This window comes from Sphingomonas chlorellae, from assembly GCF_056485145.1.
Genome location: NZ_JBQXXM010000006.1, coordinates 168992 through 209401 on the forward strand (window position 1 = coordinate 168992; position 40410 = coordinate 209401).

Consider the following 40410-nt stretch of genomic DNA (forward strand, 5'->3'; position numbering starts at 1 on the left):
CCTTGAACTTCACCTCCAGCGTCTCGCGATTGTAGCGCGCGCCTTGGCACACGTCGCAGGTGACGTAGACGTCGGGGAGGAAGTGCATCTCGATCTTGAGCACGCCGTCGCCCTGGCACGCCTCGCACCGGCCGCCCTTGACGTTGAAGCTGAACCGGCCGGGCTTGTAGCCGCGCGCCTGCGCCTCGGGGAGGCCGGCGAACCAGTCGCGGATGTTGGTGAAGGCGCCGGTATAGGTCGCCGGGTTCGAGCGCGGGGTACGGCCGATCGGCGACTGGTCGATGTCGATCACCTTGTCGCAGTTCTCGAGGCCCGTGATCCTGTCGTGCTTGCCGGCGAGCACGCGCGCGCCGTTGAGCGCCCTCGCGGCCGCGGCATAGAGCGTGTCGAGCGTGAAGCTGGACTTGCCCGAGCCGGAGACGCCGGTGATGCAGGTGAAGGTGCCGAGCGGGATGCTGGCCGTCACGCCCTTGAGGTTGTTGGCGGTGGCGTTGTGCACCGTGATCTTCTTGCCGTTGCCCTTGCGGCGCTTGGCGGGCAGCGGCACCTCGCGGGTGCCGTTGAGGTAATCGGCGGTGATGCTGCCTTTGGTGGCGAGCACCTCGGCGAGCGTGCCTTGTGCCACCACCTGGCCGCCATGGACGCCGGCGCCCGGCCCCATGTCGATCACATAATCGGCGGTGCGGATCGCATCCTCGTCATGCTCGACGACGAGCACGGTGTTGCCGAGGTCGCGGAGGCGTTTCAGGGTGGCGAGCAGCATGTCGTTGTCGCGCTGGTGCAGGCCGATCGAGGGCTCGTCGAGCACGTAGAGCACGCCCGACAGCCCGCTGCCGATCTGGCTGGCGAGGCGGATGCGCTGGCTCTCGCCGCCCGACAGCGTGCCCGAGGTGCGATCGAGGTTGAGGTAATCGAGCCCGACATTGTTGAGGAAGCCGAGCCGCTCGTCGATTTCCTTGAGGATCGCGCGGGCGATCTCACGCTGCTGGGGGGTGAAGGTCTCAGGCAGCGACTGGAAGAAGCCGAGCGCGTCGACCACCGAGAGGCGGGTGGCATAGGCAATGTCCTGCCCCGCCACCTTCACCGCCAGCGCCTCGGGCTTGAGGCGGGCGCCGCCGCAGACCTCGCAGGGGTGGCTGGCCTGGTACTTGCCCAGTTCCTCGCGCATCCAGGCGCTTTCGGTCTGCAGCATGCGGCGGTTGAGGTTGCCGATCACGCCCTCGAACGGCTTCCTGACGTCGTAGCTCTTGCGGCCGTCAACGAAGGTGAGGGTGACCGGCTTGCCGCCGGTGCCGTGGAGGATGATGAGCTTGACCTCGCCGGGCAGGTCCTTCCACGGCGTATCGAGGCTGAAGCCGAACTCGCGGGCGAGGCTGCCCAGCACCTGCATGTAATAGGGCGAGGGCGGGTTGGATTTCGCCCAGGGGACGATCGCGCCCTTCTTGATCGACAGGTCGTGGTTGGGGACGACGAGATCCTCGGCGAATTCGAGCTTTTCGCCGAGGCCGTCGCACGCAGGGCAGGCGCCCTGGGGGGCGTTGAACGAGAAGAGGCGGGGCTCGATCTCGGGGATGGTGAAGCCCGAGACCGGGCAGGCGAACTTTTCCGAAAAGACGATGCGGTTCGGCGGCAGGCCGGTGCCCTTCATCTTCTTCTTGGGCGCGTCGGCATCGGCGCCCTCGGCCTGGAACGGCTGGGGCAGCTCGCGCACCGACGATCCCTGCACCGCCTCGACCGTGGTATCGACCAGGTCGACATAGGCCAGCCCCTCGGCCAGCTTGAGCGCGGTCTCGAAGCTTTCGGCCAGCCGCGTGCCGATATCGTCGCGCACCACCAGGCGGTCGACCACCACTTCGATGTCGTGCTTGAACTTCTTGTCGAGCGCCGGAGCTTCCTCGATCAGATACATCTCGCCGTCGATGCGGACGCGGCTGAAGCCGGCCTTCTGCCACTCGGCGAGTTCCTTGCGATACTCGCCCTTGCGCCCGCGCACCACCGGCGCGAGCAGCAGCAGCCGGGTGCCCTCGGGCAGCGCCAGCACGCGGTCGACCATCTGGCTGACGGTCTGCGCGCTGATCGGCAGGCCGGTGGCGGGGGAGTAGGGGACGCCGACGCGCGCCCACAGCAGGCGCATGTAATCGTAGATCTCGGTGACCGTCGCCACCGTCGAGCGCGGGTTGCGGCTGGTGGTCTTCTGCTCGATCGAGATGGCGGGGCTGAGGCCCTCGATATGCTCGACATTGGGCTTCTGCATCAGCTCGAGGAACTGGCGCGCATAGGCCGAGAGCGACTCGACATAGCGGCGCTGCCCCTCGGCATAGATGGTGTCGAAGGCGAGGCTCGACTTGCCCGAGCCCGACAGCCCGGTGATCACCGTCAGCGTGTCGCGGGGAATGTCGATGTCGACGCCCTTGAGATTATGCTCGCGCGCGCCGCGGACCGAAATGGTGGTGAGTGCCATGGAGGAAGGTTCTAGCTTTGTTCTGACGAGGATGCCAGAGCCCAGATAGGGAGCGGGGGCGGCATGTGCCACCTGTCTGCGGGGGCGGGCGGTGTCCGGTCGCTGAGCAACACGCGCGGACGGTCACGCGCCCGACGATCGCCGCTGCGACAGGCAAAAAAAGGGCGGCCCGAAGGCCGCCCCCGACAAGGTCGTTCGATCGAACGTCAGAAGTTGAACTTGGCGCCGGCAGCGAAGTTGCGGCCGACGAGGCCGGTATAGTGCCAGCTGCTGAGATAGTTCGGGTTGCTGGTATAGGCGCCCGCAGCGAGCGGCGCGCGCACGTTGAACAGGTTCTGGACGTTGACGAAGAAGCGGAACTGCTTGTTCACTTCGACGCTGGCATTGAGGTCGAAATACAGGAACGGGCGAACATAGCACTGGTTCGGCCCGGTCTGCCCCGGCGCCAGCGAGTTCTTGCACGACAGGTCGATCACCCCGTTGACCGGCGTGATCTCGTCGGCCGCCACCTGCTTGATCCGGCCGACATAATAGGCGGTCGCGGTCAGCGTGTAGGGACCGTATTCGAGCGTGTTCTGCCAGTTGCCGCGGATGCGCGGCGTACCGCCGCCCGACGACAGTTCGTACGGCCCGAGCGTACCGGCGTACTTCTGAACGACGCCCGCCGGCGTGACCAGATCGAGCCGGAAGACATCGGTCACTTCGAGCCGGCTGGTGAAGCGCACGCCCTCGCTGATCGGGATCCGCGCGGTCGCCTGGACGTCGATGCCCGAGCTGACCTGATAGTTGGCGTTGACGAACGGCACGTTGAACACGAGCAGGCGCGGCAGCGCGTTGGGGTTGCTGGGGTCGGGCGCGTCGACGACGTTGCACGAATAGCCCGGACCCACGGCGGCGAGCGCGGCGCAGCCCGCCGTTGCGTTGGTCTGTGCGTAATAGGCGGCAATCGCCTGGGCGCGCAGCGGCCCGCTGACGATCAGCTTCGACTTCTTGATGTTGTAATAGTCGACCGTCAGGCTGAACCAGTTGGTCGGCTTGAAGATCGCCCCCAGCGTGAGGCTGCGCGACGTTTCCGGCGCCACATTGGGATTACCCGTCGCACCGCTGCCGATATTGTAGCTGGTGGTATAGGCCGCGTTGCCGGGGTGCGCCGCGACGAAGCTGCTGGGCGGGTTGAAGGGGGAGAAGCCGGCATAGCTGCTCGCCGGGTTGCTTTCGGCGAAGGTCGGCGCCCGGAATCCTTCCGAATAGGTGCCGCGCAGCGCGACCTGCGGGATCGGCGTGAACATCAGCGCCAGCTTGGGCGAGAAGTGGTTATAGCCTTCCGAATAATGGTCGTAGCGGCCCGACACGTTCAGGTTGAGCTGCTGGACGATCGGCGCATCGAGTTCGAAGAAGGCGGCGGCCACGGTATGGCGGCCGGTCGCCGACGAGGTGGTCAGGCTATAGTAAGCGAGGTTCGCGTTCTGGTTGCGGTTGAGCAGCGTCTCGCGGCGTACCTGGCCGCCGACTGCGAGGTTGAGGTCGCCGCCCGGGAGCTGCATCAGCGCCTTGGTGATCGAGGCGTCGAGCGTCGCCGTCGTCGAATAGGACGGCGTGGTCACGTCCGGCGAGATCTGGTTGCGGACGGCCGCGCTGTTCTGCTCCGGATTGACGAAGTTGTACGCACCCGTGCTGACCGCGCGCAGCAGGCCCTGGATGTTGATGAAGCCATGCTGGGTCACGCTGAAATCGTCGCGTGCATAGACGCCGTCGACGCGGAAGCCGAAGCCGTCGCCGAAGGTGCCCGACACACCCGCAGTCGTCCGATAGACGTTGACGTAACGGTCGCTGCCGGCCGGGATGTCGCCGAACAGATAATAGATGCGGGCCGCGCCCTGGTCCGGCGTTGCCGCATAGGCCTGGGCATAGGGGTTGTTCGGGTTGAGGCGCCGATCGGCGGCGGTCGCGCAGTTGGTGCCGGCCGCACAGACATAGACCGGCAGCACGATGCCCGGGCTGCTCGACGCCGTGGCCGGCGAGCCGCCGAAGGGCTGCGTCTGGCGGATGCCCGACGGCGTTCCCTTGATGCTCACTTCCGAGCGCGAGAAGCTGCCGGTGGCATAGGCCTCGATATTGTCGCTCAGGCGCACGCTGAGGCGGCCGGTGGCCGAATAGCGCTGCTGCTTCGGCTGGATGATGCTGTATTCGTCGGGCAGGTTGTGCTTGCAACCCGTGCCCTGGGCCAAGCCGCTGGTCACCGTGAAGGTGCCGTAGGGGCAGCTATTCGGGTTGAGCAACTGATACTGGGTGGTCAGCGGCGTGCCGACCATGCCCGCGAGCGGATTGTTGAGATCGGTCTGCGTCACGCGCGTGACGACGGCCTGCGGGTTGGGGGTGGTGAGCGAGTCGTCGTTGCGGTTGCGATCGGTCAGCCCGCTCGGCGTAAGATCGAGCGTGTTGAACGGATAACCGCGCGAGTTGTTGGTGATGTACCCGTCATAGGTATATTCGCCGTTGAGGTAGAAGTTCCACCCCTGCGCCTGATAGTCGCCGAAGCCGGCGGTGAGCGTCGCCCGGTAGCGCGAACCGTCACCCTTTTCGGTGGTGCCGCCCTGCGCGGAGCCCTCAAGGCCCTTGAACTGCTTCTTGGTGATCAGGTTGACCACGCCGCCGATCGCATCGGCGCCGTAGGTCGACGAGGCGCCGTCCTTGAGCACCTGGACATTGTCGACGATGCTGAACGGGATCGAGTTGAGGTCGACATAGGCGTTATGCCCGTCGTCGTTCAGCGGGAAATTGGCCGAGCGCAGGCCGTCGATCAGCACGACCGTCGACGACACGCCGATACCGCGGAGCGAAACCGCCGCGCCGCCCGCCGAGAAGCCGTTGCGGAAGCCCGTCGAGATCGAGCCGGCGCTGTCAGCCGAGACCGAGCGGATCGCGTCGTTGACCGTGGTGATGTTCGAACGCTCGAGCGTTTCGGCCGACAGCACGGTCAGCGGCGACATCGAGGTGGCGTTCGAATTGTGGAACAGCGTACCGGTGACGACGATTTCGCTGCCGGGGGTCTGACCCGACTGGGCGTCCGCCGGCTGCTGCTTGGCGGTATCCTCGGTGGCCGACGCCGGCGCGGTCTGCGCATGGGCCGGCGCGGCGAATGCGCTGAGCAGCGCGGCGAGCGAAATGCCGTAGCGCAGCGAGGCCGCCGTCGTTTGAACAAGCTTCATCTATTTTTGACTCCCTGAGGCGGTCCGCGCCCGCGATCGGCCGGTATCCCGCCTGCTTCTCCCCGCAGCCCGTGAAGAGCTTTGATTGTTGCTGTGAATGGCGTTCTTGTAATGAAGTGTAAACAGGGTAAGCGTTGTCGGAAACAATCCGGTCGTAGTTTGTGGCATTCGAGCAACATTCCGTATTTTCCCGGGGCGCCGCCGTCGCAGCGGCGGGGTTTCGGTCGGTTTCGGAGCAGGTCGGCGCGCGCGGGTGGGGACGGGTTCGTTTCGGATGCGGCGTGGCGGTGCATCGTCGCCCCGGTCGTGGTAAACTGCGTCGCAATTCCTGACGCGACGGCAGCGACCGTCGGCGCCCCCTCGGTTCGCGCGTTGCTGTTCAGGGAGGATTCGATGCTCAAACGCCTGTTGTTCGGCGTCGGCGCGTTCGCTGCGCTGGCGACCGCCTCGCCGGCGGGTGCCCATGGCCCCGCCGCCGGGGCGTCCGGAACGATGCCCGTTCCCGCCACGGTTCCCGCGGCCCTTGTTCCCGCCGCCTTCGTTCCCGCGACCCTTGTGCCCGCGACCCTTGTGCCCGCCGGCGCCTTGCCCGGCGCCGGTCCGGCCTGACGGATCGACGAGGCGGCGCACGACGCCGCGATCGACCGCGCCTTTGCCGCCGCGCGCGCCGAGCTGGAAGCCGCGGCGCATGCGGCGCTGGGCAGCGCGTGGCGGCCGATGCCCGCCGCCGACACGCTGCCCGAGCGCAAGTCGGTGACGGCGCTGACCGCGAGCGAGGTGACCAGCCTGCGCAACGGCATCGCCCAGATGATCGCATGGAACACCGCGCCGCGCGGCAGCGCCGAGTTCAAGCGCAGCCTGACCTATTGGGCGAACATCCACAGCTATATCGGCAAGCCGTGCTCGAACCCGCTGGCGCTCAACTATCCGGGGATGAGCGGGCTGACGGTGCAGGGCGCGACGACCGACGACGAGAAGGCGACATGGTGCACGTGCCAGCACGGCACCGACCAGTTCCTGACCTGGCACCGCATGTGCCTCTATTATTTCGAGCAGGTGCTGCAGGCGGCGTCGGGCGACCCGAAGCTGCGGCTGCCCTTCTGGGACTATGAGACCGACGGGGCGATCCCCGACGTCTATCGTGCGCCCACCTATCTCGACGCTGCGGGCAAGCAGGTGCCCAACCCGCTGTACGTCGGCAACCGCCAGGCGGAGCTCAACGCGGGCAAGGCCAAGCTCGACCCCGCGGTGACGTCGACGAGCGGCGCGATGATCGAGACCGACTATCTGCGCTTCGACAATGCGCTGGAAGCACGCCGCACGGCGCGGTGCATTGCGCGGTCGGCGTGAAGAGCTGTCCCAGCGGCTATATGGGCTATGTTCCCACCGCGGGGAACGACCCGATCTTCTATGCCCACCACACCAATATCGACCGGCTGTACGAATGCTGGCTGGCGGTCGACCAGGCGGCGCGGTTGCCGCAGGACCCGGCGATGCTGACGCAGCAATTCTCGTTCATCGACGGGACGGGCGCGCTGGTGACGCGCGTGGTGGGCGACATGCTGACGACGCAGCAGCTCGGCTATCGCTATGCCGCGGGCGGCGGCTGCCCGACCGGCGCCGAGGCGGCCGCGCAGCGCACGCAGGCCCGGCTGAAGACGCAGGTGACGGCGCCGCGCGTGTTCGCGCGGGCGGGGACGACGACGCTGAAGCGCGGGACGACGCTGGTCCCGCTCCAGATCACGCCGGCGCAGAACAAGGCGCTGCTCACCGCCAGTGCCGCGCCGAACGGCGCCGCGCCGCGGCTGGTGATCGACGGGCTGCAATATGACACGCTGCCGGGCGTGCTCTACAAGGTCTATCTGCAGAACAAGGCGGGCACGCGGCGCCTGCTGGGCGTCATCAACTTCTTCAACGCCACCGCGCCGCACGACCATGCCGGGCATGACGGCGCGATGCCCGACACGCTCAACTTCGACGCGCGGGCGGCGATCGCGGCGCTGGGCGGCGGCGCCGGGACGCTGGTGATCGAGCCGAGCAGCGGCGTGACCGGGACCACGCCGGCGCAGGCGGCCGAACAGGTCAATCCGGCGGCCAATGTCCGCTTCCGCTCGGCGCGGATCGAACTGCGCTGAGCGGCGTCCGCGGCGACGCCGGTTGCTCGGCGTCGTCGCGGATCAGCCGTTCGTAGAAGCCGCCGAACGTCCCCGACGGGTCGATGAGGTGGATTTCGAGAATCCAGTGGCGCCGGCGGCCGTTGCCGTCGGGGTCGCGCAACCGCCCGGGATTGTCGGGCGCGATGCGGTTGGCCGCCTTGCCCCCCGGCAGGTGCGCATGGGGAAACTCGGCGACGACATGCCCGGCGATGCGCCCGCCGAACCGCCAGCCCGCCGCCGCGGCCGAGGCGCAGGCAAAGGCGTAGAGGTCGGCGCCGCTGATGTCGGGATCGGCGCGGAAATGCGCGGCGACGGCATCGAACTGGCGCGGCAGCGCGGCGCAGAGCGCGTGCCGGACCGGATCGGCGCCGAGCGCATGGCTGTAGCCGACATCGGCCTCCCACGCGCCGACGACGGGGCCGAGATCGAGAAAGACGATGTCGTCGTCCCCGATGACGCGCACCGGCGGATTGTCCGACGCGGTGGCGAGCGTGTTGGCACCCGCGCGGACGATGCGCTTGTGCCAGTGGCGCGTGACGCCGAACTCGGCCGCCGCCAGCGCCTGGATGTCGCGTTCGACCGCGCGTTCGGTCCGGCCGGGCGCGATCAGGCCGAGCGCCGCGATCCGGTCGAGCAGGTCGAGCGCGCGATCCTCGGCCGCGATCAGGTGGCGGCGGCGGGCGGCTTCGTCGAAGGGCGCGGGGGCGGGGCTGGACATGGCCCCGTCCATGCCAGCCGCAACGCCGCAGGACCAGTGCGGCAAGCGCGGCAAAGCCGGCGGGCGGGGCGGCGCGGGCAAAAAAGTGTCGCCCGTGCGAATTAGGGTGTTGACGCCTATCCGATCGTCGCCTAATCGGCCGCTCCACGCTTCGGCGGCCCCTTCGTCTAGCGGTCTAGGACGCGGCCCTTTCACGGCTGAAACACGGGTTCGAGTCCCGTAGGGGTCACCACCCTTTCCGAGCACATGGCTCTGGAAAGGCGGGTGCGGCAGGCGCGCAGACGCGCCGCCCCCAACCGTCGTAATCCTTCCATCGCCCGAACGTCATTCCGAGCGCGCGCGCGGTTCGTGCCGATGGCTGTCCGTGCCGATCGTGCCGATCGGGGCCTGCGCGGGCTCGCGGCGATGCGCCGCCGGGCTCAATCGGCCCAGGCGGCGTCCTCGACATGAAGTTCGGCGGCGGGACGGCTGCCCCAGTCGTCGATGCGCGCGCGGCCCGCGATCCACAGGCGGCGATGCGCGGGAGCCGAGAGAAGTGCGGCGCCGAGATCGGTCTCGGCCTGGCGGAATGCCATCGCCTTGAGGCTGCGGCCGTCGTCGCCCGCGACGATCGCGCGGACATGGCCGTTGCCGACGACATCGGCGCGCACGACGCGAACCGGCCCGGCGGCGACGCGCGGCGCGGGCCAGCCCATGCCATAGGGGCCGCCCGCCTCGAGCGCCTCGACCAGCGTCGGCGAGACGCCGGTGGCGGCGACGACCGCGTCGAGGAGCAGCGCGCGTTCGCCCATCGCCTGGGCGACGCGATCGCCGAGGCGCTCGTCGAGAAAGGCGGCGAAGGCGTCGATCGCATCGGCGGCGATCGTGACGCCGCACGCCATCGCATGGCCGCCGCCCGCGATCAGCAGCCCGGCATCGCGCGCGGCGAGCACCGCAGCGCCCAGATCGACCCCCGCGATCGAGCGCCCCGACCCCTTGCCGATGCCGTGTTCGTCGAGCGCGATGACGATCACCGGACGTCCGAGCCGTTCCTTGAGCCGCCCCGCGACGATGCCGATCACGCCGGGGTGCCAGCCGGGCGCCGCGACGACGGTGACGGCGCGCGCTGGCTGGGCGAGGCAGAGCGATTCGGCCTCGGCCTGCACCGCCGCCTCGATCGCGCGGCGCTCCTCGTTGAGCGCGTCGAGCTCGGCGGCGATCGCGCGCGCCTCGGCCGGGTCGCGCGTGGTGAGCAGCCGCACGCCGAGGTCCGAGCGTCCGACGCGCCCGCCGGCATTGATGCGCGGCCCGAGCGCGAAGCCGAGATCGGTGCAGGTCGGCGCACGGGTGAGCCGCGACGCCTCGATCAGCGCGTCGAGGCCGATGTTGCGGCGGTGCGCCATCACCTTGAGCCCCTGCGCCACGAAGGCGCGGTTGAGCCCCCGGAGCTGGGCGACGTCGGCCACGGTGCCGAGCGCGACGATGTCGAGCAGGTCGAGCAGCCGCGGTTCGGGCCGGGCGGCGAAGAAGCCGCGCGCCCGCAGCACGCGGACGAGCGCGGCGCCGAGCAGGAAGGCGACGCCGACCGCGGCGAGGTGGCCGTGCGCGGCGCCTTCGTCCTCGTCGAGCCGGTTGGGATTGATGACGGCATAGGCGCTGGGCAGCTCGGCGGCGCATTTGTGGTGATCGCACACGATCACCTCGGCCCCCGCAGCCTGTGCCGTGGCGAGCGCGTCGAACGCCTGCGCGCCGCAATCGACGGTGACGATCAGCGCCGCGCCCTCGTGCTTGAGCCGCACCAGCGCCTCGCCCGAGGGGCCATAGCCTTCCATCAGCCGGTCGGGGATATAGGGCCGCGCCTCGATCCCCAGGTCGCGCAGCAGCAGGATGAGCAGCGCCGCCGAGGTCGCGCCATCGACGTCGTAATCGCCGAAGATCGCGACCTGTTCGCGGCGTTCGACCGCGTCGGCAAGGCGTTCGGCGGCGCGGTCCATGTCGCGGAAGATCGACGGATCGGGCATGAAGGCGCGGATGCTGGGCGTGCGGTGCGCCTCGATCGCGTCGCGCGGGCAGCCGCGCGCGAGCAGCAACTGGGTGACGAGGTCGTCGGGCGCGAATTGCGGATCGCGCGCATCGGCGGCGAGCCCGCGCCAGTGCCAGGGCTGGCCGAGGATCGAGCGATGGACGTTGAGGACGGGGGACATGCCCCCTGCTTTACGAGGCGCGGCGGCGTGCTGTCGAGGGCGGGACTCGGTACGCGGGGGAACGCGCGCGGAGGCGCCGTTCAGCCGGTGACGGCGTCGTCGCGGCCCGCGATATAGGTGCGGATCGGCTGGCGCAGCCAGGCGCGCTCGCGAAACCATTTGGTGATGACGTATTTGGTGCCCGCGAGCACGCGCATCCCCTCGTGCAGCGTATCGTAATTGGGGCTGCCGTCGGGCGCCATGTTGTTCCAGATGACGAGTTGCCGCCGTTTCGGGCGGAAGCGGATGCCCGCGCGCGGGAACCAGGTGGCGCCGCCTTCCTCGACATCGTTGAGATAGACCATCGCGGTCCAGGTCCGCTGGCCGCCGCTTTCCTGCATCTGCGACCAATAGGCGCTGTTTTCGTGGAAATAGTCGCAATGCGCGCGGAACTGCTGGCCGACGGCATAGCGCTGGCCCTGCATCGTCTCGGCATTTTCGGGCGGGATGCCGAGCAGTTCGGCGATGCGCGTGTCGATCCGCGCGACCTCATCGGTCCAGCGGTCGAGATCGGCGCTGTTGCTGGTGCGGTAATCGGGATCCTCGCTGGTGGCGAGCAGCGTCGACGGGCGCGCGCTGGCGTCGATCCGCGCGATCAGCGCGTCGCATTCGGCATCGGTGAGGAAGTCGGGATAGGTGAACATCTGCGCCGTCGCCACGTTCGCGCGGCGGACGGCGGGATTGGCTTCGAGCCGGGCGGCGACGTCGTGGCCGATCTGGGCGCGCAGCGGCGAGGGGCCGCCCGAGGGGGATACGGTCTTCTTGCTCACGCGCTTCGCATTGCCCGGCAGGGGGCGGATTGCAACCCGGCAATCGCCGGATGGACAGCGGGCCCCGACAGGCCCCGCCGGAGGCGGACGGCCGGGGCATCGCCGCCCCGGCCGGTGCCGCTTACCAGAAAATGCCGTAGATCACGTCGACCACCTCGCCCGAATAGATGTCGACGAGCAGCGCATCGTTGTAATAGCGGACCCAGCGATAGGGGCCATAAGCCTCGGGCAGGCGATAGGCATAGGGCTCGGCGATCCAGTATTCGGGCGCGAACAGCATCGTGCTGATCGTGATGCCGATCGAGAAGCGGCGATAGCCATAGCCCCAGCCGTGCGGCGCATAATAGCGCGGCATCCGGTAGAGTTCGCGGTTGCTGTAGCGATAGCTGCGCCAGTCATAGCGGGGGTCGTTGCGCCAGCGATTGTCCCAGCGGCCGCGATCGTCCCAGCGCGGAACGCGGTTCCAGTCGGGACCGGGGCGGCCGTTGCGGTCGTGCCCGTCCCAGCGGCGCGGATCGCCGGGGCGCGGGGCAACGCCCGGACCCCAGCCGGGGCGGCCGGGCTGGTGCCATTGCCAGTCGGGGCTGCCGGGAACGCCCGCACGCGGCACGTCGGGGCGGCTGGTGCCGCGCCAGTCGTTGCGCGGCGGCTGGCGCGGATCGACTCCCGACCGCGGCGGCACGCCGTCGAAGCGCGGCGCGGGGGCGGGCGCCGGATAGCCCCAGGGGCGGCCGGGGGCGCCGCGCCAGTCGGGTCGCGAGTCGGGGCGGGGCGCGCCGGGACGGAAGCCGTCGGGGCGCGGCACATCGGGGCGCGGCGGCGCGGGCTGCGTCGGCTGGGTGGGGGCGGGGCGCGGTTGCCAGCTTCCCCAGTCGCCGCGCTGCCACGCGCCGCGATCACCCGAAGGACCGCCGCGATCGTCGCGGCGCGGACCTTCGCCATGCTGCCAGTTGCCGCGATCCTGCGCGAGCGCCGCGGGCGGAACCGCCATGGTGGCGGCGAGAAGCGCCGCGCTGAGCATCTGCCTGAACATCGTCTGTGCGTCTCCGCTCGAACCGGCGATCGTCCCCGGGACCGAGTAGCCGGCCTTGTGCCACGCTAGCGATGAGCGGCGGCTGAACCCATAAGCAATGTTGCCGAAAGCTTTCCCGCGCCGGGGCAGCGGCCCGGCCGGGCCGCGGCGCCGCGGCGGGTCAGCCGCCGTCGGACGTCGCCGCGGCGTCGGGGCCGGCATCGGCGGGCGCGTTGACGCCGTCGCCCTCGGTCCCGTCGTCATCGTCGCCGTCGTCGCCGCCCGCGTCGAGCGGGGCGTCGCCGCGCGCGATCCGGGCCGCGTCCTGAACCGCCGCGATCAGCCGCGGATAGATGCCGCAGCGGCAGATATTGGGGATCGCGGCGCGGATCTCCGCCTCGCCGGGGTTGCGGTTGGTGCGCAGCAGCACCGACGCCGCCATCACGATCCCGGGGATGCAGAAGCCGCACTGGACGAGATTGGCGGCGAGGAACGCCTGTTGCACGGGGTGGCTGCGATCGCGCGACAGCCCCTCGATCGTCGTGACGAACGTGCCTTCGAGCGCGCCGATCGTTTCCTGGCAGGCGAGCCGCAGCGTCCCGTCGACATCGACCGCGCACGCGCCGCATTCGCCGGTGCCGCAGCCGAACTTGGTCCCCGTGAGGTTCGACGCATCGCGCAGCGCCCAGAGCAGCGGCGTGCGCGGGTCCATCTGATAGGCGACCGGCTGGTTGTTGACGGTGAAGCGAGTCATGGCCGCAGGGTCTATCGCGAAACGCGCCGTTTCCGAAACGGACATTGCGGGCGCGCGCGGCGGGTCCGACATTGCGGGGCATGAGACTTCCCACGCTGTTCGTGCCGCATGGCGGCGGCCCCTGCTTCTTCATGGACCCGGCGGGCGGCCCGCCCGACCCGATGTGGCAGCCGATGCAAGCCTATCTGGCCGGGCTGATCGCCGGCCTGGCCGAACGGCCGCGCGCGATCGTGATGATTTCGGGCCATTGGGAGACGGCCGAGCCGACGGTCCATCTGGGCGCGGGCAAGCCGCTGCTTTACGACTATTACGGCTTTCCCGAGCATACCTATCGGCTGCGCTGGGACGCGCCGGGCGACCCCGCGCTGGGCGAGCGCGTCCGCGCGCTGCTGGCCGGAGCGGGGTTTGCCGCGGCGGCCGAGCATGCGCGCGGCTGGGACCATGGCGTGTTCATCCCGATGATGGTGATGCGGCCCGAGGCCGATGTGCCGCTGGTGCAGTTGTCGCTGCGCCGCGACCTCGACCCCGCCGCGCATCTGGCGATGGGCCGCGCGCTGGCGCCGCTGCGCGACGAGGGCGTGCTGATCGTCGGATCGGGAATGAGCTTTCACAACATGCGCGCCTTCGGGCCGCAGGTGACGCCGGTTGCCGATGCGTGGGACGCCGCGCTGACCGAGGCGGTGACCGATCCCGATCCCGAACGCCGCGCCGCGCGGCTGACCGCGTGGGAGAAGCTGCCTTACGCGCGCCATGCCCATCCGCGCGAGGAGCATCTGTTGCCGCTGATGGTGGCGGCGGGCGCGGGCGGCGCCGATGCGGCGCGGTGCGACTTCACCGGCCATGTGCTCGGCTGGACGGTGAGCGGCTATCGCTTCGGCTGAACGGCGGCCGTGCCCCCGGCGGACGGGGGCACGGCGCGCGCGGTCAGTCGCGCCAGCCGCGGTCGATCCGGTCGACCAGGCGGACCATCGCCGCGAAATCGGGCGCACCGGGGCCGCCGGGGAGCTGGACGCGCGAAATGTCGCGCTGATGCACCGCGACGACCTCGTCCGGAATCGCGAGCGGGCGCCCCATCGACAGCGTCGCGAGCTGGATCTCGCACGCGCGCTGGAGCGCCCAGTGCTTGACGAACGCCTCGGGCAGCGTGCGCCCCATCACGAGGATGCCGTGGTTACGCAGGAACATCACGCGCCGGTCGCCCAGATTGGCGAGCAGGCGTTCGCCCTCTTCGGCGCGGACGGTGACGCCCTCGAAATCGTGATAGGCGATCTGGCCGATGAAGTTGCACGCATAGAAGTTGATCGGCTGGAGCCCGCCTTCGAGCGCGCTGACCGCCATGCCCGCGGTGGTGTGCGTGTGCATGATGCAGTGCGCGTCGGGCAGGTGGCGGTGGAACACCGAATGCTGGGTGAAGCCCGCGAGGTTGACCGGATAGGGCGAGCCGTCGAGCGTGTTGCCGTCGATGTCGATCTTGACGAGGTTCGACGCGGTCACCTCGCTGAAGTGCAGGCCGAACGGGTTGATGAGGAAGGCGCCGTCCTCGTCGGGCACCTTTACCGTGATGTGGTTGTAGATCATCTCGGACCAGCCGAGCATGTCGAACACGCGATAACAGGCGGCAAGCTGTTGCCGCGCCGCCCATTCGGCATCGCTGATCCGCGTGCGCAGCGCCGGTGCGGTGGCCATCGTCATCCTCTCCCAGTCTTGTTCTTGTGGCGCGAGGCTATGCCAGCCCCTGCGCCGCGGCAAGCGGGAGACGACAGCGCCGGCACGGCGGATCCGCCCCGGCGCGGGACCGGCGCGCGCCGCCGGCGAAGCTGACCGGCCGTGCCCTAGCGGAAGCCGTAGGGGACGATCGTGCGCCGGTCGGGTTCGATGTCGATCACCGATCCGGCGGGCGGAAAGGCGCGCTGGTCGCAGTCGAGCCGCGGGCAGATCCGGCACGACGCGCCGATCGGCGTCGCCGCGCCGCCGGGGCGCAGCGCGTCGGCATAGACGAAATCGGCGGCGTGCGCCTCTTCGCAGCCCAGCGCGACGGCATAGCGGCGCGGCGCGCGCGCGAAGCTTGCCGAGGGCTTCACCAGCCCCTTGGCCATCGAGACATAGCGCGTGCCGTCGGGCATTTCGGAAAGCTGGACGAGGATGCGATCGGGGATCGCCACCGCCTCGTGCACCACCCAGAGCGGGCAGGCGCCGCCGAAGCGCGCGAACTGGAGCCGCGTCGCCGAATGGCGCTTGGTGATGTTGCCCGCCATGTCGACCCGGCAGAAGAAGAAGGGGATGCCCGCCGCGCCCGGGCGCTGAAGCGTCGAGAGGCGATGGCACGCCTGTTCGAAGCTGACGCCGAAGCGCTGGCGCAGCCGGTCGATGTCGTGGCGGAAGGCGCGCGCTTCGGCCCGGAAGCGGCCATAGGGCATGAGCAACGCCCCCGCCGCATAGTTGGCGAGCCCGAGCGCGAGCAGTTCGCGCGCCGCATCGCCCGCCAGCCCCGACCCCGCGACGACGGCGTCGAGCTGGTCGGGGAATTCGAAGCGGACGAGCTGGTTGGCAAGCAGGAAGGCGCGGCTTTCGGGCGGCAGCCCGCGATTGAGCGCGAAGCTGCGCGTGGCGGGATCGTAGCGGCTGAGCTCGTCGCCGCCGCCGTCCTGATGGACGACGCGGACGCCGTGCCCCTCGGCTAGCCGCGCCTCGAGCATCCGCGACGGCAGCGTCCCCTCGAGCGTGTCGGCGAGCGTCTCGGCCGAACGGTCGAGCGCGTCGATATAGTTGCCCTGCGCCTGGAACCAGTCGCGCACCGCCTCCCAGGGGAGCGGCGCGGCGTCGCTGGTCCCCGTGTCGAACCGGTCGTCGAGCACGCGCAGCTGCTCCTGGCTGCGCCGATAGGCCTCGTGCACCGCGACCAGCCGGCGCGCGAGCAGCGGCTGCTGATCGAGCGCGCGGCGCACATCGGCCTCGTCCATCATGTCGGCGGTGACGCTGGAATCGGTCGCGGCGTCGATCGCGCGGAACAGCGTGGCGCCCGCCGCATCCTGGCCGAACTCGGCCGCCTCGAGCGGGAAGGCGCGCGCGAGCGCCGCGAGCACCAGATCGGTGATCGGGCGATCATTGTTCTCGATCTGGGAGAGATAGGGGACCGAGATGCCAAGCCGTCCCGCCATCGCGGCCTGGCTGAGCCCGAGGCGGCGGCGCAGTTCGCGCAGGCGGAAGCCTTCAAACAGGCGGCGGCGGGGGGACGACATGGGGCGTAATATATCTGCAAAGTTGCGCCCTGCAACTTTGCAACATTGCATTTGCGGTCGGGATGGCGTGCAGTGCAGGGGTGCCCCGTCTTTGGGAGACCCGGATGTCGTCGACAATCGCTGAACTGGAACGCCGCCGCGCCGCCGCCCGCATGGGCGGGGGGCAGAAGCGGATCGATGCCCAGCATGCCAAGGGCAAGCTGACCGCACGCGAACGGCTGCACGTGCTGCTCGATCCCGGCTCGTTCGAGGAGCTCGACATGTATGTCGAGCACAATTGCACCGATTTCGGCATGCCCGACCAGGTGGTGCCGGGCGACGGCGTGGTGACCGGATCGGGGACGATCAACGGCCGCCTCGTCTATGTCTTCAGCCAGGATTTTACCGTGTTCGGCGGTTCGCTGTCCGAGCGCCATGCCCAGAAGATCTGCAAGATCATGGACATGGCGATGAAGGTCGGCGCGCCGGTGATCGGCCTGAACGACAGCGGCGGCGCGCGCATCCAGGAAGGCGTGGCCTCGCTGGCGGGTTATGCCGAGGTGTTCCAGCGCAACGTGCTGGCGTCGGGCGTGGTGCCGCAGATCTCGCTGATCATGGGCCCGTGCGCGGGCGGCGCGGTGTACAGCCCCGCGATGACCGACTTCATCTTCATGGTGAAGGACAGCAGCTACATGTTCGTCACCGGCCCCGACGTGGTCAAGACGGTGACCAACGAGATCGTGACGCAGGAGGAACTGGGCGGTGCGGTGACGCACACGACCAAGTCGGGCGTCGCCGACGTGGCGTTCGAGAACGACATCGAGGCGCTGCTCGCGGCGCGCGACTTCGTCGATTTCCTGCCCGCGTCGAACCGGCAGGAAGTGCCGTTCCGCCCGACCGAGGACCCGTGGGACCGGATCGAGGACAGCCTCGACACGATCATCCCGCCCTCGGCCAACCAGCCCTATGACATGCACGAGCTGATCCGGAAGGTCGTCGACGAGGGCGACTTCTTCGAGATCCAGCCGACGCACGCGGCGAACATCATCGTAGGATTCGGCCGGATCGAGGGTCGGACCGTGGGCTTCGTCGCCAACCAGCCGATGGTGCTGGCGGGCGTGCTCGACATCAATTCGTCGAAGAAGGCGGCGCGTTTCGTGCGTTTCTGCGACGCGTTCGACATCCCGATCGTGACCTTCGTCGACGTGCCGGGTTTCCTGCCCGGCGTCGGCCAGGAACATTCGGGGATCATCAAGCACGGCGCCAAGCTGCTCTATGCCTATGCCGAGGCGACGGTGCCCAAGATCACGGTCATTACGCGCAAGGCTTATGGCGGCGCCTATGACGTGATGAGCTCGAAGCATCTGCGCGGCGACCTCAACTATGCCTGGCCGACCGCCGAGATCGCGGTGATGGGCGCCAAGGGCGCGGTCGAAATCATCTTCCGCGGGCGCACGCCCGAGGAGATCGCCGAGCGCACCGCCGAATATGAGGCGCGCTTCGCCAACCCCTTCGTCGCCGCGAGCAAGGGCTTCGTCGACGAGGTCATCATGCCCCATTCCACGCGCCGGCGCATCGCGCTGGGTCTTCGCAAGCTGCGCAACAAGCAGCTGGAGAATCCGTGGAAGAAGCATGACAATATCCCCCTGTAACCGGGCGGCCGCGCACGCGCGCGCCCCCGCCAAGGGAGGAAGAGGATGATGGGACTGTTGGCGCTGGCGATGCTGTCGGCGCAGCCGCAGGGGGCGGCAGGGGCAAATGACGCCGCGTGGAGCTGGCGCGAGAACCGCGATGCCGCGGCGGGGCCGCGCTATGCGTCGGTCACCGCGCGCAGCGCCGAGGGCGACCGGCTGCTCGTGCGGTGCGACCTGAGCGATGATCCGGTGATTTCGGTCCAGTATCTGCCGCGCCGGACGCCGGGCAGCGCCGTCGACAAGCCGGTGACGGTGATTCCCGACCAGGGCGCGCCGCTGGTCGCCAACTGGGAGTTCCCCGGGCCGGGGGCGCTGATGCGCGGCAGCCAGACCTTCGACATCGTGCGCGGGATCGCCGGCGCACGCGAGCTGCGCGTGATGACGACCAATGCCGATGGCGAGCCGATCGGCGCGATCTTTGCCGGCGGCAACGGCGATGCGCCGTTCCGCCGCGTCTATGCCGCGTGCGGGCTTCCCTATGCCCCGCCGGCACCCGTGGTGCCGGCCGCACCGACCACCCCTTCCGCGAGTAAGCCGAAATGAAGCTGGGCCGCCTGAACCATGTGGGAATCGCCACGCCGTCGATCGCGGCGTCGGTCGCCTTTTACCGCGACGTGATGGGCGCCGAGGTGATCCGCGAGCCCTTCGACCTGCCGGCGCAGGGCGTGAAGGTGTGCTTCGTCGACACGCCCAACAGCCAGATCGAGCTGATCGAGCCGCTGGGCGGGGGGTCGCCGATCCACGGCTTCCTCGCCAGGAACCCGGCGGGCGGCCAGCACCACCTGTGCTATGAGGTGCCCGACATCCACGCGGCGAAGGCGTGGTTCGAGGCCAAGGGCGCACGCGTGCTGGGCGAGCCGCGCATCGGCGCGCACGGCACCCCGGTCTTCTTCGTCCATCCGCGCGACATGGGCGGCGTGCTGACCGAAATCATGGAAACGCCCGGGGAGGCGCACGCATGAGCTGGAACCATATTCTGGTCGAACGCCGCGGCAACGTGCTGGGCGTCACGCTCAACCAGCCCGACCGGCTCAACGCCGCGCCGCCGGCGATGTTCGACGAGGTGCGCGAGGCGATCGGCGCGCTCGACGGCGCGCGGGCGGTGCTGATCGCGGGGGCCGGGCGTGCCTTTTGCTCGGGCGCCGATGTGAGCGGCGCGTTGACGCGATCGAGCGATCCTGCCGCCGCGACGCACGAGGCGCTGAGCGCGCATTACAACCCGACGCTGCTCGCGATCGCCGAACTGCCGGTGCCGGTGGTGTCGGCGGTGCGCGGCCCGGCGGCGGGGATCGGGTGCAGCCTGGCGCTCGCCGCCGATTTCTGCGTCGCGGCGAGCAGCGCCTATTTCCTCCAGGCCTTCGTCAATATCGGGCTGGTGCCCGACGGCGGGGCGAGCTGGATGCTGCCGCGGCTGATCGGGCGCGGGCGCGCGCTGGAGATGATGCTGCTGGGCGAGCGCGTTTCGGCCGAAAAGGCGCGCGACTGGGGCATGGTGCACAGCGTCGTCCATGACGACGTGCTCGATGCCGAGGCGTGGCGGCTGGCGGAGCGGCTGGCGCAGGGGCCGACGGTGGCGATGGGGATGATCCGCCGCCAGCTCCACCAGGGCTTCGAGACGGGCTATGCCGAGGCGATGGCGCGCGAGGCCGACAACCAGCGCACGGTGCGCATGACGCATGACGCGATGGAGGGCGGGCTCGCCTTTCTTCAGAAGCGCAAGCCCGAGTTCAAGGGACGCTGACGCGCGGAGTATCGAGATGACCGACAAGCCGAAACTGGACGACTGGACGGCGCTGGCCGCCAAGGAAGTGAAGGGCAGGGACCTGACGTGGCAGACGCCCGAGGGCATCGCCGTCAAGCCGCTCTACACCGCCGAGGATGTGGCCGCTGATCCGGGACTGCCCGGCTTCGCGCCCTTTACCCGCGGCGTCCGCGCGTCGATGTATGCCGGGCGGCCGTGGACGATCCGCCAATATGCCGGTTTTTCGACCGCCGAGGAGTCGAACGCCTTTTACCGGCGCAACCTGGCGGCGGGGCAGAAGGGCCTGTCGGTCGCCTTCGACCTCGCCACGCACCGCGGCTATGACAGCGATCATCCGCGCGTCGTCGGCGATGTCGGCAAGGCGGGCGTGGCGATCGACAGCGTCGAGGACATGAAGATCCTGTTCGACGGCATCCCGCTCGACCAGATGTCGGTTTCGATGACGATGAACGGCGCGGTGATCCCGGTGCTCGCCTTCTTCATCGTCGCGGGCGAGGAACAGGGGGTCCCTCAGGAAAAGCTGGAAGGTACGATCCAGAACGACATCCTGAAGGAGTTCATGGTCCGCAACACCTATATCTACCCGCCCGAACCGAGCATGCGGATCATCTCGGACATCTTCGCCTATACCAGTGCGAAGATGCCCAAGTTCAACAGCATCTCGATCTCCGGCTATCACATGCAGGAGGCCGGGGCGACGCAGGTGCAGGAGCTTGCCTTCACCATCGCCGACGGCATGGAATATGTGAAGTACGGCGTCGCCAGCGGACTGGACATCGACAAGTTCGCAGGCCGGCTGAGCTTCTTCTTCGCGATCGGCATGAACTTCTTCATGGAAGTCGCGAAGCTGCGCGCGGCGCGGGTGCTGTGGCACCGGGTGATGACCCAGCTCGGCGCGAAGGACGAGCGCTCGAAGATGCTGCGCACGCACTGCCAGACGTCGGGCGTGTCGCTCACCGAGCAGGACCCGTACAACAACGTCATCCGCACCACGATCGAGGCGATGGCGGCGATGCTGGGCGGCACCCAGAGCCTGCACACCAACGCGCTCGACGAGGCGATCGCGCTCCCCACCGACTTCTCCGCCCGCATCGCCCGCAACACGCAGATCGTGCTGCAGGAAGAGACGGGGATGACCAAGGTCGTCGATCCGCTGGGCGGCAGCTATTATGTCGAGAGCCTGACGCAGCAACTCGTCGACAAGGCGTGGGAGATCATCACCCGCGTCGAGGCCGAGGGCGGCATGGCCAGGGCGGTCGCCGCGGGCTGGCCCAAGGCGATGATCGAGGAAGCCGCCGCCGCCCGCCAGGCGCGGGTCGATCGCGGCGACGACGTGATCGTCGGCGTCAACAAGTACCGGCTGGCGAACGAGGACCTGCTCGAGACGCTCGAGGTCGACAATGCCGCGGTGCGCGAGGCGCAGATCGCGCGCCTTCAGCGCGTCAAGGCAAGTCGCGACGAGGCGGCGTGCCAGGCGGCGCTCGAGAAGCTGCGGGCCGCCGCGAAAAATCCGCCCCGTTCCGAGGCGGGGGGCGGACTGGAAGCCAATCTGCTCGCGCTTGCCGTCGAAGCTGCCCGCGCCCGCGCGACGCTGGGCGAGATCAGCGCGGCGATGGAGGATGCCTTTGGCCGCTATGGCACCACGCCGCAGCCGGTGAAGGGCATCTATGCCGCTCCCTATGCCGAGGACGACCGCTGGGCACAGGTGGTGGCGGGCGTCGACGCAGTGACGCGCCGGCTGGGCCGCAAGCCGCGCCTGCTCGTCGCCAAGATGGGCCAGGACGGGCATGATCGCGGCGCCAATGTCGTCGCCTCGGCCTTTGGCGACATGGGGTTCGACGTGGTGTCGGGGCCGCTGTTCCAGACGCCCGAGGAGACGGTGGTGCTCGCGCTCGAAAGCGGCGTCGACATCGTCGGCGCGTCGAGCCTCGCCGCGGGGCACAAGACGCTGATCCCCGAACTGATCCGCGGGCTGCGCGAGGCGGGGCGGAGCGACATCAAGGTGATCGCCGGCGGCGTGATCCCGCCGCAGGATTATGACTTCCTGCGCGACGCCGGGGTGCAGGGCATCTATGGCCCCGGATCGAACATCGTCGAATGCGCCGCCGACGTGCTGCGGCTGATGGGGCACAACATGCCGCCGCTGGACGAGGCCGCCGAATGACCGAGGTGGCGGACGACGAACCCGTCGAGGCGAACGCGGACGGCGTCACGCTGCTCTATGACTTTTTCAAATATCTCTCCTCGCTGTGCGTGCTGTCGCTGGGCGGGGTGATCGCGCTGGTTCCCAATGCTAAGGGGACGCGGCCCGAGATGATCGTGGGGGTGATCGTCGTGATCGGCGCGGCGGCGTTGCTTGCCTTTTCGGGAGCATCGGAGATCGTGCGCGCCCGTTACCACGGCGATGATCTGCGCAAGTCGGTCAACTTCTGTCGCATCGCCGCGCCGGCGCTGCTGTCGGTCGGTCTCGGGATGTTCGTTTACCTCTTTATGGGGACTTTGAAGTAATGCTTAGAAACGACTGGACTCGCGAGGAAATTGCCGAGCTGTTCGACCTGCCGTTCACCGAACTGGTGTTCCGCGCGGCCGAAGTGCATCGCGCCAACCACCCCGCGAACCAGGTGCAGCGCTCGACGCTGCTCTCGATCAAGACCGGCGGCTGCCCCGAGGATTGCGGCTATTGCAGCCAGTCGACGCATGCCGATACCGGGCTGAAGGCGACCAAGCTGATGGACCCGCGCGCGGTGCTCCAGGCGGCGGCGCAGGCCAAGGACCATGGCTCGACGCGCTTCTGCATGGGCGCGGCGTGGCGCAACCCCAAGGACCGCGACATGCCCGCCATCGTCGAGATGGTGAAGGGCGTCCGCGCGATGGGCATGGAAACCTGCATGACGCTGGGGATGCTCACCGACGCGCAGGCAAAGATGCTCGCCGACGCCGGGCTTGATTACTACAACCACAATATCGACACCTCGCCCGAACGGTACAACGACGTCATCACGACGCGCAGCTTCGACGACCGGCTCGAAACGCTGGCCCATGTCCGCGAGGCGGGCATCAACGTGTGCAGCGGCGGCATCGTCGGCATGGGCGAGACGCGGGAGGACCGGGTGGGCTTCATCCACGCGCTGGCGACGCTTCCCGAACATCCGGGCAGCGTGCCGATCAACGCGCTGGTGCCGGTGAAGGGTACGGTGCTGGGCGACATGCTGGCCGACACGCCGCTCGCCAAGATCGACGATATCGAGTTCGTGCGCACGGTCGCGGTGGCGCGCATCACCATGCCCGCGAGCATGGTCCGGCTGAGCGCGGGGCGCGAGAGCATGAGCGATGCGGCGCAGGCGCTCTGCTTCCTGGCGGGCGCCAATTCGATCTTCACCGGCGACAAGCTGCTGACCGCAGGCAATGCCGGCGACGACAAGGACGCCGCGCTGTTCGCCCGGCTCGGCATCACGCCGATGGCGGCGGAGTGCAAGGTGGAGCTGGAGGCGGCGGAGTAACGTGCCGCACGAGCTCGATTGGCTCTGGCGGGCGATAGCCTTCCCCTTCGTCGATTGGGCGAACAGCCCTTCCATGCTCCGGCTCGAACTGCGGCGACCATGGCTCTACCGCGCCATCGTCTGGCCGCCGCTTTTTCTTCTGATCGCCGCCTTGGCGATTGTCAGCCTTTGGCTTGTAGGGGTGATAAAGCTCTGATGTTCAAGAAAATCCTCGTCGCCAACCGTGGCGAAATCGCGTGCCGGGTGATGCGCACGGCGAAGAAGATGGGCATCGCCACCGTGGCGGTCTATTCGGATGCGGATGCTCGCGCGCCGCATGTGCGGATGGCCGATGAGGCGGTACGGCTGGGGCCGGCACCCGCGAGCGAGAGCTATCTGAAGGCCGAGCTGATCCTCGAGGCGGCACGGGCGACGGGGGCGGACGCGATCCACCCGGGCTATGGCTTCCTTTCCGAGCGCGAGAGCTTCGCCAAGGCCTGTGCCGAGGCGGGCATCGCGTTCGTGGGGCCGCCGCCCAAGGCGATCGCGGCGATGGGCGACAAGATCGAATCGAAGAAGCTCGCCAAGCAGGCGGGGGTGAACGTCGTCCCCGGTTTCGTCGGCGAGATCGAGGATACCGAACATGCCGTGCGGATCGCCGGCGAGATCGGCTATCCGGTGATGATGAAGGCCTCGGCCGGCGGCGGCGGCAAGGGGATGCGGCTCGCCTGGAGCGAGCAGGACGTCCGCGAGGGCTTCGAGGCGACCAAGCGCGAGGGGCTGGCGAGCTTCGGCGACGACCGCGTGTTCATCGAGAAGTTCATCGAGCAGCCGCGCCACATCGAGATTCAGGTGCTGGGCGACCAGCACGGCAACATCGTCTATCTCGGCGAGCGCGAATGTTCGATCCAGCGCCGCCACCAGAAGGTCGTCGAAGAGGCGCCGTCGCCCTTCGTCACGCCCGAGATGCGCAAGGCGATGGGCGAGCAGGCGGTCGCGCTGGCGCGGGCCGTCGGCTATTATTCGGCGGGCACGGTCGAGCTGATCGTCTCGGGCGCCGACAAGACGGGCCAGGGCTTCTACTTCCTCGAGATGAACACGCGGCTTCAGGTCGAGCATCCGGTCACCGAATGCGTCACCGGGCTCGATCTGGTCGAGCAGATGATCCGCGTCGCGGCGGGCGAGAAGCTGGGCTTCGGCCAGGACGACATCAAGCTCACCGGCTGGGCGATCGAGAACCGCGTCTATGCCGAGGATCCGTATCGCGGCTTCCTGCCGTCGACCGGGCGGCTGGTGCGCTATCGCCCGCCCGCGGGCGAGACGACGCCTTATGGCGCCCCCGGCACCCGGGCGGGCCACGGCTATGTCCGCGTCGACGACGGCGTGACCGAGGGCAGCGACATCAGCATGTTCTATGACCCGATGATCGCCAAGCTGATCACCTGGGGCGAGACGCGCGACGAGGCGGCCGACCTGCAGGTGCAGGCGCTCGACCGGTTCCGGATCGAGGGCATCGGGCACAATATCGACTTCCTGTCGGCGATCATGCAGCATCGCCGCTTCCGCGACGGCGCGCTGACCACCGGCTTCATCGCCGAGGAATATCCCGAAGGTTTCGCGGGGGCGCCCGCCGATCCGGCGCTGCTGCGCGGCATTGCCGCGGTCGCGGCGGTGATCGACATCGTCCGCGGGCAGCGGGCGGCGGAGATTTCGGACCAGCTCGACGCGCCGACCCCCGATTGCGGCGCGCGCGTGGTGATGATCGGCGGCACGCATTATTCGCTGTCGGTCGAACCCTATAAGGGCGGGCTGCGCATCCATGGCGATGGCGAGCCGATCGACCTGATCGGGCATTGGCGCCCGGGCGAGCCGCTGTTCGCCGCGCAGATCGACGACGCGCCGCTGACGGTCGGCATCGCGCGCAAGGGCGGGCTGTGGCTGCTCACCGCGCACGGCGCGACGCACCGCGTCGAGGTCTATCCGCCGCATGTCGCGCCCTATCGCGCGCACATGATCGAGAAGGTGCCGCCCGACATGAGCAAGTTCCTGCTCGCGCCGATGCCGGGGCTGCTCACCCAGCTCCACGTCAAGGCTGGCGACAAGGTCGAGGCGGGGCAGCCGCTGGCGGTCGTCGAGGCGATGAAGATGGAAAACATCCTGCGCGCCGAACGCGCGGGCGTGGTGAAGGCCGCCAATTTCGGCCCGGGCGACAGCCTGGCGGTCGATGCGGCGATCCTCGAGTTCGAATAGAACGCGGCGAGGGGTGTCGCCCCGGCGGGGCGCGCCGTCGGCGTGAAGGTGTAAAGGGGGGCGGCTCCGGTGCGGGGCCGCCCCCTTTTCCTTGTGTGCCGGTGTGCGGCGATCGGCAGCCCCCGGCGGGCGGGGGCCGGGCGAAGGGGGGCGAACGCGTGCTCCGCGACTCGGTTCCGCCCGCCCGAAAGCCGCCGCGATGCGCCGCGGCCACTACTTAAGGGAATTTGCCACAGCAAAATCAATGGGTTGCGCGGGTGTTGCCGATATGCATCGTACCAACCCCATTGGGAACATTGCGGACCCGAAAGTTGCGCTCGGTCAACTATGTACGGGGCAGCGGGGCCTAGTCGGAAGGCCTCGAACACAGGAGGATTTTTGATGCGTACCGCTCTCAAACTCGCGATCCTGGCGGCTGGCGCCGTGGTCGCCGCGCCGGCGATGGCTGACGAGGTGCCGGCCGCTCCCGCCGCTGGCGTCGCCATGCCGGCCCCGCAGGCCGAACCGGCCACCGAAGGCCGCAAGGCCGGCGACTGGCTGGTCCGTGCGCGTGCGATCCTGGTCGCGCCGAACGAGAGCTCGGGTGCGATCACCGGTATCGCGGGCAGCGAAGTCGGGCTGGGCAACTCGGTGATGCCGGAAGTCGACTTCACCTACATGTTCACCAAGAACATCGGCGCCGAGCTGATCCTGGGCACCACGCACCATGACATCAGCGGCCGCGGCACCGTTTCGGCGCTCGGCAAGGTCGGCAAGACCTGGGTGCTCCCGCCGACGCTGACCCTGCAGTACCACTTCATGCCGGAAGGCAAGATTCACCCGTATGTGGGCGCAGGCGTCAACTACACGCTGTTCTATTCGAACGACACGACCAACTCGCTCACCAACGCGCTGGGCGGCAAGACCGACCTCAAGCTTGACGACAGCTTCGGCTGGGCGCTGCAGGGCGGTGTCGACTTCGACATCAACAAGAAGCTCTTCATCAACGCCGACATCAAGTACATCGACATGAACACCAAGGCGCGCCTGACCACGGGCAACACGCTGCGGACCGTCAATGTCGACGTGAACCCGATCGTTGCCGCGATCGGCGTCGGCTTCCGCTTCTGATCGAACGTTCCGAAAGGGGCATTCCGGTCGCGCCTGCCATTGCCCCCTCATGGGCGGGCGTGATTTAAATACCTCCCCGGGTTCGCGCCCGGGGAGGTTTTTGTATGGGCGGACTGCCGGGGCGGGGCGCCCCGGCAATCCGGTTCAGCGGCAATGGTTCAGGCGTACTGAACCAGCGGCACTGGTCGAGCGGCGCTGGTCCAGTACCAATGGTTCAGCGGCAATAATGCCAGCTGCACCATTCGCGGCGGCGCTCCCATGCCTGTTGCCGGCGCCATTCGCGTTCGCGCCATTCGCGCTGCGCCCGCCAGTCGCGGCGCCATTCGCGGTCATGGTGCCAGCGCCAGCCGTCATAGCGCGACGGCGGCGGCCCCCAGCGCGGCGGCGGCGGCGGACCGCCCCAGCCCGGGCGCGGCGGCGGGGGCGGACCCCAGCCCTGCGCCGACGCGGCGCTGCCCGTGCCCAATCCGATCACCAGTGTTGCGGCCGCGACCACGGCCATCGTCATCCTGCGCATCCAAGCCTCCATCTGCTCGATCCGATGGCATGACCCTGCGCCCCGCCGACTGAACGGCGCGTGGCGCCGTCGATGTGCGCGGTTCAGGATTGCGCGCCTCGGCCGGACCGGACGCACGGTCCGCAAAGCCCCGCATGGCCCGGCGGCGTGCGCGGGCGCATAAGCGCCGGAATGAGCAGACGGATTTTGTTGATCGACGGTCATCCCGATTCGCAGCGGGGCCATTTCGTCCATGCGCTCGCCGATGCCTATGCGGCGGGCGCGGCCGAGACCGGGCAGGACGTGCGCCGGATCGAGGTCGCGCAGCTCGACTTCCCGCTGATCCGTGCGGCGCGCGACTGGAGCGAGGGGACGCCGCCGCCCGACATCGCCGCGGCGCAGGCCGATCTGCGCTGGGCCGAGCACATCGTGCTCCTCTATCCGCTGTGGCTCGGCGACATGCCGGCGTTGCTCAAGGCGTTCCTGGAACAGGTCGCGCGGCCCGACTTTCTCTATTCGGGGCGGGCCGGCCCGCGGCGCGCGGTGCTCAAGGGGCGCAGCGCGCATGTCGTGGTGACGATGGGGATGCCCGGCTTCCTCTATCGCTATTTCTATGGGGCGCACAGCCTCAAGAGCCTGCGCCGCAATATCCTGAACTTCGTCGGCGTGCGCCCCGTCACCGAAACGATCGTCGGCGGCATGGGGATCGAGAACGACGCGGCGCGCGCGCAATGGCTGCGCACGATGCGCGATTTCGGCGCGATGGGGTGTTGAACGGGGACTGACGGCGGGGCGGGGGGACGGCGCGCGCCGCGATCAGCAGCGGCCGCGCGGTCCCTTGCCGCCGGGGCGGTGACGCTCGCCACACGGCATGACATGGCACGCCATCGGGCATTGCTCGCGGCGATGGTCGTCGTCGGGCATGCTGGGGGTGCCGGTGCCCGTGCACAGCCGGCCCCAGACCACCGGCCCGGCCGTAACCGGAGCGGGGACCGCGAGCGCCAGCGGCGGCACGAACAGCAGCACGCGCAGCTTCATTCGACCGGATCCTCGTCGATCAGGATGCGCACCGCGGCGCCGTCCATATCGTCGAACTGGCCCGAATTGAGCGACCAGATGAACGCGCCGAGCCCGCCCAGCCCGAGCAGCAGCGCGACCGGAATGAGGAACATCAGCCCGTTCATCGCGCACATCCTTTCAGCCGCAGCGCGTTGGCGACGACGATCAGCGACGAACTCGACATCGCCACCGCAGCGATGAGCGGCGTGACATAGCCGAAGATCGCGAGCGGGACCGCCAGCAGGTTGTAACCGATCGCCAGCGCGAAATTCTCGCGGACGATGCGCAGCGTCCGCCGTGCCGCACGCACCGCGAGGGGGACGGGCGCCAGGCTGTCGCCCATGAACACGAAATCGGCGGCGGTCTGGCCGACGTCGCTGGCCGAGGCCGGCGCGATCGAGACATGCCCCGCGGCAAGCGCCGGACCGTCGTTGAGCCCGTCGCCGACCATCAGCACGCGATGCCCCGACTGGTGCAGCGCCTCGATCGCCTCGAGCTTCTGATCGGGCGTCAGCCGCGCCTGGGCGGCGATTCCCAGCGAAACGGCGAGCGGCTCGACGGCTTCCGGCCGGTCGCCCGACAGGATCTCGGCCGGGATGCCGATCGCCTTCAGCTCGGCGATCGCGCGCGCCGCATCGGGGCGGACGGCATCGCTGAAGCGCAGGACGCGAACGGGGCCGCCGTCGAGCGCGAAGCCCGTCACCAGCTCCTCATGGCGCGCGCGGACGCCGAGCCAGCTCGGCCGGCCCAGCCGCACGCCGCGGCCATAAAGCTTGCCCGTCACGCCATAGCCGGGCTCCTCGCGCACGTCGGTGAGGTCGGCGGCGCGCACGCCCTGGCGTTCGAGCGCCTGGGCCAGCGCACGGGCGATCGGGTGGCGGCTCATCCGCGCGAGCGCCAGCGCCGCGGGCGCCTCTTCCTCGGCATCGAGCTGCTCGAGATCGAGCGGGACGGGGCGGCCGAGCGTCAGCGTGCCCGTCTTGTCGAAGCGTGCGACATCGGCCTCGGCAAGGCGTTCGAGCGCCGAGCCGTCCTTGACGAGCACGCCGCGCCGCATCAGCGCGCCGGCCGCGACGACCTGGGCCGCCGGCACGGCCAGGCCGAGCGCGCAGGGGCAGGTGATGATGAGCACCGCGACCGCGATCAGCAGCGACTGGTGCCAGCCCGCCCCCGCGATCATCCAGCCGACGAAGCTGGTGAGCGCGAGCGTGTGGACCGCCGGGGCATAGAAGCGCGCGGCGCGATCGGCGATGCGGACATAGCGCGAGCGGCTCTGCGACGCCGCATCCATCATCCGCGCGATTTCGGCGATGGTGGTGCGGTCGCCCGCCGCGGTGACGCGGATCGTCAGCGGCGCATCGAGGTTGAGCGTGCCCGCCACCGCCTTGCCGCCCGGCGCCAGCGGCTCGGGACGGCTCTCGCCGGTGATGAGCGACAGGTCGGCGTTCGAGCTGCCCTGTTCGACCACGCCGTCGGCGGCGATCCGTTCGCCCGCGGCGACGATCAGCCGCATGCCCGGTTCGATGGCGTCGGCGCGCAGCCACTGCGTGCCCCCGTCGGGAAGCAGCACCGTGCCGCCGGGGGCGGTCTGGCGCAGCAGCGCCTCGACGCCCTCGCGCGCACGGTCGCGCATCACGCTGTCGAGGAAACGCCCGACGAGCAGGAAGAACAACAGCATCACCGCGCCGTCGAAATAGGCGTGCGGGCCGTTGGTGATCGTCTCGAACAGGCTGAGCGCGGTGGCGAGCGTCACGCCGATCGAGATCGGCACGTCCATGTTGGTGCGCCCGCGCCGCAGCGCGCTCCAGGCGGACTTGTAGAAGGGACGGCCGGCATAGGCGACCGTCGGCAGCGCGATCAGCGCCGACAGCCAGTGGAACAGCTCGCGCGTCGCGCCGGTCGCACCCGACCATACCGAGACCGAGAGCAGCATGATGTTCATCGACGCGAAGCCGGCGACGGCAACGGCGCGCAGCAGCGCCTTGCTCTCGCTGGGACGCGACGAGAGCGGGCCGGGCTGGATCGGTTCGGCGTCGAAGCCGATATCGGCAAGCGCGAGTCGCAGCGCTTCGGGCGTCAGCGCGGGATCATGGTCGATCACGACGCGCTTTGAGGTGAAGTTCACCCGCGCCTTGCGGATCCCCGGCAGCGGCGCCAGCTCACGCTCGATCTTGGCAATGCAGCCGGCGCAGCGGATGCCGGGGACGCTCAGTTCGCTGTGCTCGAGCGTTTCGCTCATGCAAACACGTCCCGGATGAAGTCGGCGCGCGCATCGCCGCGCACGACGTGCAGATGAACGCGCCACCGCCCGGCGGGCAGCCGCTCCTGGGCGACATAGTGGCCCGGCGCGGTTTCGGTGAAGCGCAGCTCGATATTGGCGACCAGGCCCAGCGGGTGCCGCGCGGTGGCGGTGACGGTCGCGCCGGGGGCGCGATCGATCTGCGCGACGACGCGGCCGTCGGTCGAGTCGGCCTTCACCTGCCAGCCGAGCTGGTCCTGCGCCTGCGCTTCCTTCAGCCAGCGGTTGAAATGCTGGCTGGCGACATAGCTGTTCTCGACCACGACGCCGCCGAAGGTCCGCGTCGCGAGCGTCGCCATCGTCACGTTCACCGCGATCACGATGCCGAAGAAGGTGACGAGCACGGCGAGCATGTGCCAGCCGGTAAAGCGGAACGGGCGCGTCATTGGTCAGCCTCCGGGCGGTCGAAGCGGGCAGTGTCGGTGTCGCCGCCCTTCTGATCGTCGAGCGCGGTCAGACGGAAGGCGAAGGTCGCGGGCTGCGGGCCCGAACGCGGTGCGCGCACATAGATGCGGCGCTTCTCGACCTGGTCGGGGCCGACATTGATCGTCATCGACGCCGCCGCCTTCTTCTCGTCGCCGAGCGAGTCCCACATCACCGCGCCGGGCAGGCCGTCGATGTCGATGCGGACGGGGCGGGGGCGCGTCTCCATGTTGCGCACCTTGACCGTATAGGCGTTGCGCACGGTGCCGTCGGAAAGCTGGACGAACAGCGGGTTGCGCTCCTGCCCGACCGACAGGTCGAGCCGCGTGCGCGCGCCCAGAGCGACGAGCATCGCCACGCCGACCAGCGCCCAGGCGCCGAAATAGAGGAAGGTGCGCGACCGGAGGATCGTCTTGCGGACGGGGACGGGGGCCGCGCCCTTGCGCTCCTCCTCGCAATCCTCGAGCGTCGCATAGTCGATCAGCCCGCGCGGGCGGCCGACCTTGACCATCATCTCGTCGCACGCGTCGATGCACAGCGCGCAGGTGATGCAGGCGAGCTGCGGCCCGTTGCGGATGTCGATGCCCGTCGGGCACACCTGGACGCAGGCGTTGCAGTCGATGCAGTCGCCGACCTTGGCATCGGCGTTTTCATGCGCGCGCTTCAGGCCGCGCGTGCGGGGTTCGCCGCGCCAGTCCTTGTAGGTGACGATCAGCGAGCGCTCGTCGAGCATCGCGCCCTGGATGCGCGGCCACGGGCACATATAGATGCACACCTGCTCACGCATCCACCCGCCGAAGACATAGGTGGTGAAGGTGAGGATCGCGATCGTCGAATAGGCGACCATCGGCGCATGGCCGGTGAACACGTCGCGTGCGAGCGAGGGCGCATCGGCGAAATAGAAGATCCAGGCGCCGCCGGTGAGCGCGCCGATCAGCAGCCAGATGCTGTGCTTGGTCACGCGCTTGGCGATCTTGACCGGGCCGAGCGGGGCCTTGCGCAGCTTCATCTGCGCGTTGCGGTCGCCGTCGATGAAGCGCTCGATGTGGAGGAACAGGTCGGTCCACACGGTCTGCGGGCAGGCGTAGCCGCACCAGGCGCGACCGACGGTGGCCGTGATGAGGAACAGGCCGATCCCGGCCATCACGAGCAGGCCCGCGACGTAGTAGAATTCGTGCGGCCAGATCTCGATCGAGAAGAAATAGAAGCGGCGGTGCGCGAGATCGATCAGCACGGCCTGGTTGGGGGCATAGGGCCCGCGGTCCCAGCGGAGCCAGGGCGTGACATAATAGATGGTCAGCGTCACCGCCATGATCGCCCACTTCAGGCGGCGGTAGAAGCCGTCGACTGCCTTGGGGAAAATGTCGGGCCGGCGGGCATAAAGCCCGCCGGCCTTCGCGGTGCGGTCTGCATGATTCGACATGGCTAACCGCTACTCCGAACTTTACTTGCCGCCGCCTAGGGAGTGTACGTAAGCAGCGAGCATCTTGACGGTAACGGGGTCGAGACGCTGGCCCCAGGCCGGCATCACGCCCGCACGGGCATTGGTGACCGTCTCGGTCAGCGTGGTGCGATCCCCGCCATAGAGCCAGATCGGATCGGTGAGGTTGGGAGCACCCACCGCCTGATTGCCCTTGGCATCGGTGCCGTGGCACGCGACGCAGTTTTCGGCGAAGATCTTCGCGCCCGCCTGGGCCGAGGTCGAGGCCGGTTCCTGCTTCGACACGTAGCGGACGTAGGAAACCACGTCCTGGACCTGCGCGGCGGTCAGGATGCCGTCACGCCCGAAGGCCGGCATCTGCGACATGCGCGTTTCGCCGTCGCCGGGATAGCGCACGCCATGCTGAAGCGTCTGGTGGATGGTGGCGATGTCGCCGCCCCACAGCCAGTCGTCGTCGTTCAGGTTGGGGTAGCCCTTGCTGCCCGTCGCGCCCGAACCATGGCACTGGATGCAGTTCACCTTGAACGCCGCCTTGCCGCCCTCGATCGCCGCGCGCATCAGCTCGGGCTTGCTCGAAAGCTGCTCGACCGGCGTTTCGGCGATCGCCTTGCGCGTCGCCGCCTTGGCGGCGTCGGCAGCGGCAAGCTCCTTCTTGAGCTCGCCGCGGCTGGTCCATCCCAGCGTCCCCGCGCTCGCGCTGTGGCGGAACGGGATCGCCGGATAGACGACGCAATAGCCGATCGCGAACGCGATACAGGCATAGAAGGTCCACAGCCACCAGCGCGGAAGCGGCGTGTTCAGTTCCTGAATGCCGTCCCATTCATGCGCGTTGAGTTCGGTGCCCGTGGCGGCATCGACGCGTTTGGTTTCGTTGTCGCTCATTGCGCGGGCTCCTCGTCACGCAGGATGATGTTGCGCGCGTCCTCCATGTCCTGTCGCGCCGAGGGGCGCAGGGCACGCCAGACCGCAAACACGAAGATGGTGACCATGAACAGCAGGCCCCAGCTGTCGGCGAAGTGGCGGAGCACGTCATAATCGCTCATTTCAGCGTCTCCTTGGCTTCGGCCTTGGAGGTGTCGACGAGCGTGCCGAGCATCTGGAGATAGGCGACGAGGGCGTCCATCTCGGTCAGCTTGTTCGGGTTGCCGTCATAGTCGCGCACCTGGGCCTTCGGGTAGCGCTTCTGGAGGTCGGTGCCGTCGCCGTTGGCGGTCGCCTGAAGCTGAAGATCGGCGAATGCCTTCTTCACGTCCTCGTCGGTGTAGGGAACGCCGACGCGGCGCAGCGCGGTCAGATCGTCGCCGATGGTCTCCGCCTTCAGCTCGCGATTGGCGAGGAAGGTGTAGGTCGGCATGATCGATTCCGGCACCACGGCGCGCGGATTCTTCAGGTGCTGCACGTGCCACTCGTCCGAATAGCGGCCGCCGACGCGCGCAAGGTCAGGCCCCGTGCGCTTCGAACCCCATTGGAACGGGTGGTCGTACATGCTCTCCGCCGCCAGGCTGTAGTGGCCATAGCGCTCGGTCTCGTCGCGGAACGGGCGGATCATCTGCGAGTGGCAGTTGTAGCAGCCCTCGCGGATATAGATGTTCCGGCCCGCCAGCTCGAGCGGCGTGTAAGGACGCACGCCGTCGACCTTCTCCACCGTGGAGTCGATCCAGAACAGCGGCGCGATCTCCACGATGCCGCCGATCGACACCGTGATCAGGGCCAGCACGAGCAGCAACGTGACGTTGCGCTCGATTCTGGCATGGCTGAAAAATTTGGTTGCCATGTTCGGTTGTCCTTATTCGGCGGGCATCGCGGCGGGACCGCCATGGACCGGCGCGCCCTTGGGGAGCGGCTTGTCCGCGGCCGGGTCATAGGCGGCGTCGTGCAGCGGCTTTTCCTCGCGGACCTTGCCCGCGATCGTCATCCACACGTTCCACACCATGAAGAGCGCGCCCAGCAGGTACAGCCCGCCACCGGCCGCGCGGATGAGGTAGTAGGGCTTCATCGCCGCCACGACTTCCGCGAACGAGTAGACGAGATAGCCGTCCTGGCCGTACTCGCGCCACATCAGGCCCTGCATGATACCGGCGACCCACATCGACGAGGCATAGAGAACGATGCCTGCGGTGGCGCACCAGAAGTGCCAGTTCACCATCCGCAGCGAATAGAGGCGCTTACGCTTCCACAGGCGCGGGGTCATGAAATAGACCGCGGCAAAGCTGATCATGCCGACCCAGCCCAGCGCACCCGAGTGCACGTGGCCGATCGTCCAGTCGGTGTAGTGCGAGAGCGAGTTGACGCTCTTCACCGACATCATCGGACCTTCGAAGGTGCTCATGCCGTAGAAGGCGAGCGCCAGCACCTGCATGCGGATGATCGGATCGGTGCGGATCTTGTCCCATGCGCCCTGCAGCGTCATCAGGCCGTTGATCATGCCGCCCCAGCTCGGCATCCACAGCATGACCGAGAAGACCATGCCCAGCGTCTGCGCCCAGTCGGGCAGTGCGGTATAGTGAAGGTGGTGCGGACCCGCCCAGATGTAGAGGAAGATCAGCGACCAGAAGTGAACGATCGAGAGCCGGTACGAATAGACCGGACGCTCGGCCTGCTTCGGCACGAAATAGTACATCATGCCCAGGAAGCCGGCGGTCAGGAAGAAGCCGACCGCGTTGTGGCCATACCACCACTGGGTCAGCGCGTCCTGGACGCCCGCGAACGCCGAATAGCTCTTGGCACCCAGCAGGTGCACCGGCATCGTCAGGTTGTTGACGAGGTGCAGCATCGCGACCGTGACGATGAACGCGATGTAGAACCAGTTGGCGACGTAGATGTGCGGCTCGTTCCGCTTCAGGATCGTGCCGATGAAGACGCCCAGATAGGCGACCCACACGATCGTCAGCCAGATGTCGACATACCATTCGGGTTCCGCATATTCGCGGCCCTCGGTGATGCCCATCACATAGCCGGTCGCGGCCAGCACGATGAACAGCTGGTAGCCCCAGAAGACGAAACGCGCCACGCCGGGCAGCGCCAGCCGCGCGCGGCAGGTGCGCTGCACCACATAGAAGCTCGTCGCGATCAGCGCATTACCGCCGAACGCGAAGATCACTGCCGAAGTGTGCAGCGGACGCAGACGCCCGAAGCTCGTATATTCGAGCCCGAGGTTCAGCGCGGGAAAGGCGAGCTGGAGCGCGATGTAAACGCCCGCGAGGAAGCCGACGACTCCCCAGAAGACGGTTGCGATCGTGCCCCAGCGGATGACGTCGTCGTCATACTCGCCGGGTTGGGCGACGGCGGCAGGCTTGCCAGCACCGCGCATCGCATAGAAGGCAGCGAGCAGCGCGGCACCGGCGCAAATCGCCATGTGCACGCCGAACGCCGGGTCCGCAGTCATGACAGCGGCAAGCACTGCCAGGACTGCGAGGAATAGCCAGGCGAATGACCTGGTGACGGTTTCGTCCATGTTCAGCCCCTTGGATACACCGGATCGGTGTCGCTCTTCGGGAAAGCGGGCCGCTAGCGTGTTGACGAAGATCAAGCGCCGCGGGCGTAATTCACCAACTTCCCCACGTCGCGCTGTACGTTTGAGGGACATCCTCCAGAAATACGTAGAGGTACGAAACGCGTTTGCACGGGAGAGGCATCGTGCCGCCGACGCTGCGGAAAGGTGCGTTTGTCGGCGTCGCGGGCGTCCGGTGCGGCGCGCGCGGGCGTCCCGGTCGGGCCTCAGTCGGGCCTCAGTCGGGCATCGCCGCCGGGGCGAGCGGCAGCAGGATCGTCGCGGCGAACCCGCCCGCGGCGCCGTTGGCGAACCGGGCGCTGCCGCCGTTGCGCGCCGCGAGCGCCCGGACGATCGCCAGCCCCAGCCCGGCGCCGCCGCTGGCGGAGTCGCGCGCCGCGTCGAGCCGGTGGAACGGGCGGCCGAGCGTGTCGAGATCGCCGGGTGCCACGCCCGGTCCGTCGTCGACGACGTCGAGCCGCATCGCCTCGCCCTCGGTGCCGATCGAAACGCGCGCGGCGCCGGCATGGCGGAGCGCATTGTCGATCAGGTTGTCGGCGATGCGGCGGAGCGCGGTGGGCGAGGCGTGCAGGAACAGGCCGTGCGTCGGCCCGTCGAGCGTCACCGGCTCGCCCAGTTCCTGCCGCGCCGCGACGAGCAGCCCCAGTTCGGCGGCCGCATCGAAGCGCAGCCGCGCGGCGGCGGTGGAGTCGGCCCCGCTGTCGGCGTCGGCCGCGCCCGACAGCGCATCGGCGCGCGCGAAGAACAGCGTGTCGTCGAGCAGCGCGCTCATCGCGGCAAGGTCGCGCGTGGCGCGGGCGCGCTGGTCGGGATCGTCGATGAACTCGACGCGCAGCCGCATCCGGGTGAGATAGGTGCGCAGGTCGTGCGCGATTCCGGCGAGCATCCGCGTGCGTTCGAGTAACAGCTCGCGCACGCGCGCGCGGAGTATGTTGAGTGCGCCGGCGAGCGCGCGCACCTCGGGCGGGCCGCGCATGGGCAGGTCGGGCATGTCGCGCGCGTCGGTCCAGCCGCCGACCTCGCGCGCCAGCCGGACGAGGGGACGCGCGGTCTGGCGCACCGCCAGCAGCAGCGCCGCGAGCAGCATGACGCCGCCCGCGGCGCCGATCAGCGACCGGCTGCGCAACAGCGCGCGCAGCGCGGGCGAGGGCTGGCTGGTGAACAGGATCCAGCCGCCGCCGCGCAGCGCGACGGCCAGCCGCAGCGGCGGGAAGAAGCGGGCGGGGCGGGGCGCGCCGCCGATCAGCTGGCCGAAACGGGGCAGCCGCCCGTCGAGGCGAACGACGCGCCCGGGCATCGCGGCGGCATAATGGACCGCTACGTCGGTCAGGTCGCTGCGCGGATCGCCGAGCGGCGCGGGCGCGGTCTCGCGCAGCTCGAGCGAATAGACGCTGTCCTGCAAGGCGCGGGCGAGTGCGTCGCGCGCGGGCGGCGGCGTCCGGTCGAACGCCTGCGCGATTGCGGCGGCGTCGATCGGGCGGGGCAGGTTGAGCGCGCGGGCGTCGTCGGGATGGGTGGGGACGCTCACCACCGCGATCGCGACCTGAAAGACGACGAAGCCGAGCAGCAGGATCGCCGCGATGCGAAGCGAGAGCGTCGAACTCAGGCTCATCGCCGTTCGACCGTTGCGGTGAACTGATAGCCGCCGCCGCGCACCGTCTTGATGAGCGCGTCGCCGCCGCGCGCGGCGAGCTTGCGGCGGAGGCGTCCGACCTGGACGTCGACGGCGCGGTCGAACGGGCCGGGCAGGCGGCCGCGCGTCCAGTCGAGCAACTGGTCGCGGTTGAGCACGCGCTGCGGGTGGCGGACGAAGCAGGCGAGCAGGTCGAACTCGCCGCCGGTCAGCTCGATCGCGCTGCCGTCAGGGGCGTCGAGCGTGCGCGCGCCCAGGTCGAGCCGCCAGCCGGCAAAGCCATAGCATTCGGGCGTCGCGATCCGCCCGGCGCCGGGCGTGCCCTGCGTCCGGCGCAGGATGGCGCGTGCGCGGGCGACCAGCTCGCGCGGGTTGAACGGCTTGGCCAGATAGTCGTCGGCGCCGATCTCCAGCCCGACGATCCGGTCGACATCGTCGCCGCGCGCGGTGACCATCAGCACGCCGATATCCCCCGCGGCGCGCAGCCGGCGGCACAGCGACAGCCCGTCCTCGCCCGGCAGCATCACGTCGAGCACCGCCAGGTCGAAGCGTTCGTGGAGTGCGGCCCGGTCGAACGCGTCGGCGGTGCGGAAGCCCTTGGCGCGGAAACCCTCGCGGCCCAGCAGCGCGACGACCATGGTACGGATCTCGGGATCGTCCTCGACGACGGCGATATGGGCGCTTTCCATGGCGCATCGATAGCGTGCGCTGCCGATCGGCGGAAAGGGGGCAGGGCGCCTGCACGCGTTTCGGTTACGCTTTGTCACCGACGCGACGTTGCACGCTTACGCGGCGATGCGAGACAAGGGGCCTTGAGCGATCGCCGCGCCGTCGGGCCGCGGCGCATCGCGGATGTTCCATGGTTTGGGCAGGGAGTGCGCAGGATGCGGATGGTTTCGGTTTCGATGCGGGGCGTGATGGCGGCGATGCTGGCGACGGGGGCGATGCTGGCGAGCGGCCCGGCCCAGGCGCAGCGCGATCCGGCGGCGATGCTCGTCGACGCCGATCGCGACGGCGACGGCGTGGTGACGCGCGCCGAGTTCCTCGCGGCGCGGGCGGCGCGGTTCGACAAGCTCGACCGCAACCATGACGGCGTGATCTCGCGCGACGATTTCGGGCGGCTCGCCCGCTTCCGTCCGCAGGCGGGCGAGCGGATCGACTCGTTCATCACCGAACTCGACACCAACCACGACGGCAAGGTCGAACGCAGCGAACTCGCCAACGCGCGGACGCCGGTGTTCGACATGGCCGACACCAACCATGACGGTCGCGTCGACAAGGCCGAGCTTGCGGCATTCCGGACGCGCGCCGAGCAGATGCGCCAGCAGCGCCAGCAACGTTCGGGCCGCTGACGCCGATCGCGCCCCTCGGCCGACGGCATCCGTCCCGCGCCGGCAACGATGACCACGACAACAAGGGCACGACACCGGTCGGCCCGACAGCAAGGGAGCATGAGGATGCGACTGATTTCTTCGGCCGGCGCGGCGCTGGCCGCTGCGGCGATGGCGCTCGTGGGGCACGCGGTTCACGGCGCCGCCCCGGCGGCCTCGGCTGCACCTGCGACGGCGCCGGTTCCCGCTGAGGCCGGGCCGGTATGCGAGGCGCAATGGCGCGACGATTCCCGCCAGCGCACGGTGCCGGTCCGCATCCGCATGCCCGCGGGGAGCGATCGCGTACCGCTGATCCTGTTCAGCCACGGGCTCGGCGGCGGGCTCGATGCCGGCACGCGCTGGGCGCAGGCATGGGTCGCGGCGGGGTTCGCCGTCATTCACCTCCAGCATCCGGGCAGCGACCTTGCCGGCGTCCGCCAGGCGGGGCTGCGCGGCGCCATGACCGCCGAACAGCTGGTCGCGCGCGGGCAGGACGTGCGCTTCGTCCTCGATCGCGCGATCGCCGGCGGGCGCGAGGGGGCGTGCGATCTCGGCCGGATCGACCGGACGCGGATCGGCATGGCAGGGCACAGCTTCGGCGCGCAGACGACGCTCGCCGTCGCCGGGATGCGGGCGCCGGGCGGGGCCGCGCCGCTCGCCGATCCGCGCATCCGCGCCGCGATCGCGCTCAGCCCGCAGCCGTCGATGGCGCTGGGCGATGCCGAGGCGTTCGGCGCGATCCGCATGCCGTTCCTGTCGATCACCGGAACGAAGGATGCGCTGCCCTGGCTCAACCAGGTCACGGCCGCCGACCGCGAACGCCCGTTCCGTGCGATGGCGCCGGGCGACAAATATCTGCTCGTCCTCGCGGGCGGCAACCATGGCGATTTCGGCGGCCGCGCGCCGGGCGCGCCGCGTTTCATGCGCAGCGAAGGGGGCGACGAGGCCCGGATCGCGCCGATCGTGATCGACGCGACGACGCTCTTCTGGCGCGCGACGCTCCGCGACGACCGTGCGGCGGCGACAGCGCTGGGGCAGTTCGGTACGCATCTGGCGCCGGGCGACCGCTTCGAACGGCGCTGATGCGGCCGGGCGGGGCGGATTCGCCCGTCCCGCCCGGCGCGATTCGGTGCCGCCGGCGGCCCTCGCCACGAAAGGCCGTGCTTAAACCCGCAGGAAACCGCCATTTTTTGACGCCGCGCAATTTTCTGCGTTTTTGTTGTTGACGGGTTTGGAGGCCGCCCATATATGCCGCTCCACCGACGCGGTGCTCTTCACTGAACGGCGCGGCGGTCACCGAAAATCAGGCGCATGGGTCGCCCCGAGAAAAAGGGGAATGACGGTGCGTCGGTTTTTGTCGCTC

The 40410-nt window shown here is 69.1% G+C and carries 37 protein-coding genes and 1 tRNA gene (1 of these 38 running past the window's edge); 17 read left to right on the forward strand and 21 right to left on the reverse strand.

The window, feature by feature from the left end:
• Both uvrA and ACT3CF_RS15870 read right to left on the reverse strand, forming a co-directional pair.
• On the reverse strand, positions 1 to 2461 hold the 5' portion of the coding sequence (gene uvrA / locus ACT3CF_RS15865) for an excinuclease ABC subunit UvrA (RefSeq protein ID WP_478424393.1). 512 nt of this gene lie to the left of the window's left edge; 2461 of the gene's 2973 nt are visible here — the first part of the coding sequence; it begins with the start codon at positions 2459 to 2461; the stop codon falls past the left edge of the window.
• Between the two features lie 206 nt (positions 2462 to 2667).
• Entirely contained in the window at positions 2668 to 5670 is a 3003-nt protein-coding gene (locus ACT3CF_RS15870; protein WP_478424395.1) for a TonB-dependent receptor domain-containing protein, read from the reverse strand.
• 717 nt (positions 5671 to 6387) lie between these two features.
• On the opposite strand from ACT3CF_RS15870, the gene ACT3CF_RS15875 reads away from it, so the two are divergent.
• Complete coding sequence (locus tag ACT3CF_RS15875; RefSeq protein WP_478424397.1) at positions 6388 to 7020, forward strand: tyrosinase family protein; 633 nt, start codon at positions 6388 to 6390, stop codon at positions 7018 to 7020.
• The gene (locus ACT3CF_RS15880) at positions 7017 to 7805 is read left to right on the forward strand and encodes a tyrosinase family protein (RefSeq protein ID WP_478424399.1); all 789 of its coding nucleotides are present in this window, start codon (positions 7017 to 7019) and stop codon (positions 7803 to 7805) included. The genes ACT3CF_RS15875 and ACT3CF_RS15880 overlap by 4 nt, the downstream gene beginning before the upstream one ends.
• Here ACT3CF_RS15880 and ACT3CF_RS15885 read toward each other — a convergent pair.
• Positions 7753 to 8544: a M24 family metallopeptidase gene (locus tag ACT3CF_RS15885; RefSeq protein ID WP_478424401.1), complete on the reverse strand. Its 792-nt coding sequence runs from the start codon at positions 8542 to 8544 to the stop codon at positions 7753 to 7755. The genes ACT3CF_RS15880 and ACT3CF_RS15885 overlap by 53 nt on opposite strands.
• Before the next feature lie 156 nt (positions 8545 to 8700).
• On the opposite strand from ACT3CF_RS15885, the gene ACT3CF_RS15890 reads away from it, so the two are divergent.
• Positions 8701 to 8776: transfer RNA gene (locus tag ACT3CF_RS15890), tRNA-Glu, on the forward strand.
• 187 nt (positions 8777 to 8963) lie between these two features.
• On the opposite strand, the gene recJ is transcribed toward ACT3CF_RS15890, so the two are convergent.
• From recJ to ACT3CF_RS15910, 4 genes are all read right to left on the reverse strand, one after another.
• Complete coding sequence (gene recJ, locus ACT3CF_RS15895) at positions 8964 to 10727, reverse strand: single-stranded-DNA-specific exonuclease RecJ (RefSeq protein WP_478424403.1); 1764 nt, start codon at positions 10725 to 10727, stop codon at positions 8964 to 8966.
• 80 nt (positions 10728 to 10807) lie between these two features.
• A complete protein-coding gene (locus ACT3CF_RS15900) occupies positions 10808 to 11536 on the reverse strand; it encodes a 2OG-Fe(II) oxygenase (RefSeq protein ID WP_478424405.1) in 729 nt (242 codons plus the stop codon).
• A gap of 121 nt (positions 11537 to 11657) precedes the next feature.
• Positions 11658 to 12569, reverse strand: coding sequence for an RcnB family protein (locus ACT3CF_RS15905; RefSeq protein WP_478424407.1), 912 nt, complete (start codon positions 12567 to 12569; stop codon positions 11658 to 11660).
• Positions 12570 to 12729: 160 nt separating this feature from the next.
• On the reverse strand, positions 12730 to 13302 hold the full coding sequence (locus ACT3CF_RS15910; protein ID WP_478424409.1) for a (2Fe-2S)-binding protein: 573 nt from the start codon (positions 13300 to 13302) through the stop codon (positions 12730 to 12732).
• A gap of 80 nt (positions 13303 to 13382) precedes the next feature.
• Between ACT3CF_RS15910 and ACT3CF_RS15915 the strand changes: the two genes are divergently transcribed.
• The gene (locus ACT3CF_RS15915; protein ID WP_478424410.1) at positions 13383 to 14183 is read left to right on the forward strand and encodes a DODA-type extradiol aromatic ring-opening family dioxygenase; all 801 of its coding nucleotides are present in this window, start codon (positions 13383 to 13385) and stop codon (positions 14181 to 14183) included.
• Between the two features lie 43 nt (positions 14184 to 14226).
• On the opposite strand, the gene ACT3CF_RS15920 is transcribed toward ACT3CF_RS15915, so the two are convergent.
• Both ACT3CF_RS15920 and ACT3CF_RS15925 read right to left on the reverse strand, forming a co-directional pair.
• Positions 14227 to 14988, reverse strand: coding sequence for a class II aldolase/adducin family protein (locus tag ACT3CF_RS15920; RefSeq protein ID WP_478424412.1), 762 nt, complete (start codon positions 14986 to 14988; stop codon positions 14227 to 14229).
• A 146-nt stretch (positions 14989 to 15134) separates the two neighbouring features.
• Positions 15135 to 16541: a helix-turn-helix domain-containing protein gene (locus tag ACT3CF_RS15925; protein WP_478424414.1), complete on the reverse strand. Its 1407-nt coding sequence runs from the start codon at positions 16539 to 16541 to the stop codon at positions 15135 to 15137.
• Between the two features lie 104 nt (positions 16542 to 16645).
• On the opposite strand from ACT3CF_RS15925, the gene ACT3CF_RS15930 reads away from it, so the two are divergent.
• The 10 genes from ACT3CF_RS15930 (at position 16646) to ACT3CF_RS15975 (ending at position 26815) form a co-directional block, all read left to right on the forward strand.
• Positions 16646 to 18172 carry an acyl-CoA carboxylase subunit beta gene (locus tag ACT3CF_RS15930; RefSeq protein ID WP_478424416.1) on the forward strand — a complete coding sequence of 509 codons (1527 nt, stop codon included), beginning with the start codon at positions 16646 to 16648 and terminating at the stop codon, positions 18170 to 18172.
• 45 nt (positions 18173 to 18217) lie between these two features.
• Entirely contained in the window at positions 18218 to 18757 is a 540-nt protein-coding gene (locus ACT3CF_RS15935) for a hypothetical protein (RefSeq protein WP_478424418.1), read from the forward strand.
• Positions 18754 to 19176: a methylmalonyl-CoA epimerase gene (mce, locus tag ACT3CF_RS15940; RefSeq protein WP_478424419.1), complete on the forward strand. Its 423-nt coding sequence runs from the start codon at positions 18754 to 18756 to the stop codon at positions 19174 to 19176. The genes ACT3CF_RS15935 and mce overlap by 4 nt, the downstream gene beginning before the upstream one ends.
• On the forward strand, positions 19173 to 19955 hold the full coding sequence (locus ACT3CF_RS15945; protein ID WP_478424421.1) for an enoyl-CoA hydratase-related protein: 783 nt from the start codon (positions 19173 to 19175) through the stop codon (positions 19953 to 19955). Before mce ends, ACT3CF_RS15945 begins: the two co-directional genes overlap by 4 nt.
• A 16-nt stretch (positions 19956 to 19971) precedes the next feature.
• Complete coding sequence (gene scpA / locus ACT3CF_RS15950; protein ID WP_478424423.1) at positions 19972 to 22140, forward strand: methylmalonyl-CoA mutase; 2169 nt, start codon at positions 19972 to 19974, stop codon at positions 22138 to 22140.
• The gene (locus ACT3CF_RS15955) at positions 22137 to 22484 is read left to right on the forward strand and encodes a hypothetical protein (protein ID WP_478424425.1); all 348 of its coding nucleotides are present in this window, start codon (positions 22137 to 22139) and stop codon (positions 22482 to 22484) included. The genes scpA and ACT3CF_RS15955 overlap by 4 nt, the downstream gene beginning before the upstream one ends.
• Positions 22484 to 23476, forward strand: coding sequence for a biotin synthase BioB (gene bioB / locus ACT3CF_RS15960; protein ID WP_478424427.1), 993 nt, complete (start codon positions 22484 to 22486; stop codon positions 23474 to 23476). The genes ACT3CF_RS15955 and bioB overlap by 1 nt, the downstream gene beginning before the upstream one ends.
• 73 nt (positions 23477 to 23549) lie before the next feature.
• Positions 23550 to 23672, forward strand: a complete 123-nt coding sequence (locus ACT3CF_RS15965; protein ID WP_478424428.1) for a hypothetical protein — start codon at positions 23550 to 23552, stop codon at positions 23670 to 23672.
• Positions 23672 to 25705: an ATP-binding protein gene (locus ACT3CF_RS15970; protein WP_478424430.1), complete on the forward strand. Its 2034-nt coding sequence runs from the start codon at positions 23672 to 23674 to the stop codon at positions 25703 to 25705. The genes ACT3CF_RS15965 and ACT3CF_RS15970 overlap by 1 nt, the downstream gene beginning before the upstream one ends.
• Positions 25706 to 26086: 381 nt before the next feature.
• Positions 26087 to 26815, forward strand: coding sequence for an OmpW/AlkL family protein (locus tag ACT3CF_RS15975; protein ID WP_478424432.1), 729 nt, complete (start codon positions 26087 to 26089; stop codon positions 26813 to 26815).
• A 214-nt stretch (positions 26816 to 27029) separates the two neighbouring features.
• Here ACT3CF_RS15975 and ACT3CF_RS15980 read toward each other — a convergent pair whose 3' ends face one another.
• Positions 27030 to 27332 carry a hypothetical protein gene (locus ACT3CF_RS15980; protein WP_478424434.1) on the reverse strand — a complete coding sequence of 101 codons (303 nt, stop codon included), beginning with the start codon at positions 27330 to 27332 and terminating at the stop codon, positions 27030 to 27032.
• Between the two features lie 171 nt (positions 27333 to 27503).
• On the opposite strand from ACT3CF_RS15980, the gene ACT3CF_RS15985 reads away from it, so the two are divergent.
• Positions 27504 to 28085 carry an NAD(P)H-dependent oxidoreductase gene (locus ACT3CF_RS15985; RefSeq protein ID WP_478424436.1) on the forward strand — a complete coding sequence of 194 codons (582 nt, stop codon included), beginning with the start codon at positions 27504 to 27506 and terminating at the stop codon, positions 28083 to 28085.
• Between the two features lie 42 nt (positions 28086 to 28127).
• Here ACT3CF_RS15985 and ACT3CF_RS15990 read toward each other — a convergent pair whose 3' ends face one another.
• The 11 genes from ACT3CF_RS15990 to ACT3CF_RS16040 form a co-directional block, all read right to left on the reverse strand.
• Positions 28128 to 28349, reverse strand: a complete 222-nt coding sequence (locus ACT3CF_RS15990) for a hypothetical protein (RefSeq protein WP_478424438.1) — start codon at positions 28347 to 28349, stop codon at positions 28128 to 28130.
• Positions 28346 to 28495 (reverse strand): cbb3-type cytochrome oxidase assembly protein CcoS, encoded by a 150-nt coding sequence (ccoS, locus tag ACT3CF_RS15995; protein WP_478424440.1) that lies wholly within the window; start codon positions 28493 to 28495, stop codon positions 28346 to 28348. Before ccoS ends, ACT3CF_RS15990 begins: the two co-directional genes overlap by 4 nt.
• Positions 28492 to 30609, reverse strand: coding sequence for a heavy metal translocating P-type ATPase (locus ACT3CF_RS16000; RefSeq protein WP_478424442.1), 2118 nt, complete (start codon positions 30607 to 30609; stop codon positions 28492 to 28494). Before ACT3CF_RS16000 ends, ccoS begins: the two co-directional genes overlap by 4 nt.
• Positions 30606 to 31055, reverse strand: a complete 450-nt coding sequence (locus tag ACT3CF_RS16005) for a FixH family protein (RefSeq protein WP_478424443.1) — start codon at positions 31053 to 31055, stop codon at positions 30606 to 30608. Before ACT3CF_RS16005 ends, ACT3CF_RS16000 begins: the two co-directional genes overlap by 4 nt.
• Positions 31052 to 32515 (reverse strand): cytochrome c oxidase accessory protein CcoG, encoded by a 1464-nt coding sequence (gene ccoG, locus ACT3CF_RS16010; protein WP_478424445.1) that lies wholly within the window; start codon positions 32513 to 32515, stop codon positions 31052 to 31054. The genes ACT3CF_RS16005 and ccoG overlap by 4 nt, the downstream gene beginning before the upstream one ends.
• A 21-nt stretch (positions 32516 to 32536) precedes the next feature.
• Positions 32537 to 33415, reverse strand: coding sequence for a cytochrome-c oxidase, cbb3-type subunit III (ccoP, locus tag ACT3CF_RS16015; RefSeq protein WP_478424446.1), 879 nt, complete (start codon positions 33413 to 33415; stop codon positions 32537 to 32539).
• Complete coding sequence (locus ACT3CF_RS16020) at positions 33412 to 33576, reverse strand: cbb3-type cytochrome c oxidase subunit 3 (RefSeq protein WP_478424448.1); 165 nt, start codon at positions 33574 to 33576, stop codon at positions 33412 to 33414. Before ACT3CF_RS16020 ends, ccoP begins: the two co-directional genes overlap by 4 nt.
• Positions 33573 to 34307: a cytochrome-c oxidase, cbb3-type subunit II gene (gene ccoO, locus ACT3CF_RS16025; protein WP_478424449.1), complete on the reverse strand. Its 735-nt coding sequence runs from the start codon at positions 34305 to 34307 to the stop codon at positions 33573 to 33575. The genes ACT3CF_RS16020 and ccoO overlap by 4 nt, the downstream gene beginning before the upstream one ends.
• Before the next feature lie 12 nt (positions 34308 to 34319).
• Positions 34320 to 35987 (reverse strand): cytochrome-c oxidase, cbb3-type subunit I, encoded by a 1668-nt coding sequence (ccoN, locus tag ACT3CF_RS16030; RefSeq protein ID WP_478424451.1) that lies wholly within the window; start codon positions 35985 to 35987, stop codon positions 34320 to 34322.
• Between the two features lie 274 nt (positions 35988 to 36261).
• Positions 36262 to 37656 (reverse strand): sensor histidine kinase, encoded by a 1395-nt coding sequence (locus ACT3CF_RS16035; RefSeq protein WP_478424452.1) that lies wholly within the window; start codon positions 37654 to 37656, stop codon positions 36262 to 36264.
• Complete coding sequence (locus ACT3CF_RS16040; RefSeq protein WP_478424454.1) at positions 37653 to 38366, reverse strand: response regulator; 714 nt, start codon at positions 38364 to 38366, stop codon at positions 37653 to 37655. The genes ACT3CF_RS16035 and ACT3CF_RS16040 overlap by 4 nt, the downstream gene beginning before the upstream one ends.
• 195 nt (positions 38367 to 38561) lie before the next feature.
• Here ACT3CF_RS16040 and ACT3CF_RS16045 point away from each other — a divergent pair, with 195 nt between their 5' ends.
• Entirely contained in the window at positions 38562 to 39029 is a 468-nt protein-coding gene (locus tag ACT3CF_RS16045) for an EF-hand domain-containing protein (RefSeq protein WP_478424456.1), read from the forward strand.
• Between the two features lie 105 nt (positions 39030 to 39134).
• Positions 39135 to 40130, forward strand: a complete 996-nt coding sequence (locus tag ACT3CF_RS16050) for an alpha/beta hydrolase family protein (RefSeq protein WP_478424458.1) — start codon at positions 39135 to 39137, stop codon at positions 40128 to 40130.
• Positions 40131 to 40410: the final 280 nt, after the last annotated feature.

What these genes read in the sequence shown, in the direction of transcription:
- scpA (WP_478424423.1), top strand. Translation starts at nt 19,972, where the DNA reads ATGACCGACAAGCCGAAACTGGACGACTGGACGGCGCTGGCCGCCAAG.
- ACT3CF_RS16000 (WP_478424442.1), bottom strand. Translation starts at nt 30,609, where the DNA reads ATGAGCGAAACGCTCGAGCACAGCGAACTGAGCGTCCCCGGCATCCGC.
- mce (WP_478424419.1), top strand. Translation starts at nt 18,754, where the DNA reads ATGAAGCTGGGCCGCCTGAACCATGTGGGAATCGCCACGCCGTCGATC.
- ACT3CF_RS15915 (WP_478424410.1), top strand. Translation starts at nt 13,383, where the DNA reads ATGAGACTTCCCACGCTGTTCGTGCCGCATGGCGGCGGCCCCTGCTTC.
- ACT3CF_RS16045 (WP_478424456.1), top strand. Translation starts at nt 38,562, where the DNA reads ATGCGGATGGTTTCGGTTTCGATGCGGGGCGTGATGGCGGCGATGCTG.
- ACT3CF_RS15990 (WP_478424438.1), bottom strand. Translation starts at nt 28,349, where the DNA reads ATGAAGCTGCGCGTGCTGCTGTTCGTGCCGCCGCTGGCGCTCGCGGTC.
- ACT3CF_RS15965 (WP_478424428.1), top strand. Translation starts at nt 23,550, where the DNA reads ATGCTCCGGCTCGAACTGCGGCGACCATGGCTCTACCGCGCCATCGTC.
- ccoN (WP_478424451.1), bottom strand. Translation starts at nt 35,987, where the DNA reads ATGGACGAAACCGTCACCAGGTCATTCGCCTGGCTATTCCTCGCAGTC.
- ACT3CF_RS15905 (WP_478424407.1), bottom strand. Translation starts at nt 12,569, where the DNA reads ATGTTCAGGCAGATGCTCAGCGCGGCGCTTCTCGCCGCCACCATGGCG.
- ccoP (WP_478424446.1), bottom strand. Translation starts at nt 33,415, where the DNA reads ATGAGCGACAACGAAACCAAACGCGTCGATGCCGCCACGGGCACCGAA.
- ACT3CF_RS15935 (WP_478424418.1), top strand. Translation starts at nt 18,218, where the DNA reads ATGATGGGACTGTTGGCGCTGGCGATGCTGTCGGCGCAGCCGCAGGGG.
- ccoG (WP_478424445.1), bottom strand. Translation starts at nt 32,515, where the DNA reads ATGTCGAATCATGCAGACCGCACCGCGAAGGCCGGCGGGCTTTATGCC.
- ACT3CF_RS15885 (WP_478424401.1), bottom strand. Translation starts at nt 8,544, where the DNA reads ATGTCCAGCCCCGCCCCCGCGCCCTTCGACGAAGCCGCCCGCCGCCGC.
- ACT3CF_RS15975 (WP_478424432.1), top strand. Translation starts at nt 26,087, where the DNA reads ATGCGTACCGCTCTCAAACTCGCGATCCTGGCGGCTGGCGCCGTGGTC.
- ACT3CF_RS15985 (WP_478424436.1), top strand. Translation starts at nt 27,504, where the DNA reads ATGAGCAGACGGATTTTGTTGATCGACGGTCATCCCGATTCGCAGCGG.
- ACT3CF_RS16050 (WP_478424458.1), top strand. Translation starts at nt 39,135, where the DNA reads ATGCGACTGATTTCTTCGGCCGGCGCGGCGCTGGCCGCTGCGGCGATG.
- ccoS (WP_478424440.1), bottom strand. Translation starts at nt 28,495, where the DNA reads ATGAACGGGCTGATGTTCCTCATTCCGGTCGCGCTGCTGCTCGGGCTG.
- ACT3CF_RS15955 (WP_478424425.1), top strand. Translation starts at nt 22,137, where the DNA reads ATGACCGAGGTGGCGGACGACGAACCCGTCGAGGCGAACGCGGACGGC.
- ACT3CF_RS16020 (WP_478424448.1), bottom strand. Translation starts at nt 33,576, where the DNA reads ATGAGCGATTATGACGTGCTCCGCCACTTCGCCGACAGCTGGGGCCTG.
- ACT3CF_RS16040 (WP_478424454.1), bottom strand. Translation starts at nt 38,366, where the DNA reads ATGGAAAGCGCCCATATCGCCGTCGTCGAGGACGATCCCGAGATCCGT.
- recJ (WP_478424403.1), bottom strand. Translation starts at nt 10,727, where the DNA reads ATGTCCCCCGTCCTCAACGTCCATCGCTCGATCCTCGGCCAGCCCTGG.
- ACT3CF_RS15875 (WP_478424397.1), top strand. Translation starts at nt 6,388, where the DNA reads ATGCCCGCCGCCGACACGCTGCCCGAGCGCAAGTCGGTGACGGCGCTG.
- ACT3CF_RS15870 (WP_478424395.1), bottom strand. Translation starts at nt 5,670, where the DNA reads ATGAAGCTTGTTCAAACGACGGCGGCCTCGCTGCGCTACGGCATTTCG.
- ACT3CF_RS15970 (WP_478424430.1), top strand. Translation starts at nt 23,672, where the DNA reads ATGTTCAAGAAAATCCTCGTCGCCAACCGTGGCGAAATCGCGTGCCGG.
- ACT3CF_RS15920 (WP_478424412.1), bottom strand. Translation starts at nt 14,988, where the DNA reads ATGGCCACCGCACCGGCGCTGCGCACGCGGATCAGCGATGCCGAATGG.
- ACT3CF_RS15930 (WP_478424416.1), top strand. Translation starts at nt 16,646, where the DNA reads ATGTCGTCGACAATCGCTGAACTGGAACGCCGCCGCGCCGCCGCCCGC.
- ACT3CF_RS16035 (WP_478424452.1), bottom strand. Translation starts at nt 37,656, where the DNA reads ATGAGCCTGAGTTCGACGCTCTCGCTTCGCATCGCGGCGATCCTGCTG.
- ACT3CF_RS15945 (WP_478424421.1), top strand. Translation starts at nt 19,173, where the DNA reads ATGAGCTGGAACCATATTCTGGTCGAACGCCGCGGCAACGTGCTGGGC.
- ccoO (WP_478424449.1), bottom strand. Translation starts at nt 34,307, where the DNA reads ATGGCAACCAAATTTTTCAGCCATGCCAGAATCGAGCGCAACGTCACG.
- ACT3CF_RS15910 (WP_478424409.1), bottom strand. Translation starts at nt 13,302, where the DNA reads ATGACTCGCTTCACCGTCAACAACCAGCCGGTCGCCTATCAGATGGAC.
- ACT3CF_RS15980 (WP_478424434.1), bottom strand. Translation starts at nt 27,332, where the DNA reads ATGCGCAGGATGACGATGGCCGTGGTCGCGGCCGCAACACTGGTGATC.
- ACT3CF_RS16005 (WP_478424443.1), bottom strand. Translation starts at nt 31,055, where the DNA reads ATGACGCGCCCGTTCCGCTTTACCGGCTGGCACATGCTCGCCGTGCTC.
- bioB (WP_478424427.1), top strand. Translation starts at nt 22,484, where the DNA reads ATGCTTAGAAACGACTGGACTCGCGAGGAAATTGCCGAGCTGTTCGAC.
- ACT3CF_RS15925 (WP_478424414.1), bottom strand. Translation starts at nt 16,541, where the DNA reads ATGTCGTCCCCCCGCCGCCGCCTGTTTGAAGGCTTCCGCCTGCGCGAA.